The sequence below is a fragment of the Streptomyces sp. NPDC031445 genome (assembly GCF_055581365.1).
The window spans coordinates 288,502-345,065 of record NZ_JBVIJO010000008.1 but is presented as its reverse complement, the minus strand read 5'-3'; the positions used below and the strand labels follow the sequence as shown (position 1 = coordinate 345,065).

The window sequence follows — 56,564 nt, the reverse complement described above, 5'->3', positions numbered from 1 at the left end:
CGGGCCCTCCCAACTCGGCGTCGTGGACGGCATCCTGGTCGACCGGGCCTTCGTGGAGAACCGGCACGAGAACGCGCAGGAGCTGGCCGAGGTCTCCGACGTCAACCCGCCCGCGCCGCACAACATCGCCAACGCGCTCGCCGCCGCCGCCCTCGCGCGCGCCTTCGGCGTGCCCGCGAGCGCCGTACGGGACGGTCTGCGGGCCTTCCGCCCGGACGCCCACCGCATCTCGCACGTCGCCGACATCGACGGGGTCGCGTACGTGGACGACTCCAAGGCGACCAACACGCATGCCGCGGAAGCCTCTTTGGCGTCCTACGAACCGATCGTATGGATCGCGGGCGGTCTGGCGAAGGGCGCGGCCTTCGACGAGCTGGTCGCCAAGTCGGCGAAGCGGCTTCGCGGTGCCGTCCTGATCGGTGCCGATCGGGCCCTGATCCGGGACGCCCTCGCGCGACACGCGCCGGAAGTACCCGTGGTCGACCTCGAACGGACCGACACTGGGGCGATGCTCCAGGCGGTGACGGAGGCGAGGCGACTGGCTCGGCCCGGCGACACGGTGCTGCTGGCCCCGGCCTGCGCCTCCATGGACATGTTCACCAACTACAACCAGCGCGGCGACGCGTTCGCGGCGGCGGTCCGCGAACTCGGCGCCTGACCCCGGCCGCCTGCCGGGCGGATCTTGGGAGGGACGCGTGGGACGGTCGACGTTCAGCGGAGGCGCCGATGCCCAGTAGCCGCACCGGCCGGCCACCCGTGCAGCGGGCGTCCCGGCGCCCGCGTTCCGCCGTCCTGCGGCCCCCGCGCGAGAACCCCGTGCAACGGCTCTGCACGCGCGCGCGCAAGGCCTGGGACCGGCCGCTGACCGCCTACTACCTGATCGTCGGCGGCAGTGTGCTGATCACCGTGCTCGGCCTGGTGATGGTCTACTCGGCCTCCCAGATCACCGCGCTCCAGCTGTCGCTGCCCGGGTCGTACTTCTTCCGCAAGCAGTTCCTCGCCGCGCTGATCGGCGGCGCACTGTTGTTCGCCGCCTCCCGCATGCCGGTGAAGCTGCACCGGGCGCTGGCCTACCCGATCCTCGCCGGCGCCGTCTTCCTGATGGCCCTGGTACAGGTGCCCGGGATAGGGATGGCGGTCAACGGCAACCAGAACTGGATCTCCCTCGGCGGCTCCTTCCAGATCCAGCCCAGCGAGTTCGGCAAGCTCGCCCTGGTGCTGTGGGGGGCGGACCTGATCGCCCGCAAGCAGGAGAGGAAGCTGCTGACCCAGTGGAAGCACATGCTGGTGCCGCTGGTCCCGGTCGCGTTCCTGCTGCTCGGGCTGATCATGCTCGGCGGCGACATGGGCACCGCGATCATCCTCACGGCGATCCTCTTCGGCCTGCTCTGGCTGGCGGGGGCGCCGACCCGGCTGTTCGCGGGCGTGCTGTCCGTCGCCGCCCTGATCGGTGTGACGCTCATCAAGACGAGCCCCAACCGGATGGCCCGCCTCGCCTGCATCGGCGCCACCGAGCCCAAGGCCGGGGTCGCCGACTGCTGGCAGGCCGTGCACGGCATCTACGCCCTGGCCTCCGGCGGACTCTTCGGCTCCGGACTCGGCGCGAGTGTGGAAAAATGGGGCCAACTCCCGGAGGCCCACACCGACTTCATCTTCGCCGTCACCGGTGAGGAACTGGGTCTGGCGGGGACGCTGTCGGTGCTCGCCCTGTTCGCGGCTCTAGGCTATGCGGGTATCCGCGTGGCCGGACGCACGGAGGACCCCTTCGTGAGGTATGCCGCGGGAGGCGTGACCACCTGGATCACCGCCCAGGCGGTGATCAACATCGGTGCGGTGCTCGGTCTGCTGCCGATCGCCGGTGTCCCCCTCCCGCTGTTCTCCTACGGAGGGTCCGCCCTGCTGCCGACCATGTTCGCCATCGGGCTGCTGATCGCCTTCGCGCGCGACGAGCCCGCTGCGCGGGCGGCGCTTGCGATGCGGCAACCTCGCTTTGGTAGAAAGCGGGCGGGAGACCCAGGGCCCGTCAAAAGGCCGACCGGGGCTCCTCGGAGATGGAACACGATGCGACGGCGTGCCTCGGCGGCGCGTTCGTCCGGAGAGCGGTGAATTTCGGTGCATGTCGTACTCGCCGGTGGGGGGACCGCCGGCCACATCGAGCCCGCGCTCGCCCTCGCGGACGCCCTGCGCAGGCAGGACCCGACCGTGGGGATCACGGCCCTGGGCACGGAGCGCGGCCTGGAGACCCGGCTCGTCCCGGAGCGCGGTTACGAGCTCGCGCTGATCCCGGCGGTGCCCCTGCCGCGCAAGCCCACCCCCGAGCTGATCACCGTCCCGGGGCGGCTGCGCGGCACGATCAAGGCCGCCGAGCAGATCCTGGAGCGCACCAAGGCGGACTGCGTGGTCGGCTTCGGCGGCTACGTCGCCCTGCCGGGCTATCTGGCCGCCAAGCGCCTCGGCGTGCCCATCGTGATCCACGAGGCCAACGCCCGGCCGGGCCTGGCCAACAAGATCGGTTCGCGGTACGCGGCCCGGGTCGCCGTCTCCACCCCGGACAGCAAGCTGCGTGACGCCCGCTACATCGGCATCCCGCTGCGCCGCTCCATCGCCACGCTGGACCGCGCCGCCGTCCGGCCCGAGGCCCGCCACCGCTTCGGCCTCGACCCCAACCTGCCCACGCTGCTCGTCTCCGGCGGCTCGCAGGGCGCCCGGCGGCTGAACGAGGTGACGCAGGCGGTCGCCCCGTGGCTCCAGCAGGCCGGCATCCAGATCCTGCACGCGGTCGGCCCGAAGAACGAACTGCCGCAGGTGCACCAGATGCCGGGGATGCCCCCCTACATCCCGGTAAGTTACCTGGACCGGATGGACCTCGCGTACGCCGCGGCCGACATGATGCTCTGCCGCGCGGGCGCGATGACCGTCGCCGAACTCTCCGCCGTCGGACTCCCGGCCGCCTACGTCCCGCTGCCCATCGGCAACGGCGAACAGCGGCTCAACGCCCAGCCGGTGGTCAAGGCCGGCGGCGGGCTCCTCGTCGACGACGCGGAGCTGACGCCCGAGTGGGTGCAGCAGAACGTGCTGCCCGTGCTCGCCGACCCGCACCGGCTGTACGAGATGTCCCGCGCGGCGAGCGAGTTCGGCCGCCGGGACGCCGACGACCTGCTCGTCGGCATGGTGTACGAGGCGATCGCCTCGCGCCGGTAGGACCGTATGACGAAAGGGCAGTGAGCAGCGTGGCCGGACCCTCCACCGCCGAGCGCGGAGAACGCCAGCAGGAGTCGTCCGGCCCGCCGCCCGCCCACGGGCCGGCACGGCGGCGCCTTCGCGCGATCGTCGCCCTGGCCGCCCTCCTCGTGCTCCTCGGGGGCGGTTCCGCCTGGGTGCTGTACGGCTCCACGTGGCTGCGCGTCGAGCACGTCTCGGTGTCGGGCACGCGCGTGCTGACCCCGGCCGAGGTGCGCGAGGCGGCGGCCGTGCCCGTCGGAAAACCGATGATTTCCGCCGACACGGATGCCATCGAAGCCCGACTTCGCCGGAAATTGCCCCGAATTGACACCGTAGAGGTGGTTCGTTCCTGGCCGCATGGAATCGGCCTGAAAGTGATCGAGCGCACTCCGGTCCTGCTCATCCGAAAGGGCGGGAAGTTCGTCGAAGTCGACGACGACGGTGTCCGCTTCGCCACGGTCGCGCGGGCGCCGGACGGCGTTCCGATGCTGGAACTGTCCGCGTCCCGGACGGGTCCCGGCGCCGCCAGCTTCCGGCGTTTCGGCACCGACCGGCTGCTGCGCGAGGCGGTCCGGACCGCGGGGGACCTGCCGGCCGCGGTGGCGAGGGCCACCCGGACCGTCCACGTGCGCACCTACGACGACATCACGCTGGAGCTGGCCGGCGGGCGCACCGTCGAGTGGGGCAGCGGCGAGCAGGGCCGCGCCAAGGCACGGGCCCTCACGGCTCTCATGAAAGCATCCCCCGGCGCGCGGCACTTCGACGTGAGTGTGCCCACCGCCCCTGCGTCATCGGGGAGTTGACGCACATCCGCGCAGGCCAGCACCCTGGTTGGGCACCGCTACGGCTGATCACATAGGGTGAAAAGAAAAACGGGAGGTTCGGCGTGTTCGTTGAACGGGCGCCACTTGTCGACTTAGTGTCCTGTTCAGAAGACTCCAGGGAACAGACACACTGGTAACCCTAAACTTCAGGGTTAGGGTTCGGGTCGGCGCTACGGACCGTCCCATTCGGCATCCGTCGTCCCGGCGCGGGGCACCGCACGGCGGCGACAACGTAATTCGAGGCGAGAGGCCTTCGACGTGGCAGCACCGCAGAACTACCTCGCAGTCATCAAGGTCATCGGTGTCGGCGGCGGTGGTGTCAATGCCATCAACCGGATGATCGAGGTCGGTCTCAAGGGCGTCGAGTTCATCGCCATCAACACCGACGCACAGGCGCTGTTGATGAGCGACGCCGACGTCAAGCTCGACGTCGGCCGCGAACTCACCCGCGGACTCGGCGCCGGAGCCAACCCGGCCGTCGGCCGCAAGGCCGCCGAGGACCACCGCGAGGAGATCGAGGAGGTCCTCAAGGGGGCCGACATGGTCTTCGTGACGGCCGGTGAAGGCGGCGGCACCGGCACCGGCGGCGCGCCCGTCGTGGCCAACATCGCACGCTCGCTGGGCGCCCTCACCATCGGTGTGGTCACCCGCCCGTTCACCTTCGAGGGACGGCGCCGCGCGAACCAGGCCGAGGACGGCATCGCCGAGCTCCGCGAAGAGGTCGACACCCTCATCGTCATCCCGAACGACCGGCTGCTGTCCATCTCGGACCGCCAGGTCTCGGTCCTGGACGCCTTCAAGTCCGCCGACCAGGTCCTGCTCTCCGGTGTTCAGGGCATCACCGACCTCATCACCACCCCCGGTCTGATCAACCTCGACTTCGCCGACGTCAAGTCGGTCATGTCCGAGGCCGGTTCCGCCCTCATGGGCATCGGCTCGGCCCGCGGCGACGACCGCGCGGTGGCCGCGGCCGAGATGGCGATCTCCTCGCCGCTGCTGGAGGCGTCCATCGACGGCGCCCGTGGCGTGCTGCTCTCCATCTCCGGCGGCTCCGACCTCGGCCTGTTCGAGATCAACGAGGCCGCCCAGCTGGTCAGCGAGGCAGCCCACCCCGAGGCCAACATCATCTTCGGCGCGGTCATCGACGACGCCCTCGGCGACGAGGTGCGGGTCACCGTGATCGCGGCCGGCTTTGACGGCGGCCAGCCGCCCGCCCGCCGGGACAACGTCCTCGGTGCGGCCTCCGGACCGGCCCCCGCCCGCCGCGAGGAGCCCGCTCCGGCCCGGCCGAGCGAGCCGAGCCGTCCGTCCTTCGGCTCGCTGGGCAGCGTCAAGCCCAAGGAGGAGCCGGAGCCGGCGCCCGAGCCGGTGACGGAGATCCCGGTCGCCCCGCCGGTGACGCCGGCGCCCCGGACCTACTCGGACAGCGCGGCCGAGGAACTGGACGTCCCGGACTTCCTCAAGTGATAGGACAGCGCGAGAGCGTGAGCGGCGCGCACTTCGCCTTCACCGACCGGTGGGGCGGGGTGAGCGCCGCTCCGTATGAGGAGCTGAACCTCGGCGGCGCGGTCGGTGACGCGCCCGAGGCGGTCCGGGGCAACCGGGAGCTGGCGGCCAAGTCGCTCGGCCTGGACCCCGGCCGGGTCGTCTGGATGAACCAGGTGCACGGCGCCGACGTCGCCGTGGTGGACGAGCCGTGGGGCGAGCAGCCGGTGCCGGAGGTCGACGCGATCGTCACCGCCCGGCGCGGACTGGCCCTCGCCGTCCTCACCGCCGACTGCGTGCCGGTGCTGCTGGCCGACCCCGGGGCCGGGATCGTCGCCGCGGCCCACGCCGGCCGGCCCGGCATGGTCAAGGGGGTCGTCCCCGCCGCCGTACGCGCCATGGTCGGACTCGGTGCCGAGGCGCGCCGGATCGTCGCCCGCACCGGCCCGTACGTGTGCGGCCGGTGCTACGAGGTGCCGGAGGCCATGCGCGCCGAGGCGGCCGCCGTCGAGCCGGCGGCGCACGCCGAAACGAGCTGGGGCACGCCGGCGCTCGACGTGAGCGCCGGGGTGCACGCGCAGCTCGACCGGCTCGGGGTGTGCGACCGGGCGCAGGCGCCGGTGTGCACGCTGGAGTCGGACGACCACTTCTCGTACCGCCGCGACCGCACCACCGGGCGGCTCGCGGGCTATGTCTGGCTGGACTGATGGGGCATGACGGACCGTAAGACCGAACTCGCCGCGAATCTGGCGAAGGTGGAGGAGCGCATCGCCGCCGCGTGCGCGGCGGCCGGGCGGGCGCGGGAGGAGGTGACCCTGATCGTGGTCACCAAGACCTACCCGGCGAGCGATGTGCGGATCCTGTCGGAACTCGGGGTGCGCCATGTCGCCGAGAACCGTGACCAGGACGCGGCCCCCAAGGCCGCCGCCTGTGCGGATCTGGAACTGGAGTGGCACTTTGTCGGTCAGTTGCAGACCAACAAGGTGCGTTCCGTGGTCGGTTACGCCGATGTCGTGCAGTCCGTCGACCGTTCCCGGCTCGTCACCGCGCTGTCGAAGGAGGCGGTGCGGGCGGAGCGCGAGGTCGGATGCCTCATCCAGGTCGCGTTCGACGCCGGTGCGAGCGGCAGGGGCGACCGCGGTGGCGTGGCCCCGGCAGGAATCGAAGAGTTGGCCGACCTCGTCGCCGGGGCGCCCGGACTGCGGCTCGACGGGCTGATGACCGTCGCTCCGCTCACCGGGGAGTACGCGGGGCGCGAACAGGCGGCGTTCGAGCGCCTGGTGGTTTTGTCGACTGACCTGCGCCGCGCCCATCCGACTGCAACCATGGTGTCGGCAGGGATGAGCGCGGACCTCGAACAGGCCGTGGCCGCCGGGGCGACACATGTGCGCGTCGGCACCGCGGTACTCGGAGTCCGCCCCAGGCTCGGGTAACGTCGCCAGGAAGTCGGACCACAGCAGAAAATATGGTCAGTGCGCGCCAAGGCGGGCACAACGACCACGTGGATCGCGGGCACTTGGCAGTCGTCAGTCGATCCACCACAGAGCGGAGGACTCAGAGCATGGCCGGCGCGATGCGCAAGATGGCGGTCTACCTCGGCCTCGTGGAGGACGATGGGTACGATGGCCGCGGATTCGACCCCGACGACGACTTCGAGCCCGAATTGGACCCGGAGCCCGAGCGAGACCACCGACGGCACGAGCCGTCGCACCAGTCGCACGGTGCACACCAGTCCCAAAGGGACGAAGAGGTGCGAATCGCACAACCGCCCGCGCCTCGCGAACCGGTGGCCCGTCCGACTTCGCTCGCCGCGGAATCCGGACGCCCGGCGCGGATCGCGCCCGTGGCATCCATCACACAAGAACGTCAGTCCCTGGAGAAGAACGCGCCGGTGATCATGCCCAAGGTCGTGTCGGAACGAGAGCCTTACCGGATCACCACGCTTCACCCGCGGACCTACAACGAGGCCCGTACCATCGGGGAACACTTCCGTGAGGGCACCCCGGTGATCATGAATCTGACTGAGATGGATGACACAGACGCCAAGCGACTTGTCGACTTTGCGGCCGGTTTGGTGTTTGGTCTTCACGGCAGCATCGAGCGGGTGACGCAGAAGGTGTTCCTGTTGTCTCCTGCTAACGTCGATGTCACGGCGGAGGACAAGGCCCGCATCGCAGAGGGCGGGTTCTTCAACCAGAGCTGAGACGTACGGCCGGATCGAAGCACGGAAGAGCACGGAACAGGGGAGAGGGAACCACAGGCCATGAGCGTGTTCGCGCAGGTGATCTACATCGCGCTGATGGTGTTCCTCGTCGTGCTCATCTTCCGGCTGGTCATGGACTACGTTTTCCAGTTCGCCCGCTCGTGGCAACCCGGCAAGGCGATGGTGGTCGTACTGGAGGCCACCTACACTGTCACCGATCCACCGCTGAAGCTTCTGCGGCGGTTCATCCCGCCGCTGCGTCTCGGGGGCGTGGCGCTCGACCTGTCCTTCTTCGTACTGATGATCATCGTCTACATTCTCATCTCCGTCGCGGGGAGCTTCGTGAGATGAGGATGAGGACGATCCGGTCTTGCCGACTGCCGATGACTACGTTGAGGTGAAGAGATGCCGTTGACCCCCGAGGACGTGCGGAACAAGCAGTTCACGACCGTCCGCCTCCGAGAAGGCTATGACGAGGACGAGGTCGATGCCTTCCTCGACGAGGTCGAAGCCGAACTGACCCGTCTGCTCCGCGAGAACGAGGACCTGCGCGCCAAGCTGGCCGCGGCCACCCGTGCCGCCGCGCAGAACCAGCAGAACGCGCGCAAGCCCCCGGAGCAGGACCAGCAGCAACACCAGCAGCAACACCAGCAGCACCCGCAGCACCAGCAGCAGCAGGGCATGCGAGGTCCCGGCGCTCCCGTGCCCGCCGGGATATCGGGCCCGCCGCAGCAGCAGATGGGTGGCCCCATGGGTGGTCCGCCCCAGCTGCCGAGCGGTGCCCCGCAGCTGCCCGCCGGCCCCGGCGGTCAGGGCGGCCCGCAGGGTCCCGGCCCGATGGGCCAGGGTCCGATGGGTCAGGGCCCGATGGGCGGTCAGCCGCCCATGCAGCAGCAGATGGGCGGCCCGATGGGCGGTCCCATGGGTGGCCCCATGGGCGGTCCGATGGGCGGCCCCGGTCAGGGCCCCGGTGGCGACAGCGCCGCCCGTGTCCTCTCGCTGGCCCAGCAGACCGCCGACCAGGCGATCGCCGAGGCCCGCTCCGAGGCCAACAAGATCGTCGGCGAGGCCCGCAGCCGCGCCGAGGGTCTGGAGCGTGACGCCCGTGCCAAGGCCGACGCCCTGGAGCGGGACGCGCAGGAGAAGCACCGCGTCGCCATGGGCTCCCTGGAGTCCGCCCGCGCCACGCTGGAGCGCAAGGTCGAGGACCTGCGCGGCTTCGAGCGCGAGTACCGCACGCGCCTGAAGTCGTACCTGGAGTCGCAGCTGCGTCAGCTGGAGACCCAGGCCGACGACTCGCTGGCCCCGCCGCGCACCCCGGCCACCGCGTCCCTGCCGCCGTCCCCGGCGCCCTCCATGGCCCCGGCCGGCGCCGGCGCCCCGTCCTACGGCGGCAACCAGACGATGGGGGGCAACCCCTCGCCGTCCGGCCCGTCCTACGGCGGCCAGCAGCAGATGACCCCGGCCATGACCCAGCCCATGGCTCCGGTCCGCCCGCAGGGCCCGTCCCCGATGGGTCAGGCTCCCTCGCCGATGCGTGGGTTCCTGATCGACGAGGACGACAACTGAGCACCGGCCAGCAGCACGACAACGGCGTCGGCAGCGTCTGATAGGGCGGGCCCCCCGGACTTCGGTCCCGGGGGCCCGCCCTTTTTACGCGGGTTGCGTGGCGAGACGGCCCATGAAGGAGGGGCCCGGCCTCCCCGAGGGAGCCGGGCCCTTCGCGCACCGCTGGGCGCTTACGCCTTGCGCAGCCGGAACGTGAGGGACAGCCCCTCGTCGGTGAACGGCTCACCGAAGCTGTCGTCGGCCTCGCCCTGCCCGAAGTCGGTCGACAGCACCTCGTCGGCGATCAGCCCCGCGTGCTCGGCGAGGGCCGCCATCACGGCCGGGTCCGTGGAGGTCCAGCGCAGCGCGATCCGGTCGGCGACATCCAGGCCGCTGTTCTTGCGGGCCTCCTGGATCAGCCGGATCGCGTCACGGGCCAGGCCCGCCTGCCGCAGCTCCTCGGTGATCTCCAGGTCCAGCGCCACCGTGGCACCGGAGTCGGAGGCCACCGACCAGCCCTCGCGCGGGGTCTCGGTGATGATCACCTCGTCCGGAGCCAGGCTGACCGTCTCCCCGTCGAGTTCCACGGAGGCCGTGCCCTCGCGCAGGGCGAGGGACAGCGCGGCGGCGTCGGCGGCGGCGATCGCCTTCGCCACGTCCTGCACCCGCTTGCCGAACCGCTTGCCGAGCGCCCGGAAGTTGGCCTTCGCGGTCGTGTCGACCAGGCTGCCGCCGACCTCGCTGAGCGACGCCAGTCCCTCGACGTTCAGCTCCTCCGTGATCTGCGTGTGCAGCTGAGGGTCCAGTGCCTCGAACCCGGTCGCGGCGATCAGCGCCCGGGACAGCGGCTGACGCGTCTTGACACCGGACTCCGCGCGCGTGGCGCGGCCCAGCTCGACCAGCCGGCGGACCAGGACCATCTGCTTCGACAGCTCCGGGTCGATCGCCGACAGGTCCGCCTCCGGCCAGGTGGCCAGGTGCACGGACTCCGGCGCGCCCGGGGTGACCGGAACGACCAGGTCCTGCCACACCCGTTCGGTGATGAACGGGGTGATCGGCGCCATCAGCTTGGTGACCGTCTCCAGCACCTCGTGCAGCGTGCGCAGCGCGGCCTTGTCGCCCTGCCAGAAGCGGCGGCGGGAACGGCGGACGTACCAGTTCGACAGGTCGTCGACGAACGCGGACAGCAGCTTGCCGGCGCGCTGGGTGTCGTACGCCTCCAGCGCCTGCGTCACCTGGTCGGTGAGCGCGTGCAGCTCGGACAGCAGCCAGCGGTCCAGCACCGGGCGCTCGGCCGGCGCCGGGTCCGCCGCGGACGGCGCCCAGTTCGACGTACGGGCGTACAGGGCCTGGAAGGCGACCGTGTTCCAGTAGGTCAGCAACGTCTTGCGGACGACCTCCTGGATGGTGCCGTGGCCCACCCGGCGCGCGGCCCACGGCGAGCCGCCGGCCGCCATGAACCAGCGCACCGCGTCCGCGCCGTGCTGGTCCATGAGCGGGATCGGCTGCAGGATGTTGCCCAGGTGCTTGGACATCTTGCGGCCGTCCTCGGCCAGGATGTGGCCCAGGCAGACGACGTTCTCGTACGACGACTTGTCGAAGACGAGGGTGCCGACGGCCATCAGCGTGTAGAACCAGCCGCGGGTCTGGTCGATCGCCTCGGAGATGAACTGCGCCGGGTACCGGCTCTCGAACAGCTCCTTGTTCTTGTAGGGGTAGCCCCACTGCGCGAACGGCATCGAGCCCGAGTCGTACCAGGCGTCGATGACCTCCGGCACGCGCGTGGCCGTCGCGCCGCAGCCCTCCTGGGGGCAGGCGAAGGTGACCTCGTCGATGTACGGGCGGTGCGGGTCGAGGCCCGACTGGTCGGTGCCGGTCAGCTCGCTCAGCTCGGTGAGGGAGCCGACGCAGGTGAGGTGGTCCTCCCCGCAGCGCCAGATCGGCAGCGGGGTGCCCCAGTAGCGGTTTCGGGACAGTGCCCAGTCGATGTTGTTGTCCAGCCAGTCGCCGTACCGGCCGTGCTTGACCGTCTCCGGGAACCAGTTGGTCTTCTCGTTCTCCTGGATGAGCCGGTCCTTGACGGCCGTCGTGCGGATGTACCAGGAGGGCTGCGCGTAGTAGAGCAGCGCGGTGTGGCAGCGCCAGCAGTGCGGGTAGCTGTGTTCGTAGGGCAGGTGCTTGAAGAGCAGACCGCGCTGGTTCAGGTCGTCGGTGAGCTTTTCGTCCGCCTTCTTGAAGAAGACGCCGCCGACCAGCGGGACGTCCTCCTCGAAGGTGCCGTCCGGGCGGACCGGGTTGACGACCGGCAGGCCGTAGGAGCGGCAGACCTTGAGGTCGTCCTCACCGAAGGCCGGGGACTGGTGCACCAGACCCGTGCCGTCGTCGGTGGTGACGTACTCGGCGTTCACGACGAAGTGCGCCGGGGCCGGGAACTCCACCAGCTCGAAGGGGCGTTGGTACGTCCAGCGCTCCATCTCGGCGCCGGTGAAGGTCTGGCCCGTGGTCTCCCAGCCCTCGCCGAGCGCCTTGGCGACGAGGGGCTCGGCGACGACGAGCTTCTCCTCGCCGTCGGTGGCGACCACGTAGGTCACCTCCGGGTGCGCGGCGACCGCCGTGTTGGACACCAGGGTCCAGGGGGTCGTCGTCCACACCAGGAGCGCGGCCTGGCCGGCGAGCGGACCGGAGGTGAGCGGGAAACGGACGTACACCGACGGGTCGACGACCGTCTCGTACCCCTGCGCCAGCTCGTGGTCGGACAGGCCGGTGCCGCAGCGCGGGCACCAGGGGGCGACCCGGTAGTCCTGGGTGAGGAGCCCCTTGTCGAAGATCTGCTTCAGCGACCACCACACCGACTGCACGTAGTCGGGGTCCATGGTCCGGTAGGCGTCGTCCAGGTCGACCCAGTAGCCCATGCGGGTCGTCAGCTCGGCGAACGCGTCGGTGTGCCGGGTCACGGACTCGCGGCACCTGGCGTTGAACTCGGCGATGCCGTACGCCTCGATGTCCGGCTTGCCGGAGAAGCCCAGCTCCTTCTCGACGGCCAGCTCGACGGGCAGTCCGTGGCAGTCCCAGCCCGCCTTGCGGGCCACGTGGTAGCCGCGCATGGTGCGGAAGCGGGGGAAGACGTCCTTGAAGACGCGGGCCTCGATGTGGTGGGCGCCGGGCATGCCGTTCGCGGTGGGCGGGCCCTCGTAGAACACCCATTCCGGGCGGCCCTCGGACTGCTCCAGGCTCTTGGCGAAGATCTTCTGCTCGCGCCAGAAGTCGAGCACGGCGTGCTCAAGAGCGGGCAGGTCGACCTGTGCGGGCACCTGGCGGTACGTCGGCGCTGTCATCTGCGAGCATCCTCCAACGGACTTGCTGCCTTCCGTCGGAGGGACGAGAGCCTTCGTTCCTGTCTACGCCGTGTGCGGCGCGCTCCCGCGGTACCACCCTCCTTGGCCCCCCGCCACGCCGTACGCGCCGGTGAGCCCCCTCATTGGGGTCGCGAAGCCGGTTCTACTCGCCGCCGCCCTGCGGCTGCGGCTTTCTTCCGGCGGCTCCGGGGTGATCTTCACGTCGCGCTCGCCCCCGGGCTCACACCGTCCCCGGGTCGCTCTGGGCTGCCTACGCCGCTACTCGTCCCCATCCACGCTTCTCGCTCCGCCCAGTGTACGGCGCCGCGCGGACAGCGGCGGACCGGTTTTCCGGGCGGCGCGGGCGCGGGCCCTGCGAGCGGGCCGCATGACCCGAATGGCGAGGGGCGTGGGCGCCGGGGCCGGTGCGGGCGCGGTCCGGCGGATTACCCGGCGGGGAGCTGGGCACAACGGATGCATGCCCGTGGCTCGGGGGGTGCGGGCGGGCGAATCGGGCGGTGTGCCCCGTTGCCGCGGGACTCAAGTCGATTTATCGTCCCAGCACGATTCGCGAGCAAGATCACAATATGTGAAGGGGCCGCGGCCATGGTGGCGAAGAAGACCGCCGTACAGCAGCCGGCGACCGGGAAGACCGGCGCGAGGTCTGCCACCGAGAAGACGGCCCCGGGCAGGACGGCCGCCGCCAAGACTGCCGCCGTTGACGCGGTGGACGCCAAGGCGGTGGACGCCAGGACGGTGGACACCAAGGCGGTCGTCGGGAGGAGATCCGCCGCTGCGGGGAAGGCTGCGAAGAAGGCGGCTGAGAAGAGGACGCCTGAGAAGAAGGCCGCTCAGAAGAAGGCCGCCGAGAAGAGGGCGGCTGTGAAGGACGCGGCGGCCGGGAAGCCGGCCGTGGCGGAGAAGGCCGCGCTGAGGAAGACGGCCACGAAGCGGCCGGCCGCCCACCGGACGGCCGCGGCGGAGAAGTCCGCGGTGAAGGAAGCGGCGGGCAAGAAGGCCGTCGCCAAGAAGGCCGCCCCCGGGAAGGCCGCTGCCGACAAGGCGGCGGTGAAGGAGGCGGCCGCCACGAGCACGACCAAGGACGCGGGCGCGGCGCGGGCCGCGAAGCAGACGGGAGCCACGACAGTGGTTGCGAAGAAGACTCCTGGCACGGCCACGGCGGAACAGACCGCCGTTCCCAAGGCGAGGCTCGGCGCGGTGGAGCCCGGCGAACTGGCGGTACGCCCCGGCGAGGACCCCTGGACCGCGGAGGAGGTCGACGGGGCGCGCGCGGAGCTGCAGTCCGAGATGGAGCGGCTGCGGGAGGAGATCAGCTCGTCCGAGGCGTCCCTGGTCGGCCTGATGCGGGACTCCGGGGACGGCGCCGGCGACGACCAGGCCGACACCGGCACCAAGAACATCACGCGCGAGCACGAGCTGGCGCTGGCCGCCAACGCGCGCGAGATGCTGGTCCAGACCGAGCGCGCCCTGGAACGGCTCGACGCGGGCACCTACGGCGTGTGCGAGAACTGCGGCAACCCCATCGGGAAGGCCCGGATGCAGGCGTTCCCCAGGGCCACGCTGTGCGTGGAGTGCAAGCAGAAGCAGGAACGCCGCTCCTGAGCGCGAGGGGCCGTGGGGACGTGCCGTAGTCTCGTCCTCAGTCAGGCACCTAGGTTGAGGGACTCACGTGGCAGAGGCGGAGCGGATCATCGGTACGCCGGACACCCCGGACGACGGCGGCGAGCACAAGGCGGCGGCCGGGGCGCCCGTCGGCACCGGCGCGGTCGGCGCGGACGGGCAGGGGGCCACGGCGGCGCGGACCGGCCGCGGGCGCCGGATCGCCGTGCTGTTCGCGGTGGCCGCGTTCGCGTACGCCCTCGACCTGGTCAGCAAGATGCTCGTCGTGTCCCGTCTGGAGGGGCACACGCCCATCCAGGTCGTCGGGGACCTGCTGGAGCTGCACGCGATCCGCAACCCGGGTGCCGCCTTCGGGTTCGGCGCGGCCTTCACGGTGATCTTCACGCTGATCGCCGCGGCCGTGATCGTCGTGATCATCCGCCTGGCCCGCAAGCTGTACAGCTTCCCCTGGGCCGTCGCGCTCGGCCTGCTGCTCGGCGGCGCGCTCGGCAACCTCACCGACCGGATCTTCCGGGCGCCGGGCGTCTTCGAGGGCGAGGTGGTCGACTTCATCGCGCCCAAGGGCTTCGCCGTGTTCAACCTCGCGGACTCGGCCATCGTGTGCGGCGGCATCCTGATCGTGCTGCTGTCCTTCCGCGGCCTGGACCCCGACGGCACGGTCCACAAGGACTGATCCCGGCCCTCCCGGGTTTTCCACAGGCTCGTGCGGAGCCGTCCGGCCCGTCCGGCATACTCGACGGGTGAGCACGATTCCCGAGATCCGTACCCTGCCCGTGCCCGACGGCCTGGAGGGCGAGCGCGTCGACGCCGCCATCTCCCGCATGTTCGGCTTCTCCCGCACGAAGGCGGCGGAGCTGGCCGCGGCCGGCAAGGTCCAGGTCGACGGCGCGGTGGTCGGCAAGTCCGAGCGGGTGCGCGGCGGCGCCTGGCTCGAGGTCGAGATGCCGCAGGCGCCCGCGCCGGTGCAGGTGGTCGCCGAGCCGGTCGAGGGCATGGAGATCGTGCACGACGACGATGACGTGGTCGTGATCGTCAAGCCGGTCGGCGTGGCCGCGCACCCGTCGCCGGGCTGGTCCGGCCCCACCGTCATCGGCGGTCTCGCCGCCGCCGGGTACCGGATCTCCACGTCCGGCGCCGCCGAGCGCCAGGGCATCGTGCACCGCCTGGACGTCGGCACGTCGGGCCTGATGGTGGTCGCCAAGTCGGAGCGGGCGTACACGTCGCTCAAGCGCCAGTTCAAGGAGCGCACGGTCGACAAGCGCTACCACACCCTGGTCCAGGGCCACCCGGACCCGACGAGCGGCACCATCGACGCCCCGATCGGCCGCCACCCGAACCACGACTACAAGTGGGCGGTCACGGCCGACGGCAAGCCCTCGGTGACCCACTACGACCTCATCGAGGCCTTCCGCGCCGCCTCCCTGCTGGACGTCAAGCTGGAGACGGGCCGCACCCACCAGATCCGCGTCCACATGGCCGCCCACCGCCACCCGTGCGTCGGCGACCTCACCTACGGCGCCGACCCCACCCTCGCCAAGCGGCTGCGCCTGACCCGCCAGTGGCTGCACGCCGTCCGCCTCGGCTTCGAGCACCCCGGCGACGGCTCGTGGGTCGAGTTCGTGAGCGACTACCCCGAGGACCTCCAGAAGGCCCTCGACCAGGTCCGGGAGGAGACATGGGCGTGAGCCCCGCGTACACCGTCCGGGTCGCCGAGGACCCCGCCGACCGCGAGGCCTGCTTCGCGGTCCGCAAGGAGGTGTTCGTGGCCGAGCAGGGCGTGGCCGAGGACATCGAGTACGACGCCTACGACGCCGTGGCCGTGCACGTGCTGGCGGTCCGCGACGACGGGGTGCCGCTGGGCACCGGGCGCCTGCTGCACGGTGAGGCGGCGGCCGCGAAGACCGGCGGGGACCCGGCGGTGGGCTCCCTGGGCCGGCTCGCCGTCTCCCGGGAGGCCCGTGGGCTCGGCGTCGGCGCGGCCCTGGTGCGCGCCATCGAGGACGCGGCCCGCGCGCGTGGCCTCACGGCGGTGGACCTGCACGCGCAGACCCACGCCCTGGGTTTCTACGAGCGGCTCGGCTACGAGGCGTACGGCCCGGAGTTCCCGGACGCGGGCATACCGCACCGGGCGATGCGCCGGACCCTGTAGCCGGCGGAGCCACTGGGGCTGAGGGGCCGGGGAGCCGCTGCCGGCCGCACGGTCCCGCGGCGGGGCGCCCGGGCGCCAAGGCGTCGGTACGCCGGGTCGCGGGCGTCGTGGCAGGCTTGAGGTCTGCCGTGTGATCGTCGACTCCCGGAGCGCCGTCCGTGGACCAGCTGGCTCTGTTGTTCGTACTGCTGCTCGGGGCCCTGGTGAGCGTCCCGTTGGGGGACCGGTTCGGGGTGCCGGCGCCCGTGCTGATGACCCTGTTCGGCGGGGCCCTGGCCGTGGCCGACTTCGTGCCCAACGTGAACATCCCGCCGGACCTGATCCTGCCCGGACTGCTGCCACCGCTGCTCTACGCCGCCGTGCGCCGCACCTCCTGGCGGCAGTTCACGGCCAACATCCGGCCGATCTTCCTGCTGGCCGTGGCCCTGGTGTTCGTCACGACGGTGTGCGTGGCGTTCGTCGCCAACGCCGTCGTGCCGGGGCTGCCGATCGCCGCCGCCGTCGCGCTGGGTGCCCTGATCGCGCCGCCGGACCCGGTCGCCGCGACCAGTGTCGCCGGACAGCTGGGGCTGCCGCGCCGGCTGGTGTCGATCCTGGAGGGCGAGGGCCTCTTCAACGACGTCACCGCCATCGTGCTGTACCACGTGGCCATCGCGGCGGCCGTGAGCGGTGCGTTCTCGCCCTGGCGGGCCGGTCTGGACCTGGTGCTGTCCGCGGTCGTCGCGGTGGCCGTGGGCCTGGCGCTGGGCTGGGGCGCGAACAGGCTGATGGACCTCCTCGGCGATCCGACCCTGCAGATCGGCATGACCCTGCTGGTGCCGTACGCCTCCTACGTGCTCGCCGAGAAGCTGCACGGCTCCGGGGTGCTCGCGGTGCTCACCACGGCGCTCTTCCTCGCCGAGTACGCCACCGACGCCGACGACGTGATGACCCGGCTCGCCGGACACACCTTCTGGGACATCATCGACACGCTCGTCACCGGCGTCGCCTTCGGACTGATCGGACTGGAGCTGCACAACGCCATCCGCACGGCCCAGGGCCGGTGGGGCGAGATGCTCGGCTGGGCGGCGGCCGTCGTGGGCGTCGTGGTCGTCGTACGGCTGCTGTGGCTGCTGCCGGCGACCTGGCTGACCAAGCGGCTGCACGCCCGCCGGGACTACGACGAGGAGATCCCGGTGAGCTGGCGGGAGACCGTCGTGATGTGGTGGTCCGGGATGCGCGGTGTGGCCTCGGTGGCGCTGGCGCTGGCCGTGCCGCTCAAGACGGACGCCGGGGCACCGTTCCCCGACCGGGACGAGATCGTCTTCATCGCCTTCGGAGTGATCGTCGCCACGCTGGTGGTGCAGGGGCTGACGCTGCCCTGGCTGGTGAAGCGGCTGGAGGTGCGGGCCGACTCCGAAGGGGAGAAGGAGTTCGAGAAGGAGCTCGCGGTGCGGGCGGCGAGGGCGGCGAAGCGGCGGCTGCGGGAGATCGAGCAGGTGGAGGAGCTGCCCGAGGAGCTGTCCGAGCAGATGCTGCGGCGGGCCTTCGACATCGGGATCCGGATCAGTCCGGACATGGGGGAGGAGGAGCGGCGGGAGGCGCACCACCAGCGGGCCAAGCGGCTCAAGCGGGTGCGGCGCATCCAGAACGAGATGCTGAGCGCCGCCCGCCACGAGGTACTGGCGGCGCGGAGCGAACCGGGGGCGGACCCGGAGATCGTGGACCGGGTGCTCCGGCACCTCGACGTGCGCAGCCTGCGCTGAGTGCCGCGCACCAGGCACCGGCCGGTCATATGAATGTGCCGGCCCTGTGGACAACTCCCGGCGTCGTCCGTCCCCGTCTCCTACTCTCGGATCATGACTCGCAACATCGTGATCAGCGGCGGCGGTACGGGCATCGGGCTGGCGGCGGCGCGGGCGTTCGCGGCGGACGGGGACCGGGTGCTGTTGCTCGGCCGGCGCGCGGACGTGCTGGAGGAGGCCGGTGTGCCCGGGGCGCTCAGCTACGGGGCGGACCTGTCCGAACCGGGGGAGGTGCGCGGGGTGGCCCGGTTCGTGGCGGACGAGCTGGGCACCGTGGACGTGCTCGTGAACAGCGCCGGCGGAGCCGGGTACCTGGAGCCGCCGGCCGGCAGCGACGACCCCCTCGACCGGGTCGCCCACCAATGGACCGTCAACTTCCGGCAGAACACCCTGACCGCGGCGCTCCTCACCGAGGCGCTGAAGGACCGGCTCGCCACGCCCGGCGGAAGGGTGCTGTTCCTCAGTTCCATCGCCGCCTACCGGGGCTCGGGCACGGGTGCCTACGCGGCGGCCAAGGCCGGGCTGCACCCGTACGCCCACGACCTGGCCCGGGAGCTGGGCCCGCGCGGCATCACCGTCAACGTGGTCGCGCCCGGCTACGTGGAGGACACCGAGTTCTTCGGCGACACCATGGACGCGGCCCGGCGGGAGAGGCTCATCGCGGACACCTCGAACGGCCGCGCCGGCATACCGGGGGATGTCGCCGAGACCCTGCGCTGGCTGGCCTCGCCCGCCGCCGGGCACGTCACCTCGCAGATAGTCCAGGTGAACGGGGGCGCCGAACGGGGGCGTTGAGCGGCGTGACCGGTCAGCCCCGGCCGGTGCGCGGGAACTCGTAGGCCCGGCGCAGGGAGGCGCGGTCGGGGGACGGGACACGGGACGGCGGCAGCACCGAATCCGCGGTGTTCACCCGGGGCAGCGCGTAGGGGTGCTCCGCCGACAGCCAGCTGATCATCTGCTCGCGGACCGCGACCCGCACCGTCCAGATGTCGTCGGCGTCCTTCGCCGTCACCAGCGCGCGCACCTGGATGGTGTTCGGTGTGGTGTCCGTCACCTGGAGGTTGCACGCGCGGCCGTCCCAGGCCGAGCAGGCGCGCAGGATGTCCCGCAGCTTCTCGCGCATCGCCTCGATCGGCGCGCTGTGGTCGAGATGCCAGTAGACGATCCCGGTCATCTGCGGGGTGCCGCGGGACCAGTTCTCGAAGGGCCTGGAGGTGAAGTACGACACCGGCATGGTGATCCGGCGCTCGTCCCAGGTCCGTACGGTCAGGAAGGTCAGGGTGATCTCCTCCACCGTGCCCCACTCGCCGTCGACCACGACGGTGTCGCCGATGCGCACCATGTCGCCGAAGGCGATCTGGAGCCCGGCGAACATGTTGGAAAGCGTCGACTGGGCGGCGACACCGGCGATGGCGGCGATGATGCCCGCCGAGGCCAGCAGGGAGGCGCCCGCCGCGCGCATCGCCGGGAACGTCAGCAGCATCGACGAGACGGCCACGACGATGACGATGGCCGACACCACCCGCATGATCAGCTCGACCTGCGTGCGCACCCGGCGCACGCGGGCCGCGTCGCGGTGGACGCGGGCATAGCGGGAGTAGGTGGTCTCGACGATCGCCGCGGCGATCCGGATCACCAGCCAGGCGACCGACCCGATCAGCACCAGCGTCAGCGTCCGGCCGACGCCGACCTGGTGCCGCTCCAGCAGCTTCGCCTGGTCGTACGACCCGCGCAGCAGGGCGCTGCACAGGACGAGCTGGTAGGGGATGCGGGCACGGCGCAGCAGCCCCCACAGGGGGGTGCCGTGGTCGCGTTGGTCGGCCTTGCCCAGCAGCCGGTCGGTGCCCCAGCCGATGGCCAGGGTCAGCAGCACCGTGCCGCCGAGCACGATCAGTGGGCGGAGTACGTTCTCCATGCCTCCGCTCCTAACCGGCGCACGGAGGGCATGAACATGTGAGTTCGGCGCGTTCCTGGGTAAGGCGGCACCGGCACTGCCGTGGCCGGCTGGCACCATGGCCTCATGAACATCATGCTCTTTCACTCGACCTACGGGCTCAGGCCCGCGGTGCGCGAGGCCGCGGACCGGCTGCGCGCGGCGGGCCACGAGGTGTGGACGCCGGACCTCTTCGAGGGACGCACGTTCGGCACCGCCGAGGAGGGCATGGAGTTCAAGGAGCGGATCGGCAAGGAGGAACTGCTCAAGCGGGCCGTGCTGGCGGCGGCGCCGTACTCGGACCGGGGGCTGGTGTACGCGGGGTTCTCGCTCGGTGCCTCCGTCGCCCAGACCCTGGCCCTCGGCGATGCAAAGGCGCGCGGCCTGCTGCTCCTGCACGGCACGTCGGACATCGCGCCGAACGCGCAGGTGGACGAACTGCCGGTGCAGCTGCACGTGGCGGAGCCGGACCCGTTCGAGACGGACGACTGGCTGAGCGCCTGGTACCTGCAGATGGGCCGGGCGGGCGCCGATGTGGAGGTGTACCGGTACGCCGGGGCCGGGCACCTGTACACCGACCCGGGGCTGCCGGACTACGACGCGGAGGCCGCCGAGGCCACCTGGCGGGTGGCGCTCGGCTTCCTCGAATCGCTCGGCTGAGCGGTCACGCCGGGGCGGTCACACCGGGTCGTAGGTCCGCTCGACCTTCTGCGTGCCGCTGCGGGTGCGGTAGGAACGCACCCAGCGGGAGGTGGCGTCGGCGTCGGTGCGGTCGGACAGCACGTAGTAGTCCATCTGCGCGCGGTCGGCTGTGATGTCGAGCACGCCGTAGCCGTGCCGGTCGGTGTCCACCCAGTGGACGTGCCGGTTGGCGGCCTTGATGACCGGCGCGGCGACCGCGGAGACCGTGCCCTCGGGCACCTTCACGATGTCGTCCAGGTTGTCCGAGGTCACCGAGGTCACCACGAACTCGGTGGCCGCCGACGCCGACAGCGGGTAGGTGCCCGCGTCCACCGGGACGTCGTTGGCCCACGCCATGTGGATGTCACCGGTCAGGAAGACGGTGTTGCCGATGGCGTTGGAGCGCAGGTGGGCCAGCAGTTCGCGGCGGTCGTCGGTGTAGCCGTCCCACTGGTCGGTGTTGGCGGCGATGCCCTCCTGCGGCAGCCCGAGCAGCTTGGCGAGCGGCTTGAGCAGGTCGGCGGAGAGCGAGCCGAAGGAGAACGGCGAGATCATCACCGAGTTGCCGACCAGCCGCCACCTGGTGTCGGAGGCCTTCAGACCGGCCTTCAGCCAGTCGAGCTGGGCGCGCCCGGTGAGCGTGCGGTCCGGGTCGTCCACCGAGCCGCTGGCCGTGGACGCCTGCTGGGAGCGGAAGGAACGCAGGTCCAGCAGGGAGATGTCGGCGAGCTTGCCGAAGCGCAGCCGGCGGTAGGTGGTGCCGGCGACGGCCGGGCGGACCGGCATCCACTCGAAGTAGGCCTGCTTCGCCGCGGCCTGACGGGCCGCCCAGGTGCCCTCGGCGCCCTCGGTGTGGTTGACGGCGCCGCCGGACCAGGCGTTGTCGGCGAACTCGTGGTCGTCCCAGATCGCGATGACCGGCGCCTTCAGGTGCAGGGCCTGGAGGTCGGGGTCGGTCTTGTACCTGGCGTGCCGGATCCGGTAGTCGGCGAGGGTGAGGATCTCGTGGGCGGGCGCGTGCGGGCGGACGACCTGGCCCCGGGTCCCGTACTCGCCGGACTTGTACTCGTAGATGTAGTCGCCGAGGTGCAGCCAGGCGTCCAGGTCGTTGCGGGCCGCGAGGTGGCGGTAGGCGGAGAAGTAGCCGGCCTCCCAGTTGGCGCAGGAGACCACGCCGAAGCGCAGGGAGGAGACGTCCGCGTCCGCCGCCGGCGCGGTGCGGGTGCGCGCCACCGGGGAGTCGGTGCCGCCGGCCGAGAAGCGGAACCAGTAGTCGGTGGCCGGCTCCAGGCCGCGGATGTCGGCCTTCACGGTGTGGTCGGAGGCGGCCGTGGCGGTGGTGGAGCCCTTGGCGACGATGGCGGTGAACGCCTTGTCCCTGGCGACGGCCCAGCTGACCTCGGTGTCCGGGCCGAGCCCCGAACCCGGTATCGCCTCGGGGACCGGGGTCACCCGGGTCCACAGCAGCACGCCGTCGGGCAGCGGGTCGCCGGAGGCGACACCGTGCAGGAAGGCGGGGGTGTCCGTGGCGGCGCGGGCCGAGGCCGCGGCGGCCAGCGGGCCGGCCAGGACAGCGGTCGCCGCCGCGGCCTTGACGACCGTACGGCGGCGGGGCGGGAGCGGAGGCAGGCCCTGGGAGGTCTCGGATGATCTGTGTCGACTGGTCACGGACGATCAGGTTACTGATCGGTACGCGCGAGAGCGGGCGAACTCGCGAAAGTTCGCCCGCTCTTCGGCTGGTGGTCGGCTCAGCCCTTGAGGGCCGCCTCCAGCGCGGTGTTGAACTCGGCGACCGACATGGGCGCGTTCTTGCCGTCGGAGCCCGTCAGCGTCTTGCCGTCCATCTTCAGGGTCGGGGTGCCCGATATGCCGTCCTTGTCGAAGATCTTGGACTCCTCCAGCGCCCACCGGTCGTAGGTGCCGTCCTTCACGGCCTTCTGGAACGCCGTGTTGCCCTTCAGCGCGGGGACGGTGTCGGCGATCTCGATCAGATAGCCGTCGTCCTTGAACTTGTCGGTGGTCTCCTCGGGGTGCCACTTCTTGGAGTACATCGCGGTCTTGTACTCCAGGAACGCCTCGGGGCTGACGTTGAGCGCGGCGCCCAGGGCGCTGAGCGCGTTCTTGGAGCCCTCGCCGGTCAGGTTCTTGTCGAGGAAGGTGGCACCGACGTACTGGATCTTGAACTTGCCGGCGTCGAGGTCCTTCTTGACGGTCGGGCCGACCGTCTGCTCGAAGTCGGCGCAGACCGGGCAGCGCGGGTCCTCGTACATGACCAGCGTCTTCTTGGCGCTGCTCTTGCCGATGACGACCGTCGTACCGTCCGTGCCCGTGGTGTTGGCCGGCTTGACGAGCTTGTCGTCCTTCGCGGCCTCCCAGTAGGCGGGCTTGTTGTTCTGCACGACGGCGTAGCCGATGCCGCCGGCCGCGGCGAGGACGGCCACGACCGAGGCGGCCACGATGAGCTGCCGCCTGGCCTTGTCCCGCTTGGCCTGCCGCTCGCGCTCCTGGCGCAGCCGCTCCCGGGCCGCCGTCTTCGCCGACTGGCTGTTCCGCTTGCTCATATTGGTGATCTCCATGTGGGACGCGCACACGACGTACGCGGGATACGTGTGGGGGACTGCTGGTGCTCAGGCGAATGCCGGTGAGCACGGCGGTCCACGCCGTCCCAGGGAGTGCGTGAGGAGCCGGTCGCGGGCGGCGGCGCGGCGCGGGGCCGGGCGGGGCAGCCGGCGGGCCGGCCGCGGCCGTACGGCGACCGCGGCCACCGCCAGCAGCAACGGCCGGAACGTGGTGGCGGCGACCGCCCGCAGCAGCTGGGTCAGCGCGCGCTCGCCCCGGCGCAGCCAGGCGGCGGCGAGCAGCCCCACGCCGATGTGCGCGGCGAGCAGCAGCCAGGCGGCGGCCGGGCTGGCGTGGGCGAGCACCGCCCCGGCATGGCCGGGAGCGCCGGTCATCCCGGTCAGCGGGGTGCCCACCCGGCCCTGGCACAGCACGTCCAGGCCGACCGCCCGCAGCGGACCGGCGACCGGGCCGCCCGCCCGGCCGTAGCAGGTGTCCTGGCCGGTGGTGAACACCGTGTCGGCGGCCAGTTCCAGCGGCACCAGCAGGGCCGCGATCCGGCCGAAGCCGCGCTCACCGCCCGCCAGCGCGTACGCGGTGACGAACACCCCGGCGGCGACGGCGCCCACGGTCGCCAGCGGCAGCGGAGCACGGGACAGCAGCACGTGCGACGCGGTGCTGAGCGTCACGACGAAGGCCGTGAACAGCGCCGCGCGCACGGCTCTGAGCTGGGTCCCGGATATGTCCATAGCGAAAGGAGAGTCTGTCACGTACGCGGGTAAGGGACCCCTAAAGAGTGCCTGTGAATCCGCGAGGGTTACAGCCCCGGAATCCGGCCGTTGCGGAACAGGTCGACGAAGATCTGGTGATCGGCGCGCGCGCGTGCGCCGTAGCTGTGCGCGAAGTCCACCAGCAGCGGAGCGAAGCCCTCCTCGTCGGCCGCGAGCGCCGCGTCGATGGCCCGCTCGGTGGAGAACGGCACCAGGGACTCGCCGGAGGTGTCGTCCGCCGCCGCGTGCATGGTCGCGGTGGCCCGGCCCAGGTCGGCGACGACGGCCGCGATCTCCTCCGGGTCGTCGATGTCGTCCCAGTCCAGGTCCACGGCGTACGGCGAGACCTCGGCGACCAGCTGGCCGGCGCCGTCCAGTTCGGTCCAGCCGAGCCACGGGTCGGCGTGCGCCTGCAGGGCGCGCTGGGAGATCACCGTGCGGTGGCCCTCGTGCCGGAAGTACTCCGCGATGGCCGGATCCGTGATGTGCCGGGAGACGGCCGGGGTCTGGGCCTGCTTGATGTAGATCACGACATCGTTCTCCAGGGCGTCGCTGTGGCCCTCCAGGAGGATGTTGTACGACGGCAGGCCGGCCGAGCCGATGCCGATGCCCCGGCGGCCCACGACGTCCTTCACCCGGTAGGAGTCCGGGCGGGCCAGGGAGGAGTCCGGCAGCGTCTCCAGGTAGCCGTCGAAGGCCGCCAGGACCTTGTAGCGGGTGGCCGCGTCCAGCTCGACGGAGCCGCCGCCCGGTGCGAAGCGGCGCTCGAAGTCGCGGATCTCGGTCATCGAGTCCAGCAGGCCGAACCGGGTCAGCGAGCGGGCGTCACGCAGCGCGTCCAGCAGCGGGCCCTGCGCGGTGTCCAGCGTGAACGGCGGCACCTCGTCCCGCTTGGCGCCGGTGGCCAGGGCGTGGATGCGCTCGCGGTAGGCGGCGGCGTAGACCGTCACCAGCTCGGTGATCTGCGCGTCGCTGAGCGCCTTCGCGTACCCGAGGAGCGCGACCGACGCCGAGAAGCGCTTCAGGTCCCAGGTGAACGGGCCGACGTAGGCCTCGTCGAAGTCGTTGACGTTGAAGACCAGGCGGCCGTTGGAGTCCATGTACGTGCCGAAGTTCTCGGCGTGCAGATCGCCGTGGATCCACACGCGCGAGGTGCGCTCGTCCAGGTACGGCCCGCCGCGCTTCTCGGCGTCGAGGTCGTGGTAGAAGAGGGCCGCCGTGCCCCGGTAGAACGCGAAGGCCGAGGCCGCCATCTTGCGGAACTTCACCCGGAACGCGGCCGGGTCGGCGGCCAGGAGCCGGCCGAAGGCGGTGTCGAAGACGGCGAGGATCTCCTCGCCGCGCTGCTCCTCGTCGAGCTGGGGGACCGACATCGCGGGGTGCCTCCTGGTGCGTTACCTGTACGACAGCGTCTCTGCCGTACCCAACGGACGAAGGTACGCGTAGGTGCCCGCCCGTCGCCCGGTCGCCACCCTTGATCGAGGCGCTTCGCGCCAAGTCTTCATCCCGGTGTCAGTGGCGCGGCATAGACTTCGACGCTGACCCCAGAACCGTCCGCCAGCCCGTCGCCGAGTGTTTCCCCCGGAGGACTCACCGTGTCAAAGCCGCCCTTCACGCACCTGCACGTCCACACCCAGTACTCGCTGCTGGACGGTGCCGCGCGGCTGAAGGACATGTTCAACGCGTGCAACGAGATGGGCATGACGCACATCGCCATGTCCGACCACGGCAACCTCCACGGGGCGTACGACTTCTTCCACTCCGCGAAGAAGGCCGGAATCACCCCGATCATCGGGATCGAGGCGTATGTCGCCCCCGAGTCCCGGCGGAACAAGCGCAAGATCCTCTGGGGCCAGCCGCACCAGAAGAGGGACGACATCTCCGGTTCGGGTGGTTACACCCACAAGACGATGTGGGCCGTGAACAGGACCGGCCTGCACAACCTCTTCCGGCTCTCCTCCGACGCCTACGCCGAGGGCTGGCTGCAGAAGTGGCCCCGGATGGACAAGGAGACCATCGCCCAGTGGTCCGAGGGCATCGTCGCCTCCACCGGCTGCCCCTCCGGCGAGGTGCAGACCCGGCTGCGCCTCGGCCACTTCGACGAGGCCCTCAAGGCCGCGGCGGACTACCAGGACATCTTCGGCAAGGACAGGTACTTCCTGGAGCTGATGGACCACGGGATCGAGATCGAGCGCCGGGTCCGCGAGGGCCTGCTGGAGATCGGCAAGAAGCTCGGCATCCCGCCCCTGGTCACCAACGACTCCCACTACACGTACGCGCACGAGGCCGGCGCCCACGACGCCCTGCTGTGCATCCAGACCGGCAAGAACCTCTCCGACCCCGACCGCTTCAAGTTCGACGGCACCGGCTACTACCTGAAGTCCACGGACGAGATGTACGCCATCGACTCCTCGGACGCCTGGCAGGAGGGCTGCGCCAACACGCTCCTCGTCGCCGAGATGGTGGACACCACCGGCATGTTCGAGAAGCGCGACCTGATGCCCAAGTTCGACATCCCCGAGGGCTACACCGAGGTCACCTGGTTCCAGGAGGAGGTCCGCCGCGGCATGGAGCGCCGCTTCCCGGGAGGGATTCCCGAGGACCGCCAGAAGCAGGCCGAGTACGAGATGGACGTCATCATCCAGATGGGGTTCCCGGGCTACTTCCTCGTGGTCGCCGACTTCATCATGTGGGCCAAGCGGCAGGGCATCGCGGTCGGCCCCGGCCGGGGCTCCGCGGCCGGCTCGATCGTCGCCTACGCGCTCGGCATCACCGACCTCGACCCGATCCCGCACGGCCTGATCTTCGAGCGGTTCCTCAACCCCGAGCGCATCTCGATGCCCGATGTCGACATCGACTTCGACGAGCGCCGGCGCGTCGAGGTGATCCGGTACGTGACGGAGAAGTACGGCGCCGACAAGGTCGCCATGATCGGCACCTACGGCACCATCAAGGCCAAGAACGCGATCAAGGACTCGGCGCGCGTGCTGGGCTACCCGTACGCGATGGGCGACCGCATCACCAAGGCCATGCCCGCCGACGTCCTCGGCAAGGGCATCCCGCTGTCCGGCATCACCGACCCCAGCCACCCGCGCTACTCGGAGGCGGGCGAGGTCCGCGGGATGTACGAGAACGAGCCGGACGTGAAGAAGGTCATCGACACCGCGCGCGGTGTGGAGGGCCTGGTCCGGCAGATGGGCGTGCACGCCGCCGGCGTGATCATGTCCAGCGAGACCATCACCGAGCACGTCCCGGTCTGGGTGAGGCACACCGACGGCGTGACCATCACCCAGTGGGACTACCCGAGCTGTGAGTCGCTCGGCCTGCTGAAGATGGACTTCCTGGGCCTGCGCAACCTCACGATCATGGACGACGCCGTCAAGATGGTGAAGGCCAACAAGGGGATCGACATCGACCTCCTGAGCCTCCCGCTCGACGACCCGACCACCTTCGAGCTGCTCCAGCGCGGCGACACCCTCGGCGTCTTCCAGTTCGACGGCGGCCCCATGCGGTCCCTGCTGCGGCTGATGAAGCCGGACAACTTCGAGGACATCTCCGCCGTGTCGGCCCTGTACCGGCCGGGCCCGATGGGCATGAACTCCCACACGAACTACGCGCTGCGCAAGAACGGGCAGCAGGAGATCACGCCGATCCACCCCGAGCTGGAGGCGCCGCTCAAGGAGGTCCTGGACGTCACCTACGGCCTGATCGTCTACCAGGAGCAGGTGCAGAAGGCCGCCCAGATCATCGCGGGCTACTCGCTCGGCGAGGCCGACATCCTCCGCCGTGTGATGGGCAAGAAGAAGCCGGAGGAACTGGAGAAGAACTTCGTCATCTTCCAGGCCGGCGCCCGCAAGAACGGCTACAGCGACGAGGCCATCCAGGCGCTCTGGGACGTGCTGGTCCCCTTCGCCGGCTACGCGTTCAACAAGGCGCACTCCGCCGCGTACGGCCTGGTGTCGTACTGGACGGCGTACCTGAAGGCGAACCACCCCGCCGAGTACATGGCCGCCCTGCTCACCTCGGTCAAGGACGACAAGGACAAGTCGGCGGTCTACCTCAACGAGTGCCGCCGCATGGGCATCCGGGTGCTCCCGCCGAACGTCAACGAGTCCGAGGCCAACTTCGCCGCCCAGGGCGACGACGTGATCCTCTTCGGCCTGTCCGCCGTCCGCAACGTCGGCACCAACGTCGTCGAGTCGATCATCAAGTGCCGCAAGGCGAAGGGGAAGTACGCCTCCTTCCCCGACTACCTCGACAAGGTCGACGCGGTGGTCTGCAACAAGCGCACCACCGAATCGCTGATCAAGGCCGGCGCCTTCGACTCGATGGGCCACACCCGCAAGGGCCTCACGGCCCAGTACGAGCCGATGATCGACACCGTGGTCGCGGTCAAGCGCAAGGAGGCCGAGGGTCAGTTCGACCTCTTCGGCGGCATGGGCGAGGAGACCAGCGACCAGCCCGGCTTCGGCCTCGACGTCGAGTTCACCGACGACGAGTGGGACAAGACCTATCTGCTCGCCCAGGAGCGGGAGATGCTCGGTCTGTACGTCTCCGACCACCCCCTCTTCGGCCTGGAGCACGTGCTCTCCGACAAGGCGGACGCGGGCATCGCCCAGCTCACCGGCGGTGACTACGCGGACGGCTCGGTGGTGACCATCGGCGGCATCATCTCCGGCCTCCAGCGCAAGATGACCAAGCAGGGCAACGCCTGGGCCATCGCCACCGTCGAGGACCTGGCGGGCTCCATCGAGTGCATGTTCTTCCCGGCCACCTACCAGCTGGTGTCCACCCAACTCGTCGAGGACGCCGTGGTGTTCGTCAAGGGCCGCCTCGACAAGCGCGAGGACGTGCCCCGACTGGTCGCCATGGAGCTGATGGTCCCGGACCTGTCCAACGCGGGCACCAACGCGCCCGTGGTGCTCACCATCCCGGCCGTGAAGGTGACCCCGCCGATGGTCAGCCGCCTCGGCGAGATCCTCAGCCACCACAAGGGCGACAGCGAGGTCCGGATCAAGCTCCAGGGCCCGCGCAAGACCACCGTGCTCCGCCTGGACCGGCACCGGGTCAAGCCCGACCCGGCGCTGTTCGGCGACCTGAAGGTGCTGCTCGGCCCGTCCTGCCTGGCCGGCTGACGCCCGCGGAAGACGCCGACGCGAAGGGGCGCACCCTCGACGGGTGCGCCCCTCACATGTGCCCGGGCTTCAACTGCCCTTTAGTTGTGGCCGAAGCTCTTCTGCTTCTTGCGCGCGGCCTCCGAAGGGCTGCCCGGGGCGTGCGCCATGGGCGGCTCGTGCTCCTCCGCCTGCGGACGCTGCGCGTGCTCGGACTGCGCAGCGCGGTTCTGCGGGCCGGACTGCTTGCGGTTCTTGTTCTTGGCCATGGTGATGCCTCCTGTGGGGGATCTAGGGGCCAGGGCCGGGACCAGATTCACATACGCTGACATCGAGCGCATGTCGGATAATTACCGTGTGTGACAGGGTTGGTGGGCGTACCGGAACCGCAAACGCCACGCCGAAGATCGAGTTCGGGCCGTTAACCCCCGCGTGGTCGGGCAGACTCGAAGGAAGTCCGAAGCAAAACCTCCCGGGAAGAGGGTGAGTCGCGTGGACCGCTGCATCGTCCTGGTGGACGCCGGGTACCTGCTGGGCGCCGCCGCCAGCCTCCTCGCCGGCGAGCCCTCGCGGTCCCGGATCACCGTCGACCACGCCGCGCTGATCCAGGCGCTGCGGGAACGCGCGGAGTCCGACACCGAGCGCCCCCTGCTGCGCATCTACTGGTTCGACGGCGCCCCCGACCGGGTCCCCCAGCCGGAGCATCGCCGGCTGCGCGTGATGCCCCGGGTCACCGTCCGCCTCGGCGCCCTCACCCGCAGTGACGGACGCTGGGCGCAGAAGGGCGTCGACGCCGCCATGCACGCCGAACTGACCGAGCTGGCCCGCAACCGCGCCTGCTCCGACGTCGTCCTCGTCACCGGCGACGGCGACCTGCTGCCCGGCATGATGGCCGCCAAGGAGCACGGCGTCGCCGTCCACCTGTGGGCCGTCCAGGCCGCCGACGGCGACTACAACCAGTCCGAGGACCTGGTCGCCGAGGCCGACGAGCGGCGGGTGCTGGACCGGGCCTGGATCACCCAGGCCGTCCGCGCCAAGGAGCTGACCGGCGTCTGCGCCCCGCAGCCCGCGCCCCGCCCCGAGATCGCCGCCATCCTCTCCGCGCCGCTGCCCGAGTCCGCGCTCGGCACCGCGGCCGAGCGGCCCGCCGAACAGCCCGCCCACCCGCCGGTGGCGGCCGTGGCCGAGAACGGCGCCCAGGAGCGGGTGAGCGCACCCAAGGGCGTCCCCACCCCCAAGGACCTGGCCGCGCTGCGCGCGCCCGGCGCCCAGTCCGTGCAGCACCCGGCGACCGCGACCCTGCGCTGGTCCTCCGACAAGGGCTGGGTCGACCGGCCGGGCGCGGTGGCCGAACCCGCCGAGGTCGCCTCCATGCCGACGCTGGCCCAGCTCACCACCGCCGAACAGCGGTGGGCCGACCGGGAGGAGGACATCACCACCGTCGGCGGCGATCCGTACGAGGTCGGGCAGGTCTTCGCCCGCCGCTGGATGTCCCGGCTCGGCGACCAGGGCCATCTGCAGCGGCTGTCGCAGCTGTACCCGCGCATCCCGCACCGGATCGACGGGGAGCTGCTGCGGTACGCGGCGCGGTTCGGGCTGCTCGCGCACAAGGACGACCAGATCGACGAGCACGACCGTTACGCCATTCGGGCGGGGTTCTGGCGGGAGATCGACGTCCCGGCGGCGGCCGAACAGCACGCGCCCGCCGCGGACTGAACCCCGCAGCCGCCCCCAAGGGCGAGTAAAGGCCCCGGACCCCGTAGGCTCGTCCTTTGTGAGCACGCGCGCGGGACAGGCACTTCGGTACGACGAGGTCGTACGCGTGCGCGGGCTCGGCAAGACGTACCCGGCCGTCAAGGGCCGGCGGGGCACCCCGGCCACCCCCGAGGTGCGGGCCACCGACGGGGTCGAACTGGCCGTGCGGCGCGGGGAGGTCTTCGGACTGCTCGGCCCCAACGGCGCCGGAAAGTCCACCCTCGTGCGGCAGCTCACCGGGCTGCTGCGGCCGGACACCGGCAGCGTTGAGATACTCGGCCACGACATCGTGCGCCATCCCGAACGGGCCGCCCGGCTCCTCGCCTACCTCGGCCAGGAGTCCACCGCCCTGGACGAGCTGACCGTATCCCTCGCCGCCGAGACCACCGGGCGCCTGCGCGGCCTGGACGTCCGGCGGGCGCGGGCGGAGCGGGACGCCGTGCTGGAGGAACTGGGGCTGACCCCGATCGCCGGACGGGCGCTGAAGAAGCTGTCCGGCGGTCAGCGGCGGCTCGCCTGCTTCGCCGCCGCGCTCGTCGGGGAACGGCCGCTGCTCGTGCTGGACGAGCCGACCACCGGCATGGACCCGGTGGCCCGGCGCGCGGTCTGGGCGGCCGTGGACCGGCGGCGTGCCGAGCGCGGTACGACCGTGCTGCTGGTCACCCACAACGTCATCGAGGCCGAGACGGTGCTGGACCGGGTCGCCGTGCTCGACCAGGGCCGGGTCATCGCCTGCGACACCCCCGCCGGACTCAAGGCGCGCGTCGCCGGCGAGGTGCGGGTGGAGCTGGTGTGGCGGGAGCGGGCGCCGCTGGAGGTGCCCGAGGTGGCCGTGCTGCGCGAGCGGGCCGTGGAGTCCGGCCGGCGCTGGACGCTCCGGCTCGCGCCCGAGGAGGCCCGCGCCGTCGTCGCGACGGTGACCGGCGGGGCCGCCTTCGCCGCGCTGGACGACTTCACGCTCGCCACGCCCAGCCTGGAGGACGTCTACCTGGCGCTGGGCGGCGCGGCCCGGCAGGGGCTGGTGAAGGCATGAGCGCACCGGCCATGGAATGCGTACGGGTCCGCGTGACCGCCGCGGCGAGGACGACCGCCGGGGTGAGGGGGCCCGCCGTGGCGACTGCCGCAGGGAAGAGGAGCAGCCCGTCGTGAGTGTCGTACCCGCCGAGGTTCTGCCGGGCGGTGCCCGGACCGTACCGGACGCGGCGGCCGGCGCGGCCGAGCTCGGACCGTCCGCGCGGCTGTGGCCGTCGCTGGTGGCCGTCTACCGGGCGCAGCTGTCCCGGGCCCGGGTGGCGCGGATCCCGCTGCTGTTCGTGGCCACCTTCCAGTCCATCGGCATCACCGTGATGATGCGCGGTGTCGTCGACAGCGGCCACGAGGCCCAGTCCGTGGTGGCCGGGTCCTCCGTGCTGGTCGTCGCGTACGTCGCGCTGAACCTGCTGTCGCAGTACTTCGGGCACTTGCGGGCCAGCGGCGGGCTCGACCACTACGCCACGCTGCCGGTGCCGCCGGCGGCCGTGGTGCTGGGCGCGGCGGCGGCCTACGCCTCCTTCACCGTGCCGGGGACCTTGGTGACGGCCGTCTTCGGCTGTGTGCTGTTCGGGCTGCCGCTGTCCAACCTGTGGATCCTGGTGGCCGTCATCCCGCTCGCCGGGGCCGCGCTGGCCGGGCTGGGCGCCGCCTGCGGGCTGCTCGCGCCCCGGCCGGAGCTGGCCACACTGCTGGGCCAGCTGGGCATGTCGGCGGCGCTGCTGCTGGGCGTGCTGCCGGCCGACCGGATGCCGGAGGCCGTACGGCTGGCCCGTGACCTGCTGCCGTCGACCTATGGCGTGGAGGCGTACGCGCGAACCTTCACCGAGGACCCCGACTGGGCCGTCGTCCTCGCTGACCTGGGGGTGTGCGCGGGTGTCGGCGTGGTCTCGCTGGCCGTGGCGGCCTGGGCGTACCGCAGGGCCGCCGTCCGGTGACGCGGCCCACAGCGCGACCTGGCACGATGGTCGGGTGACCGCACCGCTGACTCCGCCTCCTCCGCCGCACGAGAACTCCCCGCACCAGGTCTGGCAGGCGCCGCCGCCCGCCGGGACGCCGGACGCGGGCGCGTACGAACAGGACGGCCCCGGGATGAAGACGGAACTGCGGGAGGCCGCCGTGATCACGGTGGCGCTGGTGCTCGGCGGAGTGCTGCTGGGACTGCTGTGGTGGTGGCTGGCGCCGCACGTGCCGCTGATCGCCGACGAGGTCGGCAAGAACTGGGTCGTCTACGTCAAGGACAGCGAGGGCGAGCAGGCGATCGGGGTTGACGGAACGTTCACCCTGCTGGGGCTCGCCTTCGGGCTGGTCAGCGCCGTGGCGGTGTTCCTGCTGCGACGGCGCGGCGGTGTGCCGCTCGTGGTGGCCCTCGGCCTCGGCGGGCTGCTCGGGTCGCTGCTGGCCTGGCGGCTCGGGGTGTGGCTGGGACCCGAGTCCGACGTGCTGGCGCACGCGCGGGCCGTGGGCAAGGGGGTGACGTTCCCGGCACCGCTGAAGCTGTCGGCGAAGGGGGCGCTGCTGGCGTGGCCGTTGGCGGGTCTGCTGGCGCATCTCGGACTGACCGCGCTGTTCGCCCCCCGGGACCCCGAGCTCCCCTGACCCGGGGCTCCGCCCCCTGGCCTGCGCTCCTCAGACGAACGGGACGGACGTCCGATCCCCACCGGCACCGCCTCCGTCAGCTCCGCCAGGCCACCCGGCGCCGGCCCGGCATCCCGGCCCCGGCGGCCCGCCGAAGTGGTCCGGGGCTGCCGCCTGGGAACGCCCGGCCGCCGCCCGGCCGGCCCGGTGACAGGCGGGCGACCGCCCTGGTGACCCGGGGTCGCCCCACTGGGACCCCTGGACCCGCGCCCCTCCACGACCCGTCTGGGCCAGCCGCGTCCGATCCGCACCGGCACCGCCTCCGCCAGCTCCGCCAGGCCACCCGGCGCCGGCCCGACCTCCAGTTTCCGGCGGTCTGCCGAAGTGCCCCGGGGCTGTCGCCTGGGAACCCGGCCGGGACCCGTCCCGCCTGGCCGGCAGGCGGACGGGGCGGCGCCCAGGTCAGCCGTGTCCGATCCGCGCCGGCACCGCCTCCGTCAGCTCCGCCAGGTCGCTAGGAGGCTCGCCAGGTCACCCGGCGCCGGCTCGGCCTCCAGCCCCCGGCGGCCCGCCGAAGTGCCCCGCGGCTGTCCCCCGGGAACCCGGCCGCGACCCGCCTGGGCCGGTGACAGGTGGACAGTGGGCGCCCGCGCGGGGACCGCGCAGGACCCCCGGGTCCGCGCCCCGCCGGCGGCCGTCCGTCTGAGTCGGCCGGCAGGTGGACAGGTGGGCGCCCGTGCAGGGCCCCGGGTCCGTGTCCCGCCGGCGGCCGTCCGTCTGAGTCGGCTGGCAGGCGGAACAGGTGGCCGCCCGTGCAGGGCCCGTGCAGGACCCCGGGTCCGCGCCTCTCCGCCGGCCGTCCGTCTGAGTCGGCTGGCAGGTGGACAGGTGGGCGCCCGTGCAGGGCCCCGGGTCCGTGCCCCGCCGGCGGCCGTCCGTCTGAGTCGGCCGGCAGGCGGACAGGTGGCCGCCCGCGCAGGATCCCGGGCTCGCGCCCCTCCGGCGGCCGCCTGTGCGGGTGACCCGGAGCTGTCCCGGTCAGGGACCCCGGGGTGTGGTCCTCCGCCACCGCTCCGGGCCGGCTGGCCGGCGGACGGGTCAGCCGCGGCCGATCGGGGCCAGCACCGCCTCCGTCAGTTTCGCCAGGTCGCCCGGTGCCAGCTCGACCTCCAGGCCCCGGCGGCCCGCCGAGACGCAGATCGTCGCGTGGGACTCCGCCGAGTCGTCGAGGACCGTCGGGAGCCTCTTGCGCTGGCCGAGCGGGGAGATGCCGCCGCGGACGTAGCCCGTGGTGCGTTCGGCGAGGGCCGGGTCGGCCATGGCCGCCCGCTTGCCGCCCACCGCCGCCGCCAGGGCCTTCAGATCCAGCGAGCCGGCCACCGGGACCACACCGACCACCAGGGAGCCGTCGACGTCGGCCACCAGGGTCTTGAAGACGCGGTCGGGGGAGACGCCCATCGCCTGCGCCGCCTCCTCGCCGTAGGAGGGGTGGGACGGGTCGTGGTCGTAGGCGTGGACCGTGAAGTCCACGCCCGCCGCGGTCAGGGCCACCGTCGCGGGCGTGCCCCCGGACTGCTGCTTCTTCGACTTCTTCGCCATCAGGGTGCCGGGTTTCCCTCAGTTCAGACTCGTCGGCGTCCGCGTCAGCTCGAATGCGGGCAACGACGGCAGACTACGGATGATGGACGTCTCCGCGCGAAGGAGTTTCAGTTCGTCCCGGAGCCGGGAGGCGGTGTCCGGGGCCTGGAGCAGCCGCTGCTTGGTCGGCGTGTCGTGCACCATCGCGGCGGCCACCAGGTACGACACCACGCCCGGGTCGTCCGGCAGGTCCGCACCGGTGGACAGCGAGCGCTCACGGGCGCCCGCCAGCCGCTTCTGGTACTGGCGGAAGGAGCGCAGCACGCCCTCGGCCAGCGCGCCCGCCTCGTCCCCGGGCTCCTCCGGCAGCTCCTCCAGCTCGGCGGTCAGGAACGGCCCGGACGCGTCCACGGACAGCAGGCGGACGCGCGTCGTGCCCGTCGCCAGGACCTCGAAGGTGCCGTCGGACCGCTCCCGGATGGTCGCCGCGTCCGCCACACAGCCCACCCCGTGGAGGGCCTTGAGCGGGTCGGGGCCGAAGCCGGCGGCCGGGCCCCGGTCGGGCTCGGCCGTGGGGTCGGGCATGCCCGGGGCGCTCGGCGCGACCTCGTGGCCGTCGCGGATGGCGACGACGGCGAAGCGGCGCGGCTCCTCCTCGGGAGTCTTCAACAGCGCGCGCATCATGGCGCGATAGCGCTCCTCGAAGACGTTCAGCGGCAGCACGAGCCCCGGGAACAGCACCGAGTTCAGCGGAAAGAGCGGCAGACGGACGGTGGTCACGGCGCCCCAGCCTAGTGGTCGGCGGCGCGAACGTGTCCGCCGTGCCCGTCGAGGGGGTCCCGGGACGCCGTCAGCAGCCGGGCCGGGACCGGCCGCGGGCCCGCCGTCTCCAGGTGTTCGCGCACGCGCAGGAAGTGGCCGAGCGGGTCGTCCGAGAGCCGGTCCCAGGGAAAGGAGGTGGCGTACGGGCCGATCAGGCGCAGCTGGGTGAGGGCGTCCTCCCATCGGTGAAGCCGCAGCAGGACGTACAGCAGTTTGTTGCGGACCTCGGCGGGCCACGGGTCGGCCGCCGGGAAGCGCCCGGACAGCTCGATGGCGCGGTCGGCCGCCGCGTCCAGCCGGGCGCGCGGCACGTCGGGGCCGCAGCCGTCGGTCAGGCAGCCGAGGGCCGCCCGGGCGGGCAGCGCCTGGACGAGCGAGTCGGCCGGGGCGTCCTGCGCGGCCCGTTCGGCGAAGTCGAAGCACGCACCGTGCGAGCCATGAGGGGTGTGGGGCGTGTCGCCCCACTGGGCGCAGCAGAAGGCGGCCAGGTAGCGCAGGGCGGCCACGTGGCAGCCGTAGTGGTGCGGGGCGCGCCGGACGGCCGCCTCCCACAGCTCCTCGAAGTAGCGGTGCCCGGCCCGCGAGCCGCGCGCGTGGTCGAGCGCGATCCGCCAGGGCACAGGGTCGCGGTCGTCGGCGCGGGCGGCGGCGGTGATGAGCGGGCTCACCTCGCGCAGCAGCTCGGCCCGGGCGGGCGAGGGCCAGGCCCGGTCCACCGCCAGCTGGGCCCCGAGCAGCGGCACACCGGGGTCGTCCGGGGCGGCGGCGCGCCACTGCTCGTACCACTCGGGACGTGAGCGGGCGAAGGCGGCCAGGCGCCGTACGTACCGGTCCCGGTTCTCCCACTCGGCCGTGGTGCGGGTGGCGGCGAGCAGGCCGGCCGCGGCGGCGTACTCGCCCCGGCCGGCCGCGACCAGCGCGGGCGAGAGGCGGTCGTCGGGCGCGTCGAGGACGGTCTCGTCCCCGGTCGGCGGGTGGCCGGCCGGGCGGGCGGAGCGTTTGGTCATCCGGGTGGGGCGGATGAACGAGGGCAGCAGAGCCATGGTGCGACCATTGAAAGTCCGCAGGTCGGGGCGGCGCCAGAGGGCCTGGGCAAGTCTGGGAAAGTTGTACGGCCGCAAGTCAAGGGCCGGTAAAGGGTGATTGTACGTTTTGTGTGAGGTGTGTGCGTGCGGGGCGGATTCCGTCCGCCGTCGATGAACGGCGCCGCCCTCACGCCGGCTTCCGTCAGCTGCGCCTCAGCAGCCGGGTCGCGCCCGCCGCCACCGTCGTCGCCAGGACCCAGCCGATCAGGACCAGCGCCGCCGCCAGCCACTGCCAGCCACCGCGCAGCTGCCACTGGCCGGCCTGGCCCAGGTCGATCACCGGCAGCAGCAGGTCCAGCGTGAACAGCGCCGGGCTCCAGACCGGATGGCCGCCGGAGCTGACCGGCGGGGGGCCCGCACGGGTGAAGGCGAGCGTGCCCGCCGCCCACAGCACCGCCATCCACACCGCCGCCCGTCCCGGACGGTAGCCGTAGGCGACCGTCCAGTCCTGGAGGAAGCCCCAGCACTTTCCGGCCAGCGGCAGCGTCTCGCGCCGCCGGCGCTGCTTGGCGAGCAGCACCTCGCGCGCGTCCTCGTCCTCCCCGGCCGCGCGCAGCACCGCCGCCAGCCGCTCGTACGGCTCCGGGGCGTACTCGGCGGTGGCCGCCGCCACCCAGTCCAGGCGCTGGGCCAGCGGGAACGGACCCTGCGGCACCAGGCTCTCGTAGGCGAAGCCGCCCATGTGCAGACTGCCCGCGTCCGGCCAGCTGCTCGCCCGGTCCACCAGGTTCACGACCCGCGCGCCGGACAGCACCACCTTGCCGCGCTCCGGCTTGTCCCCGAGGAAGCGCAGCTCCGGCGTCTGCACCCGGCGCAGTGACAGCTCCTGGTCGTCGGTGAGGACGAACCGGGCCCGCTCCAGGTCGACGGCGTCCCCGAACCGCCCGTCGTCCAGGCGCACCCCGCCCCGGGACTCGAACCGCTGGATGCGCGTCCCGCGCGCGGGTGTGGTGCCGCTCAGCAGCGGGTTGCCCACGCCGGCCGGGGTCAGGTACAGGGTCCGTTCGACCGTCAGCTGGGGGGCGTTCAGGGCGAACCGGGCGTAGGGGTTGGCGAGCCTCGCGCCGCGCAGGCTGAGCGAGACACCGATCTGGGCGCCGCGCAGGCTGAACTCGCCGTGCGACTCCAGCATCTCCGCCTGGAGGTCCTGGCCGACGGTCAGGCCGTCGGCCGCGATCGACCGCCCGCCGCGGTCCCGGTACGCGACCGCCTGGTTGAGCAGCAGATCGGTGCCGATGTGCGCGTCCGTCAGCCGCACCCCGTTCTGGAACCGGCAGCGCGGCAGGTGCAGGTCACCCTCGGTGTGCACGCGGGCGGCCTCCAGCCGCGGCACGGCGCAGTCCACCAGGCGCAGGGTCGTGAACCGGGCCTCCGGCAGCCGGATCTCCTCGTCGAAGCGGCAGCCGCGCAGCTCCACGTACGGGGTGACCTGGCCGCCCGCCAGGTCCAGCGGGCCGGTGACGCGCACGCCGACGAGCTTCAGCGCGGGCACCCGGCCGGCGAGCGCCGGCGGGCCGTCGAGGAGCAGCCAGCAGACGATCCGGGCCCGCACGGTCCGCTCCGGGCCCCACGGATGCCCGCCGTGCGGATCGTCCACCGCGAAGTCGCCGCTGCTCAGGTCGTACACGCTGCCGTTGCGGAAGGCCTGCCACATGCCCGCCTCGGTCGCGGTCAGGTCGTCCGGCAGGTCCCCCGTGCGGATGCCGGCTCCCTCGGTCACCGTTCCCCTCTTCTCTCCTCTTCCGGTTCGCTGGATTTCGTACAGCCGTTCATGCCCTCTGTGACCGGCGGGACACCACCCGTGAAGGTGATCTTCCGGGTTCCGGCCACCCTCTGTACCAGTCATTGGTCCACGGTCTGTATCAGCCATTGATACGCGCGGACGGCTCCCGACGGCGGTCTGAGAGAATTGGGACTGTGATTTCCCGAATCGATCTGCGCGGCGACGCCCTTCCCGAGGGCCCCGCCCTGCGCGACCTGCTGCCCCGAGCCGACTTCGACGTTCAGGCCGCCCTGGAGAAGGTGCGCCCGATCTGCGAGGCCGTGCATCATCGCGGCGACGCGGCGCTGATCGACTTCGCCGAGAAGTTCGACGGAGTGCGGCTGGAAACCGTCCGTGTCCCGGCCCAGGCCCTCACCGACGCGCTCGCCGCTCTCGACCCGGCCGTGCGCGCCGCCCTGGAGGAGTCCATCCGCCGCGCCCGGCTGGTCCACCGCGCGCAGCGCCGTACGACCCACACCACGCAGGTCGTGCCCGGCGGCTCGGTGACCGAGAAATGGGTTCCCGTCGAGCGCGTCGGGCTGTACGCGCCCGGCGGCCGCTCGGTCTACCCGTCCTCCGTGGTGATGAACGTGGTGCCCGCCCAGGAGGCCGGCGTCGAGTCCATCGCGCTCGCCTCACCGGCCCAGGCCGAGTTCGGCGGCCTGCCGCACCCGACGATCCTCGCCGCCTGCGCCCTGCTCGGCGTGGACGAGGTCTACGCGGCCGGCGGCGCCACCGCCGTGGCGATGTTCGCCTACGGCACCGAGTCCTGCCCGCCCGCCGACATGGTCACCGGGCCCGGCAACATCTGGGTCGCCGCCGCCAAGCGCTACTTCACCGGCAAGATCGGCATCGACGCCGAGGCCGGCCCGACCGAGATCGCGATCCTCGCGGACGCCGGCGCCGACCCGGTGCACGTCGCGTCCGACCTGATCAGCCAGGCCGAGCACGACCCGCTGGCGGCGGCCGTCCTGGTCACCGACTCCGTGGAGCTGGCGGACGCGGTCGAGAAGGAACTGGAGCCGCAGGTCGCGGCCACCAAGCACGTCGAGGACCGGATCGTGCCCGCGCTCAGGGGCAGGCAGTCCGCCATCGTGCTGGTCGACGGCATCGACGAGGGCCTGCGGGTCGTCGACGCCTACGGCGCCGAGCACCTGGAGATCCAGACCGCCGACGCCGCGGCGGTGGCCGACCGGGTCCGCAACGCCGGCGCGGTCTTCATCGGGCCCTGGGCCCCCGTCTCGCTCGGCGACTACGCGGCCGGGTCCAATCACGTCCTGCCCACCGGCGGCTGCGCCTGCCACTCCTCGGGCCTGTCCGTGCAGTCCTTCCTGCGCGGCATCCACATCGTGGACTACACCAGGGACGCGCTCGCCGAGGTCGCCCACCACGTGGTGACGCTGGCGGAGGCGGAGGACCTGCCGGCGCACGGCGCGGCGGTCAAGGCGCGGTTCGGCTGGAAGGTACCCGAGAGCAAGTGAGCGACGTGCGGATCGACGATCTCCCCGTACGGGACGAGCTGCGGGGCAAGTCCCCCTACGGCGCCCCCCAGCTGGACGTCCCCGTACGGCTGAACACCAACGAGAACCCCTACCCGCTGCCCGAGCCGCTGGTCGAGCGGATCGCGGAGCGGGTGCGGGAGGCCGCCCGCGGCCTGAACCGCTACCCCGACCGGGACGCCGTCCAGCTGCGCACCGAGCTGGCCAAGTACCTCAGCAGGACCGGCAAGCACCCCCTCGGCGTCGAGAACGTGTGGGCCGCCAACGGCTCCAACGAGGTCATCCAGCAGCTGCTGCAGACCTTCGGCGGACCGGGCCGCACGGCGATCGGCTTCGAGCCGTCGTACTCGATGCACGCGCTCATCGCGCGCGGCACCGGCACCGGCTGGATCTCCGGTCCGCGCGGCGAGGACTTCACGATCGACCTCGCCGCCGCCCGGCGGGTCATCGCCGAGAGCGAGCCGGACGTCGTCTTCATCACCACCCCCAACAACCCCACCGGCAACGCGGTCCCCCCGGAGACGGTCCTCGCGCTGTACGAGGCGGCGCAGGCGGCCAAGCCGTCGATGGTGGTCGTGGACGAGGCGTACGTCGAGTTCAGCCACGGCGACTCGCTGCTGCCGCTGCTGGCGGGCCGCCCGCACCTGGTGATCTCCCGGACGATGTCCAAGGCGTTCGGCGCGGCCGGCCTGCGCCTCGGCTACCTGGCCGCGCACCCGGCGGTCGTGGACGCCGTCCAGCTGGTCCGGCTGCCGTACCACCTGTCGGCGATCACCCAGGCCACCGCCCTGGCCGCGCTGGAGCACACCGACACACTGCTCGGGTACGTCGAGCAGCTCAAGGCGGAGCGGGACCGGCTGGTCGCCGAGCTGCGCGCGATCGGCTACGAGGTGACCGAGTCCGACGCGAACTTCGTGCAGTTCGGCCGGTTCGCCAGCGCCCACGAGGCGTGGCGGAGCATCCTCGACCGGGGCGTCCTGGTCCGGGACAACGGAGTGCCGGGATGGCTGCGGGTGTCCGCAGGCACCCCGGAGGAGAACGACGCGTTCCTCGACGCGGTCCGTGAGTTGAAGAAGGAGCAGGGTTCATGAGCCGCACAGGACGCGTGGAGCGCACCACCAAGGAGACGTCGGTGCTGGTCGAGATAGACCTCGACGGCACCGGCCGGACCGACATCGCCACCGGCGTCGGCTTCTACGACCACATGCTCGACCAGCTCGGCCGGCACGGTCTGTTCGACCTGACCGTCAAGACCGACGGCGACCTGCACATCGACTCCCACCACACCATCGAGGACACCGCCCTCGCGCTCGGCGCCGCCTTCCGGCAGGCGCTCGGCGACAAGGTGGGCATCTACCGCTTCGGCAACTGCACGGTCCCGCTGGACGAGTCCCTCGCCCAGGTCACCGTCGACCTGTCCGGCCGCCCGTACCTCGTGCACACCGAGCCCGAGAACATGGCGCCGATGATCGGCGAGTACGACACGACGATGACCCGGCACATCCTGGAGTCCTTCGTCGCCCAGGCGCAGATCGCGCTGCACGTGCACGTGCCGTACGGGCGCAACGCGCACCACATCGTGGAGTGCCAGTTCAAGGCGCTGGCCCGGGCGCTGCGTTACGCCTCCGAGCGCGACCCGCGCGCGGCCGGCATCCTCCCGTCGACGAAGGGCGCGCTGTAACCCATGACCGGTCTGTCGACCCTCCTGATCGTCGTCGGCCTCTTCCTGGTCGGCGGCATCATCTCCTTCGTCAAGCAGAAGATGCCCACCAGCCTGATCGTGCTGCTGTCGATCGGCGCGGGCCTGTGCCTGGTGGCGGGCGTCATGCGGCTGGAGGTGTGGAATTGAGCACCACGTCCACGGCCAAGAAGGTCGTCGTCTTCGACTACGGCTTCGGCAACGTCCGCTCCGCCGAGCGGGCCCTCGCGCGCGTGGGCGCCGACGTCGAGATCACGCGTGACTTCGACAAGGCGATGAACGCCGACGGCCTGCTCGTGCCCGGTGTCGGCGCCTTCGCCGCCTGCATGCGGGGCCTGCGCGCCGCCCGGGGCGACTGGGTCGTGGACCGCCGGCTGTCCGGCGGGCGCCCGGTCATGGGCATCTGCGTGGGCATGCAGATCCTCTTCGCGCGCGGCATCGAGCACGGCGTGGAGGCCGAGGGCCTGGACGAGTGGCCCGGCACGGTCGCGCCGCTCCAGGCCGACGTCGTGCCCCACATGGGCTGGAACACCGTGGACGCCCCGGCCGACTCGCGGCTGTTCGCCGGCCTGGACGCCGACGCGCGGTTCTACTTCGTGCACTCCTACGCCGTCCACGACTGGGCCCTGGAGAGCCACAACCCGGTGATCGAGGCCCCCAAGGTCACCTGGTCGACGCACGGCAAGCCGTTCGTGGCCGCGGTGGAGAACGGCGCCCTGTGGGCCACCCAGTTCCACCCCGAGAAGTCCGGCGACGCCGGCGCCCAGCTCCTCACCAACTGGATCGGAACCCTGTAGACCATGGCCAAGCTCGAACTCCTCCCCGCCGTCGACGTCCGCGACGGCCAGGCCGTCCGCCTCGTGCACGGCGAGTCCGGGACCGAGACCTCCTACGGCTCCCCGCTGGAGGCCGCCCTCGCCTGGCAGCGGTCCGGCGCCGAGTGGCTGCACCTGGTCGACCTGGACGCCGCGTTCGGCACCGGCGACAACCGCGCGCTGATCGCCGAGGTCGCGGGGGCCATGGACATCAAGGTGGAGCTGTCCGGCGGCATCCGCGACGACGACACCCTCGCCGCCGCCCTCGCAACCGGCTGCACCCGGGTGAACCTCGGCACGGCCGCCCTGGAGACCCCCGAGTGGGTCGCCCGGGTGATCGCCGAGCACGGCGACAAGATCGCCGTCGGCCTGGACGTGCGCGGCACCACGCTGCGCGGCCGGGGCTGGACCCGCGACGGCGGCGACCTCTACGAGACGCTGGAGCGCCTCGACAAGGAGGGCTGCGCCCGCTACGTCGTCACCGACATCGCCAAGGACGGCACCCTCCAGGGCCCCAACCTGGAGCTGCTGAAGAACGTGTGCGCCGCCACGGACCGCCCGGTCGTGGCCTCCGGCGGCGTGTCGTCCCTGGACGACCTCCGTGCCCTCGCCGAACTGGTACCCCTCGGTGTCGAGGGCGCCATCGTAGGGAAGGCGCTGTACGCGAAGGCGTTCACCCTGGAAGAGGCCTTGGAGGCTGTGTCGTCATGAGCGGAGCCGTGCGGCGCGTGCAGAGCGGAAGTCCCTGGGAAGAGAGTTTCGGATTCGCGCGCGCCGTCGCGGCGGGTGACCGGGTGCTGGTGGGCGGCACGACGTCCTTCAAGGGCACCGTGCTGTACGGGGAGGGCGACCCGTACGAACAGGCCAAGGTGGCCTTCACCAGCGCCCTGGAGGCGATCGGCGAGTTCGGGCTCGGCGCCGAGTCCGTGATCCGTACGCGGATGTACCTGACCCATGCCCGGGACGTCGACGCCGTCGGGCGGGCCCACCAGGAGCTGTTCGACGCCGTCCGCCCGGTCTCGACCCTGCTGGTCGTCGAGGGCTTCGTCGACCCGCGCATCCTGGTCGAAGTGGAACTAGAAGCATTCAGAGGCTGAAGGCCTTTAAGGAGCCGTGGATTCATGACCCTGGCGGTCCGAGTCATCCCCTGCCTGGACGTGGACAACGGCCGGGTCGTCAAGGGCGTCAACTTCCAGAACCTGCGCGACGCCGGCGACCCCGTCGAGATGGCCAAGGTGTACGACGCCGAGGGCGCCGACGAGCTGACGTTCCTGGACATCACCGCGTCCTCCGGCAACCGGGAGACGACGTACGACGTGGTCCGCCGCACCGCCGAGCAGGTGTTCATCCCGCTGACCGTGGGCGGCGGCGTCCGCACGGCACAGGACGTGGACAGGCTGCTGCGGGCCGGCGCCGACAAGGTGGGCGTCAACACGGCGGCCATCGCGCGCCCCGACCTGATCCGCGAGATCGCCGAGCGGTTCGGCCGGCAGGTGCTGGTCCTCTCGGTGGACGCGCGCCGCACCCCCGGGGGCACCTTCGAGGTCACCACCCACGGCGGCCGGCGCGGCACCGGCATTGACGCGGTGGAGTGGGCGCACCGGGCGGCCGAGCTGGGCGCAGGGGAGATCCTGCTGAACTCCATGGACGCGGACGGCACGAAGGACGGCTACGACCTGGAGATGATCGCGGCGGTGCGCAAGCACGTGACCGTCCCCGTGATCGCCTCCGGCGGCGCCGGCAAGCTGGCCGACTTCCCCCCGGCCGTCGACGCGGGCGCGGACGCGGTCCTGGCGGCCTCGGTCTTCCACTTCGGGGACCTGAGGATCGGCCAGGTCAAGGAGACGTTGCGGGGGGCGGGGCACCCGGTGAGGTAGCCGCCGCTCCGCGGGGCCCCGGCCGGACGGCCGGGGCCCCTTTCTTCCGCAAGACGCGCAAGGAAAGTTGCGCAATTTTTCTTGCGCAACTTTCCTTGCGCATCTAGGGTTCCCGTCATGGCACGCGAGGAGAACCGCCGGATCACGGACGTCGGGACGCTCAAGGCGCTCGCCCATCCGCTGCGCATGAGGCTGTACCGCCTGCTGTTCGTCGCGGAGGCCGCCACCGCCTCACAGCTGGCCGAGCAGGTGGACGAGGCCGTCTCCCTCGTCAGCTACCACCTGCGCAAGCTGGCCGAGCACGGTCTCGTCGAGGAGGCCGAGCCGCGCAGCGCGGACGCGCGCGAGCGCTGGTGGCAGCCGGCGTCCGACGGCGTCACCATCCGCGACGAGGACTTCCGGGACGCCCCCGAGAAGGCGGCGGCGCACCTGGCGGCCTCACGGATGTTCCTGGAGCAGCGCACCGGGATGTACCGCGGGTACCTCGACGAGCGCGCCCACTGGGGGCCCGGCTGGAACACCGCGGCCCACGACTCGGAGGCCCTGCTCCGGCTCACCGCCGGCGAACTGGCCGAGCTGAAGAAGGACCTGACCGACGTGATCAGGCGGTACGACGAGCAGGGTCGGGCCCGCGAGGCCGCGGGCGACACCGAGGGCCGTGAGCATGTCGCGCTGCACGTGTACGGCTTCCCGTTCCGCGTCTGACGTCTGAGAGGACAGCCCGCGTGACCAGCCCTGCCGCGACCGCCCCGCTCGTACCGCCCGCCGCCGCGCGGGCCCACCGCGACCCCAACGTGCTGCGGTGGCTCGGCGCCTACACCTCCTCCATGCTCGGCGACAGCGTCTACTACCTCGCCCTGTCCTGGGCCGCCGTCCAGGCCGGGAGCCCCGCGCAGGCCGGGCTCGTGATGTCGGCCAGCGCGCTGCCCAGGGCCGTGCTCATGCTCGGCGGGGGAGTGGTCGCCGACCGGTTCGGGCCGCGCCGGGTCGTCATCGGCAGTGACGCCGTGCGCTGTGCCGCCGTCCTCGCCGTGGCCGCCCTGCTGTTCCTCACCCGCCCCGGCCTGTGGCCGCTCGCCCTGCTGGCGCTGGTCTTCGGCACCGTCGACGCCGTGTTCCTGCCCGCCGTGGGCGCCCTGCCGGCCCGTCTCACCGAGAAGGACCAGCTCGCCCGGGTCCAGGGCATGCGCGGCCTCGCGATCCGCTGCGCGAGCGTCGTGGGCGCCCCGCTCGGCGGACTCGCCGTGGCCGCCGGCGGAGCCCCGGCCGCGTTCGGCGTCGCCGGGCTGCTCATCGCCGTGTCACTTCCGCTGCTGGTGTCGGTCCGGGTACGGGAGCTGCCGCGGGACGGCACGCCCGGCCCGGCGGGAACCGCCTGGAGCGACCTGAGGGCCGGGCTGCGCTACATCCGGCGGCACCGGGTGCTCGCGCCGCTGATGGCCGCCATCGCCCTCGGCGACCTCGGCTTCGTCGGACCGCTGAACGTCGGGCTGACCCTGCTCGCCGACCGGCGCGGCTGGGGGGCAGCGGGCATGGGCTGGGTGCTGGCCGGGTTCGGGGTCGGCGCGGGGGCCGCGTCGCTGCTGCTGGCCGTCCGGGGGCGGCTGCCGCGCGCCGGGCTGGTCGCCGGGTACGCCATCATCGCGGGCTGCGTGGCCATCGGCGCCCTCGCCCACGTACCGGGCCTCGTCGCCGCCGTCGCCACGGCCGTGCTGGTCGGCCTGCTCACCGGGCTCAGCGGCGCGATGTGCGGCGCCCTGCTCCAGACCCAGTCCGACCCCGCCTACCTCGGCCGGGTCACCTCCGTCTCCAGCCTGGTCAGCCTCGGCCTGACCCCGCTGAGCATGCCGTTCGCCGCCGCCGCGATCGGGGCCTGGGGCCCCGGCCCGGTGTTCACCGCCAGCGCGGCCGTCTGCGGGCTCGGCGGGGTCGTCGCCCTCGCCGTACCGGCCCTGCGCCGCGCCGAACTCCCCGGCTGACCGGCCCTCACCGTCCGGGCTGGACCAGCTGCACCAGATTGCCCACCGTGTCGTCGAACACCGCCGCGATCACCGGCCCCTGCTCCTGCGGCGGGTGCGTGAACCGGACACCGAGGCCGCGCAGCCGCTCGTACTCCGCACCCAGGTCGTCCACGGAGAAGACGATGCACGGCAGTCCCGCCTCGTACAGCGCCCTGCGGTACGGCTCCGCGATCGGGCCCTGGCCGGGTTCCAGCAGCAGCTGGAGATCCGGCTGGGCCCCCTCCCGCGCCCCGACCGTCACGAACAGCGTGCCGTCGCCGAGGTCCATGTGCGTGCGGGTCTCGAAGCCGAGGACCCCGGTGTAGAAGGCGTGCGCCGTCGCCACGTCGTCCACGTACACGCCGGTCATCGCCACCTTGATCACGGGCCGGTCCCCTCAGCCGTCCAGCCGCCTGCTCTCGTGCAGCGCGGTGATCGCCTCCGCGTCACCGTCCAGTTCCACCTTGGCCGCGCCCTGCCGGCCGAGCGCGAACATCAGCAGCTCCGCCGGCTCACCGGTCACCGTCACCACCGGGGTGCCCCGGTGCGCCACCACCGTCTGGCCGTTCGGGCGGCGCAGCACCAGACCCGTCGGCACACCCCGGCCCATCAGCCGCGCGGCGCGTTCCAGGCGGGACCACAGCGCGTCCTGGAAGACCGGGTCCAGCTCGCGCGGGCTCCACTCCGGCTGGGCGCGGCGGACGTCCTCCGTGTGGACGTAGAACTCCACGATGTTGGCCGCCTCGTCGACCTGCTTGAGCTGGAAGGGGGAGAAGCGCGGCGGGCCGGTACGGATGAGCTGGATCAGCTCCTCGTACGGCTTCGCCGTGTACTCGCCCATCACCTTCTCCAGACGCGGCGCGAGCTGCTTGATCAGCGCGCCCCCCGCCGCGTCCGGGCGGCGCTCGCGCACGATCACGTGCGCGGCCAGGTCCCGGGCCCGCCAGCCCTCGCAGAGGGTCTCGGCGTCCGGCCCGACGGTTTCCAAGAGGTCGGCGAGGAGAAGCCGTTCACGCTTGGCGAAGGTCGACATGGTGTCAGCCTACGGCCACGTACCAGGTCCGCCCACCCGTGGGAGCGCACCGCGCCGCCGTGACCACTCCATGGACGGCCGTGTCCCGCCGCCGGTCCCGGGCGGCACAATGTGACCCATGACCAGTGCGACCGGTGCCTACCCGCCCAGCAGCCTCGACCCGGAGATCGCCGCGCGGCTCAAGCGCAGCGCCGACGGGCTCGTCCCCGCCATCGCCCAGCAGTACGACACCGGCGAGGTGCTCATGCTCGGCTGGATGGACGACGAGGCCCTGCACCGGACGCTGACCACCGGCCGCTGCACCTACTGGTCGCGCAGCCGCCGGGAGTACTGGGTCAAGGGCGACACCTCCGGGCACGTCCAGTGGGTGAAGTCGGTCGCGCTGGACTGCGACGCCGACACCCTGCTGGTCAAGGTCGACCAGGTCGGCGCCGCCTGCCACACCGGAGCCCGCACCTGCTTCGACGCGGACGTGCTCCTGAAGGACGCCGGTTCCGCCGCCCCCGGATCCGGTCAGTAAGGTCAGCGGCCATGGAACTGGAGACCTTCCGCAAGCTGGCCACCGACCGGCGTGTCATCCCGGTCACGCGCAAGCTGCTCGCCGACGGCGACACCCCGGTCGCGCTGTACCGCAAGCTCGCCGCCGAGCGTCCCGGCACCTTCCTGCTGGAGTCGGCGGAGAACGGCCGTTCCTGGTCCCGTTACTCCTTCGTCGGCGTCCGCAGCGCCGCCACGCTCACCGCGCGGGACGGGCAGGCCCACTGGCTCGGAACCCCGCCCGTCGGCGTCCCCACGGACGGCGACCCCCTCGCGGCCCTGCGGGCCACCCTCCAGGCCCTGCACACCCCGCACCAGGAGGGCCTGCCGCCCTTCACCGGCGGCATGGTCGGCTACCTGGGCTACGACATCGTCCGCCGGCTGGAGAAGATCGGCCCCGGCGAGCGCGACGACCTGCGGCTGCCCGAGCTGACCATGCTGCTGACCAGCGACCTCGCGGTGATGGACCACTGGGAGGGCTCGGTCCTGCTGATCGCCAACGCGATCAACCACAACGACCTCGACACCGGCGTCGACGAGGCGTACGCGGACGCCGTCGCCCGCCTCGACGCCATGGAGGCCGACCTCTCCCGCCCGGTCGCCCAGCCCCCGGCCCACCTGCCGCCCTCCGAGCTGCCCGAGTACACCGCCCGCTGGGGCGGCCCCGACTTCCAGCGGGCCGTCGAGGACGTCAAGGAGCGCATCCGCGCGGGCGAGGCCTTCCAGGTCGTGCCCTCCCAGCGCTTCGAGACCCCGTGCACGGCCACCGCCCTGGACGTCTACCGGGTGCTGCGGACCACCAACCCCTCGCCGTACATGTACCTGTTCCGCTTCGACGGCTTCGACGTCGTCGGCTCCTCCCCGGAGGCGCTGGTGAAGGTCGAGGACGGACACGCGATGGTCCACCCCATCGCCGGCACCCGGCACCGCGGGGCCACCCCGCAGGAGGACCAGGCCCTCGCCGAGGAACTCCTCGCCGACCCCAAGGAACGCGCCGAGCACCTGATGCTGGTCGACCTCGGCCGCAACGACCTCGGCCGGGTCTGCGAGCCCGGTTCCGTCGAGGTGGTCGACTTCATGTCCGTCGAGCGCTACTCGCACGTGATGCACATCGTCTCGACCGTCACCGGCAGGGTCGCCCCCGGCCGCACGGCCTTCGACGTGCTCACCGCCTGCTTCCCGGCCGGCACCCTCTCCGGCGCCCCCAAGCCCCGGGCGATGCAGATCATCGACGAACTGGAGCCGTCCCGGCGCGGCCTGTACGGCGGCTGCGTCGGCTACCTGGACTTCGCCGGCGACTCCGACACCGCGATCGCCATCCGCACGGCCCTGCTCCGCGACGGCACGGCCTACGTCCAGGCCGGAGCCGGCATCGTCGCCGACTCCGACCCGGTCGCGGAGGACCAGGAGTGCCGCAACAAGGCGGCGGCGGTGCTGCGGGCCGTGCACACCGCCAACCGGCTGGGCGAGCAGGGCGCTCCGGCTCGCGCGTAGGACGCTTCTCATACGAACCCCGGGTGACGGCTCACCCGGGGTTCAGGCGATAGTGGAGTACGTGACTGCCGTACCTGACCCCCGTTCCCAAGCCGACGCGTCCGCCCGGTCCGGCCGGCGGAGCCTCGCCGTGGCCCTCCTGTGCGGTGCGCTCGGCGCGGCCGTGGCGCTGCTCGCGACCCGGCAGCGCTGGGCGGAGGGCACCGCGACGGTGGCCGGCGGCGCGTTCCCGCTGACCGCCAAGGGCAGCGACGTCACGGGCGTCCCCGCGGCCCTCGCCATAGTGGGCCTCGCCGCGCTCGTCGCCGTCTTCGCCGTCCGCAGGGCCGGCCGGTTCCTCGTCTCCGGGCTGCTCGCGCTCTCCGGCGCCGGGATCGCCGTCGCGGCCCTCGTGTCCGCCTCCGACGGCTCCGCGCTGGACGAGCAGGCCGCCAAGGCGAGCGGCGACACCTCCGCCACGGTCCACGCCCTCAGCCACACCGGCTGGCCCTACGTCGCGGCCGCCGGCGGAGTGCTGCTGCTGCTCGCCGGGCTGCTCGCCCTGCGCTACGGCCGTCTGTGGCCCGCCATGTCCGGCCGCTACGAGCGCGGCACCGACCGCCCGCGGCGCACGGCCCGGCCGGCCGACCCGGAGCGGCCCGAGGAGATCTGGAAGGCGCTGGACCGGGGCGAGGACCCGACGGGCGCCTGAATCCGCGGGGCGCTCCCCGAGTGTGGTGAAACAGACGCCACCCCCGCGCCGGGCACGCGTGCGCGTACGGGACAATGAAGGTGAGCGTCCGGCTCGGACAGTACGACACGTACACAGCAACGAGGAGCAAGTCATGGCGGGCAGCAGCCACGGTCACACCCCGGCCGCCTGGACCGGTGTCATCATCGCCTTCATCGGTTTCTGCGTCGCGGGCGCCTTCATGGTGATGGCCCAGCCCGTCGGCTTCTGGGCCGGCATCGCCCTCACGCTCCTCGGCGGTGTGGTCGGCGCCATCATGCGCGCCATGGGTCTGGGGCAGCCGAAGGAGTCCCGTACGCTGCCGCACACCGCGCCCGCCGCCACGCGCGAGCCGGCCGCCGCGGAGAGCTGAGCCCCGGTGACTTCCGCGAAGGGCGGCCGGCACCGGGTGCCGGCCGCCCTTCGCGCGTGAGGGAGCGGTGCCGCGGGCCGCGAGCGGGCACGCCGGCCGGCGGCGGGGGAGAATGCCGCCGTGGACGCCCCTGTGGATGCCCCGGTGAACGCCGCGGCGAACGCCCTTGGCCGCCCGGTGCCGCGGCCCGCCCCCCTCCGGCGGAGGCTCGCGGTCCCCGCGGGGCTGCTCACGGCCGTCGGCGGGGCCTTCGCCTACGTCGGTGCCGTCGATCCGGGTGAACCCGGCCACTACCCCGTCTGCCCCCTGTACCGGCTCACCGGTCTGTACTGCCCCGGCTGCGGCGGGCTGCGCAGCGCGCACGCCTTCGTGCACGGTGACCTCCTCACCGCCCTGCACGACAACGCGCCGGCCGTCGCCGCCTACCTGGGCTTCGCCGTGCTGTGGACCGTCTGGGTGGTCCGCGCGGCACGCGGCAGGCCGTTGCGGATCGAGCCCGGACCGGCGCCGCTGTGGGCGGCCGGGGTGCTGCTGCTGGTGTTCACCGTCGTCCGGAACCTGCCGTTCGGTGGCTGGCTCCATCCTTGATCAACAACGAATGTCCAGGTAGTGGGACCGGCCGCGACCGGATGCGGGGCCTCGGCGCTCCTGCGGATACCATCGGTTTGACCACGGGTTTTCAGACCTGAAGGAACCACCGTCTGGAAGGGGGCCGCTCGCGTGAGTGTGCTCGACGAGATCATCGACGGAGTCCGTGCCGACCTCGCGGAGCGGCAGGCACGCGTCACCCTCGACGAGCTCAAGGAGCGCGCGGCCAAGGCCCACGCCGCCAAGGACGGGGTGGCCGCGCTCAAGGGCGACGGCGTCAAGGTGATCTGCGAGGTGAAGCGCTCCAGCCCCTCCAAGGGCGCGCTGGCCGCCATCGCCGACCCCGCCGGACTCGCCGCCGACTACGAGGCGGGCGGCGCGGCCGTCATCTCCGTCCTCACCGAGCAGCGCCGCTTCGGCGGCTCGCTCGCCGACCTGGAGGCGGTGCGCGCACGGGTCGACATCCCCGTCCTGCGCAAGGACTTCATCGTCACGTCGTACCAGCTCTGGGAGGCCCGGGCGTACGGCGCCGACCTCGCGCTGCTGATCGTGGCCGCCCTGGACCAGCCGGCCCTGGAGTCGCTGATCGAGCGGGCGGAGTCCATCGGCCTGACCCCCCTCGTCGAGGTGCACGACGAGGACGAGGTCGAGCGGGCGGTGGACGCGGGCGCCAAGGTCATCGGCGTCAACGCGCGCAACCTGAAGACGCTGGAGGTGGACCGCGGCACGTTCGAGCGGGTCGCCCCGGAGATCCCGGACACCCTCGTGAAGGTCGCCGAGTCCGGCGTCCGCGGCCCGCACGACCTGATCGCGTACGCCAACGCCGGCGCCGACGCGGTGCTGGTCGGCGAGTCCCTGGTGACCGGCCGCGACCCGAAGGCGGCGGTCGCCGACCTGGTGGCGGCCGGCGAGCACCCGGCACTGCGGCACGGGCGCGGCTGATCACGCTAGGCTTGGCGGCGATGACTCCCACCGTGACGACCGTGGACCGGCACGCGCGCCTGGCGCGGGGCTGCCGTCCGCGTGGCTGCCGAGCTCCCGCGCGCCGCGTGCACGGCCGTCGCGTCCGGTACGTCATCGGCGACGAACCCGGGCAGGTCAACGGACGCCGATGGCAGCGCGCCCCCCAGGGGCGCGGGACTCCTGTCTGACGTGCGGCTGCCGCCGCGTGCACGCGACCAGCCGCCCACGGCCTGAGGTCGTCCGACAAGCTCCGCCCCCACGGCGAATCGTTTTCCACAGAACACTCACCGTGAGGTTTCCGCATGCCCAGCGAGTTCTTCATCCCTGACCCCGCCGGCCAGGTGCCCAGCGCCGAGGGCTACTTCGGCGCGTTCGGCGGCAAGTTCATCCCGGAGGCCCTCGTCGCCGCCGTGGACGAGGTCGCCGTCGAGTACGACAAGGCCAAGCACGACCACGAGTTCGCCCGTGAGCTCGACGACCTGCTCGCCCACTACACCGGCCGCCCGTCGGCGCTCACCGAGGTGCCCCGCTTCGCCCGACACGCCGGTGGCGCCCGTGTGTTCCTCAAGCGCGAGGACCTCAACCACACCGGCTCCCACAAGATCAACAACGTGCTCGGCCAGGCCCTGCTCACCAAGCGCATGGGCAAGACCCGGGTCATCGCCGAGACCGGCGCCGGCCAGCACGGCGTGGCGACGGCCACCGCCTGCGCGCTGTTCGGCCTCGACTGCACCATCTACATGGGCGAGGTCGACACCAAGCGCCAGGCCCTCAACGTAGCCCGCATGCGCATGCTCGGCGCCGAGGTCGTCGCCGTGAAGTCCGGCAGCCGCACCCTCAAGGACGCCATCAACGAGGCGTTCCGCGACTGGGTCGCCAACGTCGACCACACCCACTACCTCTTCGGCACGGTCGCCGGACCGCACCCGTTCCCCGCCATGGTCCGCGACTTCCACCGGGTGATCGGCGTGGAGGCACGGCGCCAGCTCCTGGAGCGCGCCGGCCGTCTCCCCGACGCGGCCGTCGCCTGTGTCGGCGGCGGCTCCAACGCCATCGGCCTCTTCCACGCCTTCATCCCCGACGAGGGCGTCCGCCTCATCGGCTGCGAGCCGGCCGGCCACGGCATCGAGACCGGCGAGCACGCGGCCACCCTCACCGCCGGCGAGCCCGGCATCCTGCACGGCTCCCGCTCCTACGTCCTCCAGGACGACGAGGGCCAGATCACCGAGCCGTACTCCATCTCGGCCGGACTGGACTACCCGGGCATCGGCCCGGAGCACTCCTACCTGAAGGACTCCGGCCGCGGCGAGTACCGCGCGGTCACCGACGACGCCGCCATGCAGGCCCTGCGCCTGCTGTCGCGCACCGAGGGCATCATCCCGGCCATCGAGAGCGCCCATGCGCTGGCCGGCGCCCTGGAGGTCGGCAAGGAGCTGGGCAAGGACGGCCTGATCGTCGTCAACCTGTCCGGCCGCGGCGACAAGGACATGGACACCGCCGCCCGGTACTTCGGCCTCTACGACACCGACGCCGAGGTGGCCGCCGACCAGGCCGACACCGCCGAGATCGAGGGGGACGCCAAGTGAGCGGGAACGCACAGCTGCTGAACGACACCCTCGCCGCCGCCAAGGCCGAGGGCCGCTCCGCGCTCATCGCCTACCTCCCGGCCGGCTTCCCCACCGTGGACGGCGGCATCGAGGCGATCAAGGCCGTCTTCGACGGCGGCGCCGACGTCGTCGAGGTCGGGCTGCCGCACAGCGACCCGGTGCTCGACGGGCCGGTCATCCAGACCGCCGACGACATCGCCCTGCGGGGCGGGGTGCGGATCGCCGACGTCATGCGCACCGTCCGGGAGGCCCACGAGGCCACCGGGAAGCCGGTGCTCGTCATGACGTACTGGAACCCCATCGACCGCTACGGCGTGGAGCGGTTCACCGCCGAGCTGGCCGAGGCGGGCGGCGCGGGCTGCATCCTGCCCGACCTGCCCGTGCAGGAGTCGGCGCCGTGGCGGGAGCACGCCGAGAAGCACGGCCTCGCCACGGTCTTCGTGGTGGCGCCGAGCAGCAAGGACGAGCGGCTCGCCCAGATCACCGCGGCGGGCAGCGGCTTCGTCTACGCGGCCTCCCTGATGGGCGTCACCGGCACCCGCGAGTCCGTCGGCACCCAGGCCCAGGACCTCGTCCGGCGCACCCGCGCCACCGGCACCGAGCTGCCCGTCTGCGTCGGTCTCGGCGTCTCCAACCGGGCCCAGGCCGCCGAGGTCGCCGGCTTCGCCGACGGCGTGATCGTCGGCTCGGCGTTCGTCAAGCGGATGCTGGACGCCCCCGACCAGGCCTCCGGCCTCGCGGCGGTCCGTGAGCTGGCCGGTGAGCTGGCGAAAGGCGTGCGCGGACAGACGTGACGGACGGGAGCGACCGGCGGCGATCGTCCCGAACCGGATGATCCGGTCACTCGAACGGGTGGACCTCGGGCCGGGGAGGCGCGCTGCGCCTCCCCGGTTCGTTCTGGGGGTGTGAGCGAGAAGAACCGTGACGGAAAGCGCACCGCCCGGCAACGGCTGGCGGTCGAGCGCGAGAAGCAGAAGGCCGGGGAGAAGCGACGGCGCACGCTGATCGTGGGCGCGAGCGTCGTCTGCGTCCTGGGACTGGCGGCGGTGATCGGCGTGGTCGCCGCGAACGCCGGCAAGCACAAGGGCGGCAGCGCGGGCCCGGCCGTCGCACCGTCGGGGGCGCAGGGCAAGGACGGCCTCGCGATCCCGGTCGGCAAGGACGGCGCCAGGTCGACGCTCACCGTCTGGGAGGACTTCCGCTGCCCGGCCTGCCAGGCCTTCGAGGCGGCGTACCGGCCGACCCTCCACGAGCTGGCCGACGCCGGCAAGCTCAGGATCGAGTACCACCTCGTCCGGCTGATCGACGGCAACCTCGGCGGCACCGGCTCGCTGCGCGCCGCCAACGCCGCGGCCTGCGCCCAGGACGCCGGGAAGTTCCGCGACTACCACGACGTGCTGTACGCGAACCAGCCGAAGGAGACCGACGACGCCTTCGCGGGCAACGGCAAGCTGATCGAGCTGGCCGGCAAGGTCAAGGGCCTGGACACGCCCGCCTTCCGCACCTGCGTCAAGGACGGCACGCACGACAGCTGGGTGGACAGGTCCAACCAGGCGTTCGGGTCCGGCGGCTTCAGCGGTACGCCCACGGTGCTGCTCGGCGGCAAGAACATCTACCAGGACCAGACGATGACCCCGGCCAAGCTCAGGCAACTGGTGGAGGAGGCCGACCGACGGTAAGCGTTTCTCACGCCCCCGTTATGGACCCGTAGCCGGTCCGCTTGCCGTCCCCACGGCCCGGCACGGTAGCGTCGGACCTGCCATGAACGCCATGAACCTTGCCTCGATCCCCAGCCCGTCGCACGGGGTGCTGTACCTCGGCCCCATCCCGCTGCGCGGCTACGCCTTCTGCATCATCATCGGCGTCTTCATCGCCGTCTGGTTCGGCAACAAGCGCTGGATCGCCCGCGGCGGGCAGTCCGGCACGGTCGCCGACATCGCCGTCTGGGCCGTGCCGTTCGGCCTGGTCGGCGGCCGGCTCTACCACGTGATCACGGACTACGAGCTGTACTTCAGCGAGGGCCGTGACTGGGTGGACGCCTTCAAGGTGTGGGAGGGCGGCCTGGGCATCTGGGGCGCCATCGCGCTCGGCGCGCTCGGCGCGTGGATCGGCGCGCGGCGCCGGGGCGTCCCGATGCCCGCGTACGCCGACGCCGTGGCGCCCGGCATCGCGTTCGCGCAGGCCATCGGCCGCTGGGGCAACTGGTTCAACCAGGAGCTGTACGGCCGCGAGACCCATCTGCCCTGGGCGCTGCACATCACCTCCTCCGAGGGCGGCCGGGTGCCGGGGTACTACCACCCGACGTTCCTCTACGAGTCCCTGTGGTGCGTCGGCGTGGGCCTGCTGGTCATCTGGGCGGACCGCCGCTTCAGGCTGGGGCACGGCCGGGCGTTCGCCCTGTACGTCGCCGCGTACTGCGTGGGCCGGGGCTGGATCGAGTACATGCGGGTGGACGACGCCCACCACATCCTGGGCCTCCGCCTGAACGACTGGACCGCGCTGCTGGTCTTCCT

56 protein-coding genes (2 of these 56 only partly in view) are annotated in these 56,564 nt (G+C 72.2%); 43 read left to right on the top strand and 13 right to left on the bottom strand.

Features of this window, described 5'->3' with window-relative positions:
* From murD to ACZ5DC_RS22875, 10 genes are all read left to right on the top strand, one after another.
* Positions 1-658: the final stretch of a UDP-N-acetylmuramoyl-L-alanine--D-glutamate ligase gene (gene murD, locus ACZ5DC_RS22920; protein ID WP_468655417.1), read on the top strand. The gene continues 785 nt to the left of window position 1, outside the view; 658 of the gene's 1,443 nt are visible here — the last part of the coding sequence; the start codon falls outside the window, past its left edge; the stop codon is at positions 656-658.
* 68 nt (positions 659-726) lie between these two features.
* Positions 727-2,106, top strand: a complete 1,380-nt coding sequence (gene ftsW, locus ACZ5DC_RS22915) for a putative lipid II flippase FtsW (protein WP_468655415.1) — start codon at positions 727-729, stop codon at positions 2,104-2,106.
* Positions 2,107-2,112: 6 nt separating this feature from the next.
* Positions 2,113-3,201, top strand: a complete 1,089-nt coding sequence (murG, locus tag ACZ5DC_RS22910; RefSeq protein ID WP_171157169.1) for an undecaprenyldiphospho-muramoylpentapeptide beta-N-acetylglucosaminyltransferase — start codon at positions 2,113-2,115, stop codon at positions 3,199-3,201.
* Positions 3,202-3,230: 29 nt separating this feature from the next.
* Positions 3,231-4,025: a cell division protein FtsQ/DivIB gene (locus ACZ5DC_RS22905; RefSeq protein ID WP_468655413.1), complete on the top strand. Its 795-nt coding sequence runs from the start codon at positions 3,231-3,233 to the stop codon at positions 4,023-4,025.
* Between the two features lie 279 nt (positions 4,026-4,304).
* The gene (ftsZ, locus tag ACZ5DC_RS22900) at positions 4,305-5,513 is read left to right on the top strand and encodes a cell division protein FtsZ (RefSeq protein WP_225809222.1); all 1,209 of its coding nucleotides are present in this window, start codon (positions 4,305-4,307) and stop codon (positions 5,511-5,513) included.
* Positions 5,510-6,238 (top strand): peptidoglycan editing factor PgeF, encoded by a 729-nt coding sequence (pgeF, locus tag ACZ5DC_RS22895; protein ID WP_468655411.1) that lies wholly within the window; start codon positions 5,510-5,512, stop codon positions 6,236-6,238. Before ftsZ ends, pgeF begins: the two co-directional genes overlap by 4 nt.
* A gap of 6 nt (positions 6,239-6,244) precedes the next feature.
* Positions 6,245-6,964 (top strand): YggS family pyridoxal phosphate-dependent enzyme, encoded by a 720-nt coding sequence (locus ACZ5DC_RS22890; RefSeq protein WP_468655409.1) that lies wholly within the window; start codon positions 6,245-6,247, stop codon positions 6,962-6,964.
* 128 nt (positions 6,965-7,092) lie between these two features.
* On the top strand, positions 7,093-7,734 hold the full coding sequence (locus tag ACZ5DC_RS22885) for a cell division protein SepF (RefSeq protein ID WP_468655407.1): 642 nt from the start codon (positions 7,093-7,095) through the stop codon (positions 7,732-7,734).
* A gap of 60 nt (positions 7,735-7,794) precedes the next feature.
* Positions 7,795-8,085, top strand: coding sequence for a YggT family protein (locus ACZ5DC_RS22880; protein ID WP_030347861.1), 291 nt, complete (start codon positions 7,795-7,797; stop codon positions 8,083-8,085).
* Positions 8,086-8,139: 54 nt separating this feature from the next.
* The gene (locus ACZ5DC_RS22875; protein ID WP_468655405.1) at positions 8,140-9,303 is read left to right on the top strand and encodes a DivIVA domain-containing protein; all 1,164 of its coding nucleotides are present in this window, start codon (positions 8,140-8,142) and stop codon (positions 9,301-9,303) included.
* A gap of 170 nt (positions 9,304-9,473) precedes the next feature.
* Here ACZ5DC_RS22875 and ileS read toward each other — a convergent pair whose 3' ends face one another.
* Positions 9,474-12,617, bottom strand: coding sequence for an isoleucine--tRNA ligase (gene ileS / locus ACZ5DC_RS22870; protein ID WP_468655403.1), 3,144 nt, complete (start codon positions 12,615-12,617; stop codon positions 9,474-9,476).
* A 606-nt stretch (positions 12,618-13,223) separates the two neighbouring features.
* Between ileS and ACZ5DC_RS22865 the strand changes: the two genes are divergently transcribed.
* The 6 genes from ACZ5DC_RS22865 (at position 13,224) to ACZ5DC_RS22840 (ending at position 18,986) form a co-directional block, all read left to right on the top strand.
* Positions 13,224-14,240, top strand: coding sequence for a TraR/DksA family transcriptional regulator (locus ACZ5DC_RS22865; protein WP_468655401.1), 1,017 nt, complete (start codon positions 13,224-13,226; stop codon positions 14,238-14,240).
* Between the two features lie 67 nt (positions 14,241-14,307).
* Positions 14,308-14,931 (top strand): signal peptidase II, encoded by a 624-nt coding sequence (gene lspA, locus ACZ5DC_RS22860; RefSeq protein WP_468655399.1) that lies wholly within the window; start codon positions 14,308-14,310, stop codon positions 14,929-14,931.
* A gap of 67 nt (positions 14,932-14,998) precedes the next feature.
* Positions 14,999-15,943, top strand: coding sequence for an RluA family pseudouridine synthase (locus ACZ5DC_RS22855; protein WP_468655397.1), 945 nt, complete (start codon positions 14,999-15,001; stop codon positions 15,941-15,943).
* Positions 15,934-16,407, top strand: coding sequence for a GNAT family N-acetyltransferase (locus ACZ5DC_RS22850; protein ID WP_468655395.1), 474 nt, complete (start codon positions 15,934-15,936; stop codon positions 16,405-16,407). Before ACZ5DC_RS22855 ends, ACZ5DC_RS22850 begins: the two co-directional genes overlap by 10 nt.
* Before the next feature lie 158 nt (positions 16,408-16,565).
* Positions 16,566-18,152: a Na+/H+ antiporter gene (locus ACZ5DC_RS22845; RefSeq protein ID WP_468655393.1), complete on the top strand. Its 1,587-nt coding sequence runs from the start codon at positions 16,566-16,568 to the stop codon at positions 18,150-18,152.
* 93 nt (positions 18,153-18,245) lie between these two features.
* On the top strand, positions 18,246-18,986 hold the full coding sequence (locus tag ACZ5DC_RS22840; protein ID WP_468655391.1) for an SDR family NAD(P)-dependent oxidoreductase: 741 nt from the start codon (positions 18,246-18,248) through the stop codon (positions 18,984-18,986).
* A 13-nt stretch (positions 18,987-18,999) separates the two neighbouring features.
* Here the strand turns inward: ACZ5DC_RS22840 and ACZ5DC_RS22835 are convergent, their stop codons facing one another.
* Positions 19,000-20,106: a mechanosensitive ion channel family protein gene (locus tag ACZ5DC_RS22835; RefSeq protein WP_468655389.1), complete on the bottom strand. Its 1,107-nt coding sequence runs from the start codon at positions 20,104-20,106 to the stop codon at positions 19,000-19,002.
* Positions 20,107-20,211: 105 nt separating this feature from the next.
* Between ACZ5DC_RS22835 and ACZ5DC_RS22830 the strand changes: the two genes are divergently transcribed.
* On the top strand, positions 20,212-20,784 hold the full coding sequence (locus tag ACZ5DC_RS22830; RefSeq protein ID WP_468655387.1) for a dienelactone hydrolase family protein: 573 nt from the start codon (positions 20,212-20,214) through the stop codon (positions 20,782-20,784).
* Positions 20,785-20,802: 18 nt separating this feature from the next.
* Here the strand turns inward: ACZ5DC_RS22830 and ACZ5DC_RS22825 are convergent, their stop codons facing one another.
* The 4 genes from ACZ5DC_RS22825 to ACZ5DC_RS22810 all read right to left on the bottom strand — a co-directional run bounded on the left by ACZ5DC_RS22825 (position 20,803) and on the right by ACZ5DC_RS22810 (position 25,507).
* The gene (locus ACZ5DC_RS22825) at positions 20,803-22,473 is read right to left on the bottom strand and encodes an alkaline phosphatase D family protein (RefSeq protein ID WP_468655385.1); all 1,671 of its coding nucleotides are present in this window, start codon (positions 22,471-22,473) and stop codon (positions 20,803-20,805) included.
* 80 nt (positions 22,474-22,553) lie between these two features.
* Positions 22,554-23,366 carry a thioredoxin domain-containing protein gene (locus ACZ5DC_RS22820; protein ID WP_468655383.1) on the bottom strand — a complete coding sequence of 271 codons (813 nt, stop codon included), beginning with the start codon at positions 23,364-23,366 and terminating at the stop codon, positions 22,554-22,556.
* A gap of 66 nt (positions 23,367-23,432) precedes the next feature.
* The gene (locus ACZ5DC_RS22815) at positions 23,433-24,113 is read right to left on the bottom strand and encodes a hypothetical protein (protein WP_468655381.1); all 681 of its coding nucleotides are present in this window, start codon (positions 24,111-24,113) and stop codon (positions 23,433-23,435) included.
* 68 nt (positions 24,114-24,181) lie between these two features.
* Entirely contained in the window at positions 24,182-25,507 is a 1,326-nt protein-coding gene (locus ACZ5DC_RS22810) for a DUF2252 domain-containing protein (RefSeq protein WP_171157203.1), read from the bottom strand.
* Positions 25,508-25,729: 222 nt separating this feature from the next.
* Here ACZ5DC_RS22810 and dnaE point away from each other — a divergent pair, with 222 nt between their 5' ends.
* Complete coding sequence (gene dnaE, locus ACZ5DC_RS22805) at positions 25,730-29,269, top strand: DNA polymerase III subunit alpha (RefSeq protein WP_468655379.1); 3,540 nt, start codon at positions 25,730-25,732, stop codon at positions 29,267-29,269.
* A gap of 80 nt (positions 29,270-29,349) precedes the next feature.
* On the opposite strand, the gene ACZ5DC_RS22800 is transcribed toward dnaE, so the two are convergent.
* Positions 29,350-29,517 carry a hypothetical protein gene (locus tag ACZ5DC_RS22800; RefSeq protein WP_468655377.1) on the bottom strand — a complete coding sequence of 56 codons (168 nt, stop codon included), beginning with the start codon at positions 29,515-29,517 and terminating at the stop codon, positions 29,350-29,352.
* A gap of 223 nt (positions 29,518-29,740) precedes the next feature.
* Here ACZ5DC_RS22800 and ACZ5DC_RS22795 point away from each other — a divergent pair, with 223 nt between their 5' ends.
* From ACZ5DC_RS22795 to ACZ5DC_RS22780, 4 genes are all read left to right on the top strand, one after another.
* Positions 29,741-30,964 (top strand): NYN domain-containing protein, encoded by a 1,224-nt coding sequence (locus tag ACZ5DC_RS22795; RefSeq protein WP_468655375.1) that lies wholly within the window; start codon positions 29,741-29,743, stop codon positions 30,962-30,964.
* 58 nt (positions 30,965-31,022) lie between these two features.
* Positions 31,023-32,036, top strand: coding sequence for an ABC transporter ATP-binding protein (locus ACZ5DC_RS22790; protein ID WP_468655373.1), 1,014 nt, complete (start codon positions 31,023-31,025; stop codon positions 32,034-32,036).
* Between the two features lie 112 nt (positions 32,037-32,148).
* Positions 32,149-32,970: an ABC transporter permease gene (locus ACZ5DC_RS22785; RefSeq protein ID WP_468655371.1), complete on the top strand. Its 822-nt coding sequence runs from the start codon at positions 32,149-32,151 to the stop codon at positions 32,968-32,970.
* A gap of 34 nt (positions 32,971-33,004) precedes the next feature.
* Positions 33,005-33,631 carry an AAA family ATPase gene (locus ACZ5DC_RS22780; RefSeq protein WP_468655369.1) on the top strand — a complete coding sequence of 209 codons (627 nt, stop codon included), beginning with the start codon at positions 33,005-33,007 and terminating at the stop codon, positions 33,629-33,631.
* Positions 33,632-34,708: 1,077 nt separating this feature from the next.
* Here ACZ5DC_RS22780 and ybaK read toward each other — a convergent pair.
* From ybaK to ACZ5DC_RS22760, 4 genes are all read right to left on the bottom strand, one after another.
* Positions 34,709-35,209 (bottom strand): Cys-tRNA(Pro) deacylase, encoded by a 501-nt coding sequence (ybaK, locus tag ACZ5DC_RS22775; protein ID WP_468655367.1) that lies wholly within the window; start codon positions 35,207-35,209, stop codon positions 34,709-34,711.
* A gap of 18 nt (positions 35,210-35,227) precedes the next feature.
* Positions 35,228-35,968 (bottom strand): LON peptidase substrate-binding domain-containing protein, encoded by a 741-nt coding sequence (locus ACZ5DC_RS22770; protein ID WP_171157218.1) that lies wholly within the window; start codon positions 35,966-35,968, stop codon positions 35,228-35,230.
* 11 nt (positions 35,969-35,979) lie between these two features.
* A complete protein-coding gene (locus ACZ5DC_RS22765; RefSeq protein ID WP_468655365.1) occupies positions 35,980-37,053 on the bottom strand; it encodes a hypothetical protein in 1,074 nt (357 codons plus the stop codon).
* A gap of 184 nt (positions 37,054-37,237) precedes the next feature.
* On the bottom strand, positions 37,238-38,815 hold the full coding sequence (locus ACZ5DC_RS22760) for an oxidoreductase (RefSeq protein WP_468655363.1): 1,578 nt from the start codon (positions 38,813-38,815) through the stop codon (positions 37,238-37,240).
* 197 nt (positions 38,816-39,012) lie between these two features.
* On the opposite strand from ACZ5DC_RS22760, the gene hisD reads away from it, so the two are divergent.
* The 10 genes from hisD to ACZ5DC_RS22710 all read left to right on the top strand — a co-directional run bounded on the left by hisD (position 39,013) and on the right by ACZ5DC_RS22710 (position 46,726).
* Complete coding sequence (gene hisD / locus ACZ5DC_RS22755) at positions 39,013-40,338, top strand: histidinol dehydrogenase (RefSeq protein ID WP_468655361.1); 1,326 nt, start codon at positions 39,013-39,015, stop codon at positions 40,336-40,338.
* Positions 40,335-41,447, top strand: a complete 1,113-nt coding sequence (locus ACZ5DC_RS22750) for a histidinol-phosphate transaminase (protein ID WP_468655359.1) — start codon at positions 40,335-40,337, stop codon at positions 41,445-41,447. The genes hisD and ACZ5DC_RS22750 overlap by 4 nt, the downstream gene beginning before the upstream one ends.
* Complete coding sequence (gene hisB / locus ACZ5DC_RS22745) at positions 41,444-42,037, top strand: imidazoleglycerol-phosphate dehydratase HisB (RefSeq protein WP_171157228.1); 594 nt, start codon at positions 41,444-41,446, stop codon at positions 42,035-42,037. The genes ACZ5DC_RS22750 and hisB overlap by 4 nt, the downstream gene beginning before the upstream one ends.
* Positions 42,038-42,040: 3 nt before the next feature.
* A complete protein-coding gene (locus ACZ5DC_RS22740) occupies positions 42,041-42,205 on the top strand; it encodes a hypothetical protein (RefSeq protein WP_014672133.1) in 165 nt (54 codons plus the stop codon).
* On the top strand, positions 42,196-42,852 hold the full coding sequence (gene hisH / locus ACZ5DC_RS22735) for an imidazole glycerol phosphate synthase subunit HisH (RefSeq protein WP_366751404.1): 657 nt from the start codon (positions 42,196-42,198) through the stop codon (positions 42,850-42,852). The genes ACZ5DC_RS22740 and hisH overlap by 10 nt, the downstream gene beginning before the upstream one ends.
* A 3-nt stretch (positions 42,853-42,855) precedes the next feature.
* Positions 42,856-43,581 carry a bifunctional 1-(5-phosphoribosyl)-5-((5-phosphoribosylamino)methylideneamino)imidazole-4-carboxamide isomerase/phosphoribosylanthranilate isomerase PriA gene (priA, locus tag ACZ5DC_RS22730; protein ID WP_366751403.1) on the top strand — a complete coding sequence of 242 codons (726 nt, stop codon included), beginning with the start codon at positions 42,856-42,858 and terminating at the stop codon, positions 43,579-43,581.
* Complete coding sequence (locus ACZ5DC_RS22725; RefSeq protein ID WP_468655356.1) at positions 43,578-43,967, top strand: RidA family protein; 390 nt, start codon at positions 43,578-43,580, stop codon at positions 43,965-43,967. Before priA ends, ACZ5DC_RS22725 begins: the two co-directional genes overlap by 4 nt.
* A 24-nt stretch (positions 43,968-43,991) precedes the next feature.
* Positions 43,992-44,747: an imidazole glycerol phosphate synthase subunit HisF gene (hisF, locus tag ACZ5DC_RS22720; protein WP_366751401.1), complete on the top strand. Its 756-nt coding sequence runs from the start codon at positions 43,992-43,994 to the stop codon at positions 44,745-44,747.
* A gap of 117 nt (positions 44,748-44,864) precedes the next feature.
* Positions 44,865-45,452: an ArsR/SmtB family transcription factor gene (locus tag ACZ5DC_RS22715; protein WP_468655354.1), complete on the top strand. Its 588-nt coding sequence runs from the start codon at positions 44,865-44,867 to the stop codon at positions 45,450-45,452.
* A gap of 20 nt (positions 45,453-45,472) precedes the next feature.
* Positions 45,473-46,726 (top strand): MFS transporter, encoded by a 1,254-nt coding sequence (locus ACZ5DC_RS22710; protein WP_468655352.1) that lies wholly within the window; start codon positions 45,473-45,475, stop codon positions 46,724-46,726.
* 7 nt (positions 46,727-46,733) lie between these two features.
* Here ACZ5DC_RS22710 and ACZ5DC_RS22705 read toward each other — a convergent pair whose 3' ends face one another.
* Both ACZ5DC_RS22705 and ACZ5DC_RS22700 read right to left on the bottom strand, forming a co-directional pair.
* Positions 46,734-47,132: a VOC family protein gene (locus tag ACZ5DC_RS22705; protein ID WP_468655350.1), complete on the bottom strand. Its 399-nt coding sequence runs from the start codon at positions 47,130-47,132 to the stop codon at positions 46,734-46,736.
* A gap of 12 nt (positions 47,133-47,144) precedes the next feature.
* A complete protein-coding gene (locus ACZ5DC_RS22700) occupies positions 47,145-47,780 on the bottom strand; it encodes a TIGR03085 family metal-binding protein (RefSeq protein ID WP_366751397.1) in 636 nt (211 codons plus the stop codon).
* A gap of 118 nt (positions 47,781-47,898) precedes the next feature.
* On the opposite strand from ACZ5DC_RS22700, the gene hisI reads away from it, so the two are divergent.
* The 11 genes from hisI to lgt all read left to right on the top strand — a co-directional run.
* Positions 47,899-48,300, top strand: a complete 402-nt coding sequence (hisI, locus tag ACZ5DC_RS22695) for a phosphoribosyl-AMP cyclohydrolase (RefSeq protein ID WP_468655348.1) — start codon at positions 47,899-47,901, stop codon at positions 48,298-48,300.
* A gap of 11 nt (positions 48,301-48,311) precedes the next feature.
* Positions 48,312-49,811 carry an anthranilate synthase component I gene (locus ACZ5DC_RS22690; protein ID WP_468655346.1) on the top strand — a complete coding sequence of 500 codons (1,500 nt, stop codon included), beginning with the start codon at positions 48,312-48,314 and terminating at the stop codon, positions 49,809-49,811.
* 52 nt (positions 49,812-49,863) lie between these two features.
* Positions 49,864-50,502 carry a TIGR02234 family membrane protein gene (locus ACZ5DC_RS22685; RefSeq protein ID WP_468655344.1) on the top strand — a complete coding sequence of 213 codons (639 nt, stop codon included), beginning with the start codon at positions 49,864-49,866 and terminating at the stop codon, positions 50,500-50,502.
* Between the two features lie 133 nt (positions 50,503-50,635).
* Positions 50,636-50,893 (top strand): HGxxPAAW family protein, encoded by a 258-nt coding sequence (locus tag ACZ5DC_RS22680; RefSeq protein ID WP_468655342.1) that lies wholly within the window; start codon positions 50,636-50,638, stop codon positions 50,891-50,893.
* A 144-nt stretch (positions 50,894-51,037) separates the two neighbouring features.
* Positions 51,038-51,481, top strand: a complete 444-nt coding sequence (locus ACZ5DC_RS22675; protein WP_468655533.1) for a DUF2752 domain-containing protein — start codon at positions 51,038-51,040, stop codon at positions 51,479-51,481.
* Between the two features lie 132 nt (positions 51,482-51,613).
* The gene (gene trpC, locus ACZ5DC_RS22670) at positions 51,614-52,423 is read left to right on the top strand and encodes an indole-3-glycerol phosphate synthase TrpC (RefSeq protein ID WP_171157252.1); all 810 of its coding nucleotides are present in this window, start codon (positions 51,614-51,616) and stop codon (positions 52,421-52,423) included.
* Positions 52,424-52,443: 20 nt separating this feature from the next.
* Entirely contained in the window at positions 52,444-52,632 is a 189-nt protein-coding gene (gene trpM, locus ACZ5DC_RS22665) for a tryptophan biosynthesis modulator TrpM (protein ID WP_468655340.1), read from the top strand.
* A gap of 114 nt (positions 52,633-52,746) precedes the next feature.
* Positions 52,747-54,030 (top strand): tryptophan synthase subunit beta, encoded by a 1,284-nt coding sequence (gene trpB, locus ACZ5DC_RS22660; protein ID WP_468655338.1) that lies wholly within the window; start codon positions 52,747-52,749, stop codon positions 54,028-54,030.
* The gene (gene trpA, locus ACZ5DC_RS22655; RefSeq protein ID WP_468655336.1) at positions 54,027-54,845 is read left to right on the top strand and encodes a tryptophan synthase subunit alpha; all 819 of its coding nucleotides are present in this window, start codon (positions 54,027-54,029) and stop codon (positions 54,843-54,845) included. Before trpB ends, trpA begins: the two co-directional genes overlap by 4 nt.
* 111 nt (positions 54,846-54,956) lie before the next feature.
* Entirely contained in the window at positions 54,957-55,730 is a 774-nt protein-coding gene (locus tag ACZ5DC_RS22650; RefSeq protein WP_468655334.1) for a DsbA family protein, read from the top strand.
* 91 nt (positions 55,731-55,821) lie between these two features.
* Positions 55,822-56,564 carry the 5' portion of a prolipoprotein diacylglyceryl transferase gene (lgt, locus tag ACZ5DC_RS22645; RefSeq protein WP_468655332.1) on the top strand. Its footprint extends 202 nt past the window's final position, so the window shows 743 of its 945 coding nt (coding positions 1-743); it begins with the start codon at positions 55,822-55,824; its stop codon lies beyond the right edge, outside the window.

Excerpts from the sequence above, each read along its gene's own strand:
- ACZ5DC_RS22800 (WP_468655377.1), bottom strand. The coding sequence starts at position 29,517 with ATGGCCAAGAACAAGAACCGCAAGCAGTCCGGCCCGCAGAACCGCGCT.
- ACZ5DC_RS22690 (WP_468655346.1), top strand. The coding sequence starts at position 48,312 with ATGGAACTGGAGACCTTCCGCAAGCTGGCCACCGACCGGCGTGTCATC.
- hisB (WP_171157228.1), top strand. The coding sequence starts at position 41,444 with ATGAGCCGCACAGGACGCGTGGAGCGCACCACCAAGGAGACGTCGGTG.
- ACZ5DC_RS22810 (WP_171157203.1), bottom strand. The coding sequence starts at position 25,507 with ATGTCGGTCCCCCAGCTCGACGAGGAGCAGCGCGGCGAGGAGATCCTC.
- ACZ5DC_RS22815 (WP_468655381.1), bottom strand. The coding sequence starts at position 24,113 with ATGGACATATCCGGGACCCAGCTCAGAGCCGTGCGCGCGGCGCTGTTC.
- ileS (WP_468655403.1), bottom strand. The coding sequence starts at position 12,617 with ATGACAGCGCCGACGTACCGCCAGGTGCCCGCACAGGTCGACCTGCCC.
- ACZ5DC_RS22885 (WP_468655407.1), top strand. The coding sequence starts at position 7,093 with ATGGCCGGCGCGATGCGCAAGATGGCGGTCTACCTCGGCCTCGTGGAG.
- ACZ5DC_RS22740 (WP_014672133.1), top strand. The coding sequence starts at position 42,041 with ATGACCGGTCTGTCGACCCTCCTGATCGTCGTCGGCCTCTTCCTGGTC.
- hisF (WP_366751401.1), top strand. The coding sequence starts at position 43,992 with ATGACCCTGGCGGTCCGAGTCATCCCCTGCCTGGACGTGGACAACGGC.
- ACZ5DC_RS22865 (WP_468655401.1), top strand. The coding sequence starts at position 13,224 with ATGGTGGCGAAGAAGACCGCCGTACAGCAGCCGGCGACCGGGAAGACC.
- ACZ5DC_RS22835 (WP_468655389.1), bottom strand. The coding sequence starts at position 20,106 with ATGGAGAACGTACTCCGCCCACTGATCGTGCTCGGCGGCACGGTGCTG.
- ACZ5DC_RS22875 (WP_468655405.1), top strand. The coding sequence starts at position 8,140 with ATGCCGTTGACCCCCGAGGACGTGCGGAACAAGCAGTTCACGACCGTC.
- ybaK (WP_468655367.1), bottom strand. The coding sequence starts at position 35,209 with ATGGCGAAGAAGTCGAAGAAGCAGCAGTCCGGGGGCACGCCCGCGACG.
- trpM (WP_468655340.1), top strand. The coding sequence starts at position 52,444 with ATGACTCCCACCGTGACGACCGTGGACCGGCACGCGCGCCTGGCGCGG.
- ACZ5DC_RS22830 (WP_468655387.1), top strand. The coding sequence starts at position 20,212 with ATGAACATCATGCTCTTTCACTCGACCTACGGGCTCAGGCCCGCGGTG.
- ACZ5DC_RS22820 (WP_468655383.1), bottom strand. The coding sequence starts at position 23,366 with ATGAGCAAGCGGAACAGCCAGTCGGCGAAGACGGCGGCCCGGGAGCGG.
- ACZ5DC_RS22715 (WP_468655354.1), top strand. The coding sequence starts at position 44,865 with ATGGCACGCGAGGAGAACCGCCGGATCACGGACGTCGGGACGCTCAAG.
- ACZ5DC_RS22700 (WP_366751397.1), bottom strand. The coding sequence starts at position 47,780 with ATGTCGACCTTCGCCAAGCGTGAACGGCTTCTCCTCGCCGACCTCTTG.
- ACZ5DC_RS22890 (WP_468655409.1), top strand. The coding sequence starts at position 6,245 with ATGACGGACCGTAAGACCGAACTCGCCGCGAATCTGGCGAAGGTGGAG.
- ACZ5DC_RS22765 (WP_468655365.1), bottom strand. The coding sequence starts at position 37,053 with ATGGCTCTGCTGCCCTCGTTCATCCGCCCCACCCGGATGACCAAACGC.
- trpB (WP_468655338.1), top strand. The coding sequence starts at position 52,747 with ATGCCCAGCGAGTTCTTCATCCCTGACCCCGCCGGCCAGGTGCCCAGC.
- ACZ5DC_RS22840 (WP_468655391.1), top strand. The coding sequence starts at position 18,246 with ATGACTCGCAACATCGTGATCAGCGGCGGCGGTACGGGCATCGGGCTG.
- priA (WP_366751403.1), top strand. The coding sequence starts at position 42,856 with ATGGCCAAGCTCGAACTCCTCCCCGCCGTCGACGTCCGCGACGGCCAG.
- hisI (WP_468655348.1), top strand. The coding sequence starts at position 47,899 with ATGACCAGTGCGACCGGTGCCTACCCGCCCAGCAGCCTCGACCCGGAG.
- ACZ5DC_RS22680 (WP_468655342.1), top strand. The coding sequence starts at position 50,636 with ATGGCGGGCAGCAGCCACGGTCACACCCCGGCCGCCTGGACCGGTGTC.
- ACZ5DC_RS22850 (WP_468655395.1), top strand. The coding sequence starts at position 15,934 with ATGGGCGTGAGCCCCGCGTACACCGTCCGGGTCGCCGAGGACCCCGCC.
- ACZ5DC_RS22880 (WP_030347861.1), top strand. The coding sequence starts at position 7,795 with ATGAGCGTGTTCGCGCAGGTGATCTACATCGCGCTGATGGTGTTCCTC.
- ACZ5DC_RS22725 (WP_468655356.1), top strand. The coding sequence starts at position 43,578 with ATGAGCGGAGCCGTGCGGCGCGTGCAGAGCGGAAGTCCCTGGGAAGAG.
- ftsW (WP_468655415.1), top strand. The coding sequence starts at position 727 with ATGCCCAGTAGCCGCACCGGCCGGCCACCCGTGCAGCGGGCGTCCCGG.